The 43,046-nt window shown below is 31.8% G+C and carries 39 protein-coding genes and 4 tRNA genes; 33 read left to right on the top strand and 10 right to left on the bottom strand.

The features are described 5' to 3' along the window. The 3 genes from ACIQ06_RS13585 to ACIQ06_RS13575 all read right to left on the bottom strand — a co-directional run. On the bottom strand, positions 1 to 642 hold a 642-nt coding region (locus ACIQ06_RS13585; protein ID WP_396147193.1), incomplete at its 3' end, for a leucine-rich repeat protein. 67 nt (positions 643 to 709) lie between these two features. Beyond that, positions 710 to 2,686, bottom strand: coding sequence for a urocanate hydratase (locus tag ACIQ06_RS13580; protein ID WP_396147191.1), 1,977 nt, complete (start codon positions 2,684 to 2,686; stop codon positions 710 to 712). A gap of 52 nt (positions 2,687 to 2,738) precedes the next feature. Next, positions 2,739 to 2,915: a DUF5522 domain-containing protein gene (locus ACIQ06_RS13575; protein WP_344815243.1), complete on the bottom strand. Its 177-nt coding sequence runs from the start codon at positions 2,913 to 2,915 to the stop codon at positions 2,739 to 2,741. Between the two features lie 28 nt (positions 2,916 to 2,943). Between ACIQ06_RS13575 and ACIQ06_RS13570 the strand changes: the two genes are divergently transcribed. Continuing rightward, complete coding sequence (locus ACIQ06_RS13570; protein WP_396147189.1) at positions 2,944 to 3,276, top strand: hypothetical protein; 333 nt, start codon at positions 2,944 to 2,946, stop codon at positions 3,274 to 3,276. Here ACIQ06_RS13570 and ACIQ06_RS13565 read toward each other — a convergent pair. Further along, positions 3,266 to 8,656 carry a hypothetical protein gene (locus ACIQ06_RS13565; protein ID WP_396147187.1) on the bottom strand — a complete coding sequence of 1,797 codons (5,391 nt, stop codon included), beginning with the start codon at positions 8,654 to 8,656 and terminating at the stop codon, positions 3,266 to 3,268. The genes ACIQ06_RS13570 and ACIQ06_RS13565 overlap by 11 nt on opposite strands. A 383-nt stretch (positions 8,657 to 9,039) precedes the next feature. Between ACIQ06_RS13565 and ACIQ06_RS13560 the strand changes: the two genes are divergently transcribed. From ACIQ06_RS13560 to hemL, 4 genes are all read left to right on the top strand, one after another. After that, complete coding sequence (locus ACIQ06_RS13560; protein WP_396147185.1) at positions 9,040 to 10,917, top strand: T9SS type A sorting domain-containing protein; 1,878 nt, start codon at positions 9,040 to 9,042, stop codon at positions 10,915 to 10,917. Between the two features lie 97 nt (positions 10,918 to 11,014). Continuing rightward, positions 11,015 to 11,917 carry a 1-aminocyclopropane-1-carboxylate deaminase/D-cysteine desulfhydrase gene (locus tag ACIQ06_RS13555; protein ID WP_396147183.1) on the top strand — a complete coding sequence of 301 codons (903 nt, stop codon included), beginning with the start codon at positions 11,015 to 11,017 and terminating at the stop codon, positions 11,915 to 11,917. Then, a complete protein-coding gene (locus ACIQ06_RS13550; RefSeq protein WP_396147181.1) occupies positions 11,910 to 12,806 on the top strand; it encodes a glucosaminidase domain-containing protein in 897 nt (298 codons plus the stop codon). The genes ACIQ06_RS13555 and ACIQ06_RS13550 overlap by 8 nt, the downstream gene beginning before the upstream one ends. A 24-nt stretch (positions 12,807 to 12,830) precedes the next feature. Further along, complete coding sequence (gene hemL, locus ACIQ06_RS13545; RefSeq protein WP_396147179.1) at positions 12,831 to 14,117, top strand: glutamate-1-semialdehyde 2,1-aminomutase; 1,287 nt, start codon at positions 12,831 to 12,833, stop codon at positions 14,115 to 14,117. Positions 14,118 to 14,165: 48 nt separating this feature from the next. On the opposite strand, the gene ACIQ06_RS13540 is transcribed toward hemL, so the two are convergent. Beyond that, entirely contained in the window at positions 14,166 to 14,492 is a 327-nt protein-coding gene (locus tag ACIQ06_RS13540; protein WP_298303541.1) for a hypothetical protein, read from the bottom strand. Between the two features lie 70 nt (positions 14,493 to 14,562). Next, a complete protein-coding gene (locus ACIQ06_RS13535; RefSeq protein ID WP_396147177.1) occupies positions 14,563 to 15,015 on the bottom strand; it encodes a hypothetical protein in 453 nt (150 codons plus the stop codon). Between the two features lie 128 nt (positions 15,016 to 15,143). Here ACIQ06_RS13535 and ACIQ06_RS13530 point away from each other — a divergent pair, with 128 nt between their 5' ends. From ACIQ06_RS13530 to ACIQ06_RS13515, 4 genes are all read left to right on the top strand, one after another. After that, on the top strand, positions 15,144 to 15,521 hold the full coding sequence (locus ACIQ06_RS13530; protein WP_396147175.1) for a hypothetical protein: 378 nt from the start codon (positions 15,144 to 15,146) through the stop codon (positions 15,519 to 15,521). A 120-nt stretch (positions 15,522 to 15,641) separates the two neighbouring features. Continuing rightward, complete coding sequence (locus ACIQ06_RS13525; RefSeq protein ID WP_396147173.1) at positions 15,642 to 16,427, top strand: MbnP family protein; 786 nt, start codon at positions 15,642 to 15,644, stop codon at positions 16,425 to 16,427. Positions 16,428 to 16,486: 59 nt separating this feature from the next. Further along, a complete protein-coding gene (locus ACIQ06_RS13520; protein WP_396147171.1) occupies positions 16,487 to 17,527 on the top strand; it encodes a cytochrome-c peroxidase in 1,041 nt (346 codons plus the stop codon). Positions 17,528 to 17,531: 4 nt separating this feature from the next. After that, positions 17,532 to 18,491 (top strand): transporter, encoded by a 960-nt coding sequence (locus ACIQ06_RS13515; RefSeq protein WP_396147170.1) that lies wholly within the window; start codon positions 17,532 to 17,534, stop codon positions 18,489 to 18,491. Between the two features lie 49 nt (positions 18,492 to 18,540). Here the strand turns inward: ACIQ06_RS13515 and ACIQ06_RS13510 are convergent, their stop codons facing one another. Together ACIQ06_RS13510 and lysS are read right to left on the bottom strand one after the other, a co-directional pair. After that, positions 18,541 to 18,903: a hypothetical protein gene (locus ACIQ06_RS13510; protein WP_396147168.1), complete on the bottom strand. Its 363-nt coding sequence runs from the start codon at positions 18,901 to 18,903 to the stop codon at positions 18,541 to 18,543. Between the two features lie 76 nt (positions 18,904 to 18,979). Beyond that, the gene (lysS, locus tag ACIQ06_RS13505) at positions 18,980 to 20,674 is read right to left on the bottom strand and encodes a lysine--tRNA ligase (protein ID WP_396147166.1); all 1,695 of its coding nucleotides are present in this window, start codon (positions 20,672 to 20,674) and stop codon (positions 18,980 to 18,982) included. A gap of 331 nt (positions 20,675 to 21,005) precedes the next feature. Here lysS and ACIQ06_RS13500 point away from each other — a divergent pair, with 331 nt between their 5' ends. After that, positions 21,006 to 21,830 (top strand): hypothetical protein, encoded by an 825-nt coding sequence (locus ACIQ06_RS13500; protein WP_396147164.1) that lies wholly within the window; start codon positions 21,006 to 21,008, stop codon positions 21,828 to 21,830. After that, a complete protein-coding gene (gene lipB, locus ACIQ06_RS13495; RefSeq protein ID WP_396147162.1) occupies positions 21,830 to 22,528 on the top strand; it encodes a lipoyl(octanoyl) transferase LipB in 699 nt (232 codons plus the stop codon). Before ACIQ06_RS13500 ends, lipB begins: the two co-directional genes overlap by 1 nt. 28 nt (positions 22,529 to 22,556) lie before the next feature. On the opposite strand, the gene ACIQ06_RS13490 is transcribed toward lipB, so the two are convergent. Beyond that, the gene (locus tag ACIQ06_RS13490) at positions 22,557 to 23,156 is read right to left on the bottom strand and encodes a ribonuclease HII (RefSeq protein ID WP_396147160.1); all 600 of its coding nucleotides are present in this window, start codon (positions 23,154 to 23,156) and stop codon (positions 22,557 to 22,559) included. Positions 23,157 to 23,355: 199 nt separating this feature from the next. On the opposite strand from ACIQ06_RS13490, the gene ACIQ06_RS13485 reads away from it, so the two are divergent. From ACIQ06_RS13485 to ACIQ06_RS13470, 4 genes are all read left to right on the top strand, one after another. After that, on the top strand, positions 23,356 to 26,463 hold the full coding sequence (locus ACIQ06_RS13485; RefSeq protein ID WP_396147159.1) for a SusC/RagA family TonB-linked outer membrane protein: 3,108 nt from the start codon (positions 23,356 to 23,358) through the stop codon (positions 26,461 to 26,463). A gap of 11 nt (positions 26,464 to 26,474) precedes the next feature. Continuing rightward, positions 26,475 to 28,121 (top strand): RagB/SusD family nutrient uptake outer membrane protein, encoded by a 1,647-nt coding sequence (locus ACIQ06_RS13480; RefSeq protein ID WP_396147157.1) that lies wholly within the window; start codon positions 26,475 to 26,477, stop codon positions 28,119 to 28,121. Positions 28,122 to 28,245: 124 nt separating this feature from the next. Next, positions 28,246 to 30,195 carry a putative porin gene (locus ACIQ06_RS13475; protein WP_396147156.1) on the top strand — a complete coding sequence of 650 codons (1,950 nt, stop codon included), beginning with the start codon at positions 28,246 to 28,248 and terminating at the stop codon, positions 30,193 to 30,195. Positions 30,196 to 30,457: 262 nt separating this feature from the next. Beyond that, on the top strand, positions 30,458 to 31,819 hold the full coding sequence (locus ACIQ06_RS13470; protein ID WP_396147154.1) for a pyridoxal-phosphate dependent enzyme: 1,362 nt from the start codon (positions 30,458 to 30,460) through the stop codon (positions 31,817 to 31,819). Positions 31,820 to 31,857: 38 nt separating this feature from the next. On the opposite strand, the gene ACIQ06_RS13465 is transcribed toward ACIQ06_RS13470, so the two are convergent. Continuing rightward, positions 31,858 to 33,507 (bottom strand): PNGase F N-terminal domain-containing protein, encoded by a 1,650-nt coding sequence (locus ACIQ06_RS13465; protein ID WP_396147152.1) that lies wholly within the window; start codon positions 33,505 to 33,507, stop codon positions 31,858 to 31,860. A gap of 112 nt (positions 33,508 to 33,619) precedes the next feature. On the opposite strand from ACIQ06_RS13465, the gene ACIQ06_RS13460 reads away from it, so the two are divergent. The 18 genes from ACIQ06_RS13460 to rplJ form a co-directional block, all read left to right on the top strand. After that, positions 33,620 to 34,888, top strand: coding sequence for a DUF2851 family protein (locus ACIQ06_RS13460; protein WP_396147150.1), 1,269 nt, complete (start codon positions 33,620 to 33,622; stop codon positions 34,886 to 34,888). 3 nt (positions 34,889 to 34,891) lie between these two features. After that, on the top strand, positions 34,892 to 35,113 hold the full coding sequence (locus tag ACIQ06_RS13455; protein WP_344815220.1) for a PspC domain-containing protein: 222 nt from the start codon (positions 34,892 to 34,894) through the stop codon (positions 35,111 to 35,113). A 3-nt stretch (positions 35,114 to 35,116) separates the two neighbouring features. Continuing rightward, complete coding sequence (locus ACIQ06_RS13450) at positions 35,117 to 36,013, top strand: helix-hairpin-helix domain-containing protein (protein ID WP_396147148.1); 897 nt, start codon at positions 35,117 to 35,119, stop codon at positions 36,011 to 36,013. Between the two features lie 35 nt (positions 36,014 to 36,048). Further along, positions 36,049 to 37,221: an acyl-CoA dehydrogenase family protein gene (locus ACIQ06_RS13445; RefSeq protein WP_396147146.1), complete on the top strand. Its 1,173-nt coding sequence runs from the start codon at positions 36,049 to 36,051 to the stop codon at positions 37,219 to 37,221. Between the two features lie 201 nt (positions 37,222 to 37,422). Next, positions 37,423 to 37,572, top strand: a complete 150-nt coding sequence (locus ACIQ06_RS13440) for a hypothetical protein (protein WP_396147144.1) — start codon at positions 37,423 to 37,425, stop codon at positions 37,570 to 37,572. Next, positions 37,553 to 37,747 carry a 30S ribosomal protein S21 gene (gene rpsU, locus ACIQ06_RS13435; protein ID WP_298303504.1) on the top strand — a complete coding sequence of 65 codons (195 nt, stop codon included), beginning with the start codon at positions 37,553 to 37,555 and terminating at the stop codon, positions 37,745 to 37,747. The genes ACIQ06_RS13440 and rpsU overlap by 20 nt, the downstream gene beginning before the upstream one ends. Before the next feature lie 95 nt (positions 37,748 to 37,842). Next, positions 37,843 to 38,736 (top strand): tyrosine-type recombinase/integrase, encoded by an 894-nt coding sequence (locus ACIQ06_RS13430; RefSeq protein ID WP_396147142.1) that lies wholly within the window; start codon positions 37,843 to 37,845, stop codon positions 38,734 to 38,736. Positions 38,737 to 38,767: 31 nt separating this feature from the next. Beyond that, entirely contained in the window at positions 38,768 to 39,070 is a 303-nt protein-coding gene (hpf, locus tag ACIQ06_RS13425; RefSeq protein WP_345090237.1) for a ribosome hibernation-promoting factor, HPF/YfiA family, read from the top strand. 90 nt (positions 39,071 to 39,160) lie between these two features. After that, a tRNA-Thr gene (locus tag ACIQ06_RS13420) sits at positions 39,161 to 39,234 on the top strand. 28 nt (positions 39,235 to 39,262) lie between these two features. Continuing rightward, positions 39,263 to 39,344, top strand: a tRNA-Tyr gene (locus ACIQ06_RS13415). Between the two features lie 41 nt (positions 39,345 to 39,385). Further along, positions 39,386 to 39,457: transfer RNA gene (locus ACIQ06_RS13410), tRNA-Thr, on the top strand. 57 nt (positions 39,458 to 39,514) lie between these two features. Continuing rightward, positions 39,515 to 40,702 (top strand): elongation factor Tu, encoded by a 1,188-nt coding sequence (gene tuf, locus ACIQ06_RS13405; RefSeq protein WP_298120327.1) that lies wholly within the window; start codon positions 39,515 to 39,517, stop codon positions 40,700 to 40,702. Positions 40,703 to 40,759: 57 nt separating this feature from the next. Next, positions 40,760 to 40,830: transfer RNA gene (locus ACIQ06_RS13400), tRNA-Trp, on the top strand. A 21-nt stretch (positions 40,831 to 40,851) separates the two neighbouring features. Further along, positions 40,852 to 41,049 (top strand): preprotein translocase subunit SecE, encoded by a 198-nt coding sequence (gene secE, locus ACIQ06_RS13395; RefSeq protein WP_298305976.1) that lies wholly within the window; start codon positions 40,852 to 40,854, stop codon positions 41,047 to 41,049. A gap of 10 nt (positions 41,050 to 41,059) precedes the next feature. Beyond that, on the top strand, positions 41,060 to 41,611 hold the full coding sequence (gene nusG / locus ACIQ06_RS13390) for a transcription termination/antitermination protein NusG (protein WP_344815214.1): 552 nt from the start codon (positions 41,060 to 41,062) through the stop codon (positions 41,609 to 41,611). 66 nt (positions 41,612 to 41,677) lie between these two features. Beyond that, positions 41,678 to 42,118, top strand: coding sequence for a 50S ribosomal protein L11 (gene rplK / locus ACIQ06_RS13385; RefSeq protein WP_344815213.1), 441 nt, complete (start codon positions 41,678 to 41,680; stop codon positions 42,116 to 42,118). 8 nt (positions 42,119 to 42,126) lie between these two features. Beyond that, on the top strand, positions 42,127 to 42,816 hold the full coding sequence (gene rplA, locus ACIQ06_RS13380; RefSeq protein WP_344815212.1) for a 50S ribosomal protein L1: 690 nt from the start codon (positions 42,127 to 42,129) through the stop codon (positions 42,814 to 42,816). 22 nt (positions 42,817 to 42,838) lie between these two features. Next, the coding region (gene rplJ, locus ACIQ06_RS13375) for a 50S ribosomal protein L10 (RefSeq protein ID WP_396147137.1) at positions 42,839 to 43,046 on the top strand (208 nt) is incomplete at its 3' end.

The following is a 43,046-nucleotide window of genomic DNA, read 5'->3' as shown; positions in this document are numbered from 1 at the left end:
AATTTTAGATATTTGATTATTACTTAAAATTAGATCCTTTAATTCTTTAAGATTTCCTAAATTTTCAATTTTAGATATTTGATTACTAGTTAAATTTAATTCCTTTAATTCTGTAAGATTTCCTAAATTTTCAATTTTAAATATTTGATTACTACTTAAATGCAATTCGTCTAATTCTTTAAGATTTTCTAAATTTTCAATTTTAGATATTTGATTATTATTTAAATATAAATCTTTTAATTCTGTAAGATTTTCTAAATTCTCAATTTTTGATATTTGATTTTGAATTAAATTAAGTCTTTCTATCCCAGTAAGATAATTGAAATTTTCAAGTGTAGATATCTTATTGTGATTCAAATCCAACCAAATTAGATTTTGAAAATCATGATTATTTGGGACGCTTTTTACATCATTAAAAGCTAGGTCTAAATATTTTAGATACGGAAATTTTTTAAAAATTGATAAGTCATCAATTTTACAATGGTACATAGATAAACCAATAATATTTTGCCCGTTTTTTAAATATCTACCTTTAATATCTTGACCATAAGCATTTTCAATCAGGTTTTTCGGTTCATATACTTCAATAAATTCAATACCATACTTTTTTTCAAAGTCAATTAATTCTTGTGGTTTTTCCATAATTGTAAATGTTGATAAAAAAAAACCTTGCTAATTACAAGGTTTATAATATCAAATATAATTAAAATTATAATAAACTATCATCAATAATATTAGGGATGGTAACTTTCAATAAAGGTTGCGTCTCCATCGCTCTTTTTATTGCAAAAATCGCACCTTCGTTTCTAGCCCAACTTCTTCTTGAAATTCCGTTGTTTACATCCCAGAAAAGCATTGATTCTAAACGTTTTGATGCTTCTTTAGTTCCATCAAGAACCATACCAAAACCACCATTAATTACTTCGCCCCAACCAACACCGCCACCATTGTGAATAGAAACCCAAGTAGCGCCACGGAAACTGTCGCCAATAACGTTTTGTATTGCCATATCGGCCGTAAATCGTGAGCCGTCGTAGATGTTTGATGTTTCTCTGTAAGGTGAATCGGTTCCGGAAACGTCGTGATGATCGCGTCCTAAAATGATGTATCCAATTTCGCCACGAGCAATGGCTTGATTGAAAGCTTCTGCGATTTTTATTCTTCCTTCGGCATCGGCATACAGAATTCTTGCTTGTAAACCAACGACCAATTTATTTTCTTGCGCGCCTTTAATCCATTGAATGTTATCGGCCATTTGCTGTTGGATTTCTTCTGGAGAATTTTTCATCATTTCTTCAAGAACATCACAGGCAATTTTATCGGTTTTGGCTAAATCTTCAGGATTTCCCGAAGCGCAAACCCAACGGAATGGTCCAAATCCGTAGTCGAAACACATTGGCCCCATAATGTCTTGAACGTAACTGTTGTATTTGAAATCGATGTGATTTTCGGCAAAAACATCTGCTCCAGCTCGAGAAGCTTCTAATAAAAAGGCATTTCCATAATCGAAGAAATACGTTCCTTTTTCAGTATGTTTATTAATTGCAGCCGCATGACGACGCAATGTTTTTTGAACTTCTTCCTTGAATTTATCAGGATTATTTGCCATTAAATCGTTAGATTCTTCAAATGTGTAACCAATTGGATAATAACCTCCAGCCCAAGGATTGTGAAGTGAAGTTTGATCAGAACCTAAATCAATATGTAGATTTTCTTGGTCAAATCGTTCCCAAACATCTACTACATTTCCTAGATAAGCAATGGAAACTACTTCATCATTTTCTAATGCTTTTTTAACTCTTGGGACTAATTCATCAATATTTTCAATCACTTCATTAATCCAACCTTGTGAATGACGAATATGTGTAATTTTTGGATTTACTTCGGCACAAACTGTAACGCAACCTGCAATGTTTCCTGCTTTTGGTTGTGCGCCAGACATTCCACCTAATCCAGAAGTTACGAATAAACCACCTTTTGGAGATTTTTTTATTTTTCTGAATCCATTTAAAACGGTGATTGTAGTTCCGTGAACTATCCCTTGCGGACCGATGTACATGTAACTTCCAGCGGTCATTTGTCCGTATTGAGAAACGCCTAAGGCATTCATTTTTTCCCAATCGTCAGGTTTGGAATAATTTGGAATTACCATTCCATTTGTAACAACTACTCTTGGTGCTTCTTTGTGTGAAGGAAATAATCCCATTGGATGACCAGAATACATGGCTAAAGTTTGCTCTTCGGTCATTTCTGCCAAGTATTTCATCGTCAATAAATACTGAGCCCAATTGGAGAAAACTGCACCATTTCCACCGTAAGTAATTAACTCATGTGGATGTTGCGCTACGGCATAATCCAAATTATTTTGAATCATCAACATAATGGCTTTTGCTTGTTCACATTTTCCTGGATATTCTGAAATTGGTCGTGCGTACATTTTGTAATCAGGACGCAAACGGTACATGTAAATTCTTCCGTAGGTTTCTAATTCGGATTTAAATTCGGGAAGTAATTCAGCGTGATGTTTTGGTTCAAAATAGCGTAAAGCATTTCTCAACGCTAACTTTTTTTCCTCATCAGAAAGAATTTCTTTTCGTTTTGGAGCATGATTTATTTCAACTTCATAAGGTTTTGGATTCGGTAAAACCGATGGAATTCCTTGTAGTATTTGTTCTTGAAAAGTCATTTTGAGTTTATGGTTTATAGTTTGTTGTTTGCTATTTATTAATTGTCACTAATCACTTCTTAATTGTTCCAGTCTTCTTGTCAAATCCGTAAGGGCAATGTCTGCAACCACTTTTGCAACAATAACCGCGTTTTAAATGGTATTTTTCGGTAAAACAGCGATAGCCTTCAGGAGTTAAATAGTAATCTTCTCCTTCTTTTAAATTTTTCGGATTTAAATCTTCATTCATAAGTACAAATTTAGCAACTTTGCACCATATGATTCTAATTGTTTTTAAATATTTAACGCCAAGAGGTTTTCGAGGTTTGACATTTTATCCGTTTGTTTTTTTAGCAGATAAGGATGATAAGTTGAATGAAGTATTTATTAATCATGAAAGAATCCATATTAGACAACAGATAGAGCTACTTATTTTGCCTTTTTATATATGGTATTTTACAGAATATTTGTTTCGATTGATTCAATACAAAGATAGAAAACAAGCTTATTTCAATATCTCTTTTGAAAGAGAAGCTTATAAAAATGAAAAAGACCTTAACTATTTAAAGCAAAGGTCTTTTTGGAGGTTTTTAAAGTATGTTAAAAAATAATTTTTTCGTTTTTTATTGCTCCATTTTCAAGTTTGATTTGTAAAAATAAAGCTGTATTGTTTTTCAATAGATTTTTGATAGTAAATTCAGAAGAATTGATGTCTTTGTAAACTCCTAAATTTCTTCCTAAAACATCAAAAACTGTTATTGAATGAAGCTTTTCATTTGATGAACGGATAACAATGTTCTCATTGGTTATTACTGCTATATTATTGTTGAATGATATGTCATTGTTGTTTAATGCTCCATTCAAATATACTATTTTGAAACGATTGTTTATTGTTCCACTTTGAGCACTAAAACGATATGGTGACACTTTTAAATCGTGTATTATATCTAATTCTTTATCTTTTAAATAAATGTTTTGAGTAGTAAAGATTCCATCTAAACCACCAATTCCAATATCATAACTGCCAGAATTTTGAAGGTGAACTCCAATAGGTACTTCATCATAAACATCAAAAGGAAGTTGGCGTCCTTGAATCAAAAATTTATCAGAATTTATTAAAGAATAAATTGACATAGAACCTGTTTTTAGCGTTTGGCTATCAAAGAAACTATCTCTTCCCATTGTGGCTCCTTCAATATATCCGAATAAAGTTCTATCTGATTGATTGTTGTTGCTTATTAAATCTAACCAAATTCTATTTCTTTCCAAAGTATTTACATCAAAAGTTGAATTAGTTTGTGTTAAAGGAGTGCTCATTCTGTAGAATAAGCTGTTGTCGTAGGAAGCGCTTCTTAAACCATTGTTGAATGTAACGATGTCTGTGCCTGCTGGTCCATCTATCATTTGTACAAAAAACCCTTGACCAGCTCCTATAAATAAGTCGGAAGCTGCAGCTGGACAACAACTAGTTCCTGTAAAATTATAGGTCAAGTAATCTCCTGGGCTATAATTATAAAGATAACTATTATAAAACGGACTAGCAATAATTGAAGGAAGAGTTCCGTGTGTCCAAAGTTTAATATTTCCTTCAATTTTTGTGTTGTTATTGAACAGAAATTGACTTCCTCTAATAGCTGATGGATATGGATTTCCAAGTAGATTCCAGTTGTCACTGAAGTTGGTAATTTCAGTTCCATTTATTCCTTGATGATAAGCTGTATTTTGGTCGGTACCTCTAGAAATGGTATAGTTAATTATTCCGTTATTAGGTGTGCCTACAAAAGTTCCATTCAATGGAGCTGGAACTATTGGACTAAAAGAACTTGGTCCTCTTACAATGTAACCTTTAGCTGGTAACATGGTATTTCCAGAAGCAACTTCCCAATTTCCTTGCCCTCCATTAGTATTTGCAATTGTTGGATTCCATCTCCAAATTGGACCAGGAATTAATGGTGAAATTATATTGTTTACATTATAGTTTGAAACTGGTGAAGACCAATAAACATAGTCTAAACTTCTTATGTTATTAGCAGTTCTTCTGTAGGTAATGTTTCCTGTATTTGTAGTGTTGTTTATTTGAACTAAACTAGCAGCATTATTTATAATAAATGATCCTGTAGCTTGAACATTAACCCAATCTGTTACAGTAACGCTATTACTAGAATTTATGGTTAAAGTAGCTCCATTCAAAACCGATAATGTTCCAGCAAGGCCATTATAATTTGTTCCTGATACTATTGGATTATTAGGTGTAATAGGTATTACAACGCAATCACTTCCGTTTGGAATTCCGGTAGGAGTCCAATTGTTAGCTCTATTCCAATCAGTATCAACAGAACCATTCCATGTTTTTCTGTCGCTTATTGTTATAGTAGTAGTGTCTGTAAGGTCTAAAGTTGTTCCATTGCAGAAACTATAAGTTACTCTAGCTGTGTAGGTTGTTGTTGCAGTAGGACAAACATTTATAGAAGCTGTACTTCCCACAACTGGGCCGGTAATGCCATTTCCCTCATACCAAGTTATTGTTGTTAAAGAGGTTCCTGAAGGAACAAACCTCCACGCTTCATTTGTTATTGTCCAATCTGTGCTTGTTGAGTTTCTATTCGGAGCTACAGTTGCTTGACTTCCTGTTGCATTTTGAACACCAACTACAGCATTTCCAGAATTCCATGAGGCACAAACTCTTTTTTCTTTCATGTAAACCTCAATAATATTTGTGTTTTCGTATAAAACAATCATTCCTGTGTAAAGTAATGAATTACAAGATGCTGAAAACATAGGTATTTCATTCCAAGAAGCAACCAATGCACGACAACCCGAACTTAATGTAACCAATTCCCAACCAACTTCACCGCCTTCACTAGGGTCAATGTCATGATAAGCACCAAAAATACTGTTTAAAAATAGTGAGGTGCTAGGTAAGTCATTTGAGAATGACCATGTTGAATATCCTCCTGGGGTATTACTTGTTTGATCAAAAGTGATTACGCCGTTTGAACCAATTAAACATTGATTGTAGGTATTGCCATAATAACAAAAGTTAAATGGTAGGCTAATTGTTGGAGACCAAACATCATCAACATTAATACTTACAGAGTTTTGTAAACAACCGAATTGATAAGGAGGTGCATATGGAATTGATTGAACTGTATAGCTTGTAGTTTGTCCAAGTTGTAAAAAAGTTGCTTCTAAATTGGTGCAAGTTGAAGTTGAACAATCTAAAATTGGTAAAGGATCTAAGCCGTTTAATCCAAGTCCACCAGCAACATTTGTTGGGCAGCCCATACTTGATAAACCAACTCCACTTCCTGGAATGCATGGTGTTGTTACGCAAATACTAAAAGTTCCTTGACCGCTTCCGTTTGCATTACTATATACTCTTATGGTGTAGGTTGCTCCAATTGTAAGTCCGGTTAATGTTGTAGTTTCAACGCTTGCGCCTGTTGTATTATTAATACATGCTGAACTAATTAAACTACCACATGTCCCAGTAAAAACTTGAAAAACTGCATTTGTTAAAGAGGTTGGAGTAATAGTTACCGTATGGCTAACATCAGTTGCAATAAATTGATACCAAACATCATCATCTGCATTTCCTGTACAACCTGCTTGCGATTGAGTAGCTCCTAAAGTTGTTCCAGTTGTACTTATAGTACAAGTTATGGTTGGGTTGACTGTTATTGTTTCGGCTGTAGCACACTCATCGTTAGTTGGTGGTATAGGACTTGTAACACAGATACCAAAAGTTCCGTTATTATCATTTCCATATTCCCAAACTCTAATGAAAACGGTTTGAGAAGGGGTTAATCCAGTTAAAGTTAGAGTTGGCATAGAGCCATTTAAACTTGAATCATCGTCACATCCTAAAACTGTAAGACTTCCACATGAACCCGAATAAACCTCCATTCCTCCATCAGTAATAACACCTGTTTGAGTATCTATAATTAATATTCCATTAGAAGGGACAACAGCTGTAAACCATACATCTCCACCAGAATAACTTGAGCATCCTGGAGCTGGTGCGCCTGAACTTGCTGTGGCACCTGCATTTGTATAAGTTGCATAAGAACATACTGCATTTACAGTTAATGGTGTAGCACTTAAACAATCATCATTTGTTGGAGGAGTTAAAGGACAGTTAAGTATAAAACTAACACTTCCTCCTATAGTAGTTTCTGGATCTAAAAGAATATAATATTGGATGCCAGAAGTTAATGTGAAACTAGGACTAGTGATTGCTCCAGACATATCGTCAATACAAGTCCATCCAGTTCCATTACAACCTAATGAAGCCGCTTTAAATTGATAATCAATATAGCCAAATGAACCAAGCTGACTAATAGTATAACTTCCAGTTTGAGTTGGTGTAAAGGTGTAAATTTGCTCATTTCCTGGTGTTGTCCATCCACATGAAGAAGGACTATAAATTCCAGTACCAACTGGAATAGTTGCGTTTATGGTTGTTCCACAACTAGAGATATTAGGAATAGCAACACATGGATTTGGAGCTGCTGCACAAGATCTAGATATTGTAAAAGTTCCTGTTGTAGTATTTCCTGATGAATAATGTGCAACATAAACATAGTAATTCACGCCCAAAATTGTTGAAAAAGTGTAAGTTTCAGTTCCATTTGATAATGCTGAGTCTTGACAAGTAATATTTGTCAATGAGCCACATGAGCCGCTAGAAATTGACATTTCAATATCATATCCTGTAGTCGTTACAGATATTGTTGAATTATTACCATCACCAACAAATGTATACCAAACTCCATAGTCAGCCATACTGCAACCAGAGTTGTTTATAATATTATTTGTGTTTACTGTTGTTCCTGCAAGATTTGTAGTAGCACAAGGTAAAGCAGTTGCATTAGTACATAAGTTATTGGATGGCGGAGGTGGAGGCGAAGTAACGCATATTGAGAAAGTACCTTGATCCGTTCCATTAGCATTGCTATATACTCTAACATAATACGTGTTGGTTGCTGTTAGTCCAGATAAAGTTATGGTTTCAGTACTTGAACCTGTTGTTAAATTGACACAATTCAAGCTTGTTAATCCAGCGCATGAACCACTAAATACTTCAAAAACAGCGTTTGTTAATGTAGTAGGAGTTACAGTAATTGCGTGAGTACTTCCTGTGGCAATAAAACTATACCAAACATCATCATCTGCATTACCAGTGCATCCAACTTGTGATTGTGTTGCTCCAATTGTTGTTCCAGATGTGCTAGTTGCACACGTCGCAGTTGGATTAGTCGAAACCAATGTAGCATTAGAACAGTCATTGTTTGAAGGAGCAACTATAGCAGCTGATGTTAAGGAAATATTGTCTACAGCTGCAGGAGGATTGGTACCGAAACTTCCATCATTCGCCCACTCAAAAACCAATCTAAAAGTCGTGCCTGCATAGGAAGTTGGAAGGTTAAAGCTTACGTTTGCCCATAATCCTTGAAGACTATAATTCGCAAGTCCTACTTGAATTCTACCTGTTGGAGCTGTTCCAATGGTTGTTATTTCAGTTCCGTATACAGGATTATAACCTGTTGGAACCAGCCATATTCTTAGTCTGTCAAAAGTTGATTCACCTTGTCCAATCCAACTAAAAGATAATATTATGTTAGTTTCACCACCAGGAACAGTCACATTTCTGTAAAAGTGTGATGCTCTTGCAGCGCCAGTAGCATAAGCGTGTGGAGGAGTTCCTGTTGCATTATTAGTAACATATGCTGATCTAGCGCCTGAGAAACCTGTTGTTGCACCTGTATTACAAACCCATTGATTTCTTCCAGTTTGTGCAGGATTGTTTGTGGTCCAACCGTTTAATGCAAATGTAGTTCCAGTTTCAAAACCACCATCGCCTGTTGGAGATATTATAGTTGTTTGTGATTGAACTTGAAACGAAATGCAAAATAATACAATACATGTTAAATACTGTACTTTTATTGGAACCAAATTATTGTTAAAAATTAGAGGTAATTTTTTCAGCATATCAAGTTGTTTGTATTTATCAAAAATAAACAAAAACATTTAAAAAATAAGTTTTAATGCATAAAAAATGTTAAATGTTTAAATAAAAAAAAACTACAGAAATTTCCGATTTTTAACCTTTTTAAATCTATTATAAACTGCCTTGTTTTTAAAATTATCAAAGAAAAGATAAACAGATTATAATTTGTTCTAAAAAAATGTGATAAAAAAATGGTTTTAGAAACAAATATATTTAAGAATTGTTTTTAGTAAAAATCCGAATTCAACAAAAATAATCGATTAAAAACAAATTTATTCGACTAAATGATTTGTTGTGTTTTTTTTCTATTTTTTTTTATCTTCTTTAATTTTTTTTTCTAATTTTATAAATTAAATGTTTGATTATGAAGAAGTTTATAGTATTTAGTTTTTTGGCAACAAGTTTGTTTACAAGCAATTTAGTTGCTCAAATCTATGTTAGTAATAATAGCTACGTTTTTAATAGAGGTTCACTAGTATATTCTAGAGGAAATCTTGAACTTAATGGATTGAATAGTAATTTCTATGTTAGAAACGAAGGACAATTTCTTCAAGGAACAACAGGAAGCTCAACAAATACAGGTACAGGAAAATTATCTGTTTTTCAAGAAGGAACCGTTAATAATTTTGCATACAACTATTGGTGTTCGCCAGTTGGAAATGCATCTGCAGCATCTGGAAATGAAGATTTTGGAATTACTATGTTAAATGTTCCTACAACTAGTACTTCAAGCTCACCTGTAACAATTACTAGTTCTAGTTATAATGGAGTTTCCAATACTGGAACTTTAACCATTGCATCTTATTGGATTTGGCGATTTTTATCTTCGAATGGATATTTTCAATGGGTTCAGTCTGCGGCGTTATCAAATATTTCTGCAGGTCAAGGATTCACAATGAAAGGTGTTAGTGGAACTGATACTACAAATCCTAGTGAAGCTGTTGCAAATAATACCGGAAGTGCTCAAAGATATGATTTCAGAGGAAAACCTAATGATGGGAACATTACAATTAATGTTGCAAATGCAGCTTCAACTTTAACAGGAAATCCTTATCCTTCTGCTATAGATTTGAATTTGTTTCTAGTTGGAGGACCAGGACCAGATTTAATTTCTGGAACAGGTGATGATATTCCTGGAAATCCAAATTGTGATGGAACTGCATTATTTTGGGAACAAGATAAAACTGTGAATTCTCACAATATTGCTCAATATAGAGGTGGTTATGGAACATATAATGGTACAACAAGTATGTATACTCCTGCAACTTTTAATACTTATGATATCGCTGGAAACCAAGGTTCTGTTTTTAGTAATCCAAATAATATTTATCAGAGAAGATTTTCGCCAATAGGGCAAGGATTTATGGTGAGAGGTGTTGCTAATGGAACATTGCAAATGAGAAATGTTTATAGAGTATATGTAAAAGAAGGTGTTGCAAACAATTCACAATTCGAGAGAAGTTCAGACGAAAATGCAACAGTAAATTATGGTTTTTATGATGCGATTCCGAATCTTGCAGGAGTTGATTATACTCAGATAAGTAAAGCACCAACACCTCACTTTGTTGTAAATACATCATTAAATAGCCAAGCAGTTAGACAAATTGCAATCGGATTTTTACCATATGCAATTGATGGAGTTGATTTAGCCGATTCGAAATTTCCTGAAGCTACTGAGAACATAAGTACAGATATGTATTTGTATCTAAATAATGAACCTTATGTGCACTCTGTAACAAGTTTTGATATCAATAAAAGATTTCCTATTGGTTTTAAAAACACTAATACTGGTGTTTCAACATATACACTAAAAGTTAATGAGTTTGTGAATTTTGATGTTCAAAATGTATTTTTATATGATAGTTTAACGGGACTTTATCATGATATTAAAAATAATTTCTATGAAGTTGTTCTTGCTCCAGGTGAACATAATAATCGTTTTGAAATCACTTTTACAGATCAATTATTAGCTGTAACTGAAAATAATATTAAAGATTTGGCAATCGTTCAAAATAATACTAATCAATTGCTTACAATTTCTAATCCTAATGATTTAGATTTAAAAACAGTAGTATTGTTTGATATATCAGGTAAAAAGATATTTGATAAAGTAGATTTAGGAACAAAAAAATCTTATGAGTTTTCTACAGGTTCACTGAGTGAAGGAGTTTATATTGTTAAAATAGAATCTACTAATGGACAAAGTTTAGGACAGAAAATTATTGTTGAAAGAATTAAGTAGTTGAAATTCATCAAAAATTATAAAGAGGTATCCTAATTTTGGATACCTTTTTTTGTTTCAAAGAAGATAACATTTGTAACTTTGTGAAAAAATAATCTTGCGAGTTCTTACACAAGAAATAGTATTACCAAATACAACAGTCAAGCTTTACATAAGACGTGAAGATTTGATTCATCCTTTTGTTTCTGGAAATAAATTCAGAAAACTAAAGTATAATTTAATTGAAGCCAAAAAGCAAAATCATAATACTTTACTCACTTTTGGAGGTGCTTATTCAAATCATATTGCGGCAGTTGCATTTACAGGAAAAGAAAACGGATTTAAAACAATTGGAGTTATACGCGGAGATGAATTGAGTTCTAAAATTTCTCAAAATCCTACTTTAAAATTTTGTCAAGATAACGGTATGGAATTTGTGTTTGTTTCAAGAGAACAATACAGATTGAAAAGCACAGAAGATTTTTTATGTAATCTTAAAAATGATTTTGATGATTTCTATTTAATTCCAGAAGGAGGAACTAACGATTTTGCTGTAAAAGGTTGTGAGGAAATCTTAACAAATGAAGATGAAAGTTATAATTATATTTGTTGTGCCATAGGAACTGGTGGCACAATATCTGGAATTATCAATAGTTCGACTTCTCATCAAAAAGTTTTAGGATTTCCATCATTGAAAGGTGATTTTATAAAAAAAGATATTCGTAAATTTGCAAAAAAGGAAAATTGGGATATAATTTCTGATTATCATTTTGGTGGATACGGAAAGGTTTCAGAGGAATTGATTGAATTTATTAATGATTTTTACAAAAAATATTCCATCCCATTAGATCCTATTTATACTGGAAAAATGGTTTTTGGCGTTATAGATTTAATAACTAAAAATTATTTCCCTGAAGAATCAAAAATTCTACTAATTCACACTGGTGGAATTCAAGGTGTACAAGGAATGAATTTAAAATTGAGTAATAAAAACTTGCAAACTATTAATTTCAATGATTAAGAAAATAATTTTATTATGTTGTATTGGTTTTTTTATCGCTTGCGGTTCTAATAAGCCAGTTGTGAGAACATCTAAAAGTTCATCTCCATCTAAACCTGTAGTTAGAACAGTTAGAAAACCAGTTGAAAAATCTAGTAATCCTGTTAAACCAAATTCTGAAAATAGCACAAATACAACTGCTAAAAATGAGGAATCAACTCAAATTTTGGAAGCTACAACTCGAGTTAAAGTTACCACTGCATTGGTTTTAGAATATATTGAAAAATATAAAGAAATTGCCAAAAAAGACATGAAAGAATACGGAATTCCTGCAAGTATTACCTTAGGTCAAGGAATTTTAGAATCTGGAGCTGGTACTGGACCATTGAGTGCTCAGGCAAATAATCATTTCGGAATTAAATGTCACAAAGAATGGACTGGACCAAGCGTAAAATATGACGATGACGAAGCACAAGAATGTTTCAGAAAATACAATAATCCAGATGAATCTTACCGTGACCATTCCTTGTTTTTAGTGACAAGAGAGCGTTATTCTAATCTTTTTAAACTTGATAAAAACGATTATGTTGGCTGGAGTAAAGGTTTAAAAAATGCTGGTTACGCAACCGATCCAAATTATCCAACAAAATTGATAGGACTAATTGAAAGATATCAATTGCAAAAATATGATGCTGAAGTGTTGGGAATAAATTATGTTCCAAATAACATAGCATCAATTGATAAATCTAAAGACATTGTTTCAACAAATATTGATTTACATCAAGTAATTAAAGGAGATACATTGTATTCAATATCAAAACGATATAACATTTCTATCGATGATTTGAAAAAGAAAAATAATATTGCTGATACTGGAATTTCTATTGGTCAAAAATTGATTGTAAAATAGTTTACTACAAATAAAATAAAAATAATGCTATATAAGAGAAGCAGTCAGTTATTTGCTGATGCAGAAAAAGTGATTCCTGGAGGTGTAAATTCGCCTGTAAGGGCTTTTAAAGGTGTTGGTGGAACACCTATTTTTGTAAAAAGTGCCAAAGGCGCTTATTTATATGATGAAGACGGAAACCAATTAATTGATTATATTAATTCTTGGGGTCCGATGATTTTAGGTCATGCTTTTCAACCAGTGATTGATGCAATAACAGAAAGAGCTAAGTTAGGAACCTCTTTTGGAATGCCTACAGAATTAGAAACTAAAATAGCTGAATTAGCAGTTTCAATGGTGCCAAATATTGATAAGATTCGTTTTGTGAATTCTGGAACGGAAGCTTGTATGAGCGCTATCAGATTGGCTCGCGGATTTACAGGAAGAGATAAAATAATAAAATTTGCTGGATGTTACCATGGTCATTCTGATTCTTTTTTGATTCAAGCTGGAAGTGGTCTTAGTACTTTTGGAACTCCAAACTCACCTGGTGTAACACAAGGCACAGCCAAAGACACTTTATTAGCTAATTATAACGATATTGAAAACGTAAAAACATTATTTGAATCAAATAAAAATGAAATTGCGGCTATTATCATAGAACCAGTCGCTGGTAATATGGGGTGTATTCCTCCTGTTAAAGGATTTCTAGAAGATTTAAGACAAGTATGTTCTGATAATAACACATTGCTGATATTTGATGAAGTAATGACTGGATTTCGATTAGCTAAAGGTGGTGCTCAAGAACTTTATAATATTCAAGCTGACATAGTTTGTTTTGGAAAAGTTATTGGTGGAGGATTGCCAGTAGGAGCATTTGCGGCAAAAAATGAAATAATGAATTATTTAGCACCAATTGGTCCAGTTTATCAAGCTGGAACTTTGTCAGGAAATCCTTTAGCAATGGCAGCCGGTTTGGCAATGTTGGAAGCTTTAAATCAAGATACTGAAATTTTCAAAAGATTAGATGAGAAAACAGCTTATTTAGAAAATGGAATCAGAAAAGTTCTCTCAAATAATAATGTAGAATTTACCGTGAACAGAGTTGGTTCGATGATTTCAGTTCATTTTGATAAAGGTGCCGTAGTTGATTTCAAAACAGCTAAAAATGGAGATAATGAAACCTTTAAGAAGTTCTTTCATGGTCTGTTAAATCAAGGTGTTTATATAGCGCCATCTGCTTATGAAACTTGGTTTATAACAGACGCTTTAACTTATCAAGATTTAGATTATACTATAGATGCAATTGATAAAGTATCAAAAGAGTTGTAATAAAAAAGCTTCACAATTTGTGAAGCTTTTTTATAGGTAATATTAAAATTATCTTTTTAATCTTTCAAACATTGCTTTGTTAGATTCAAGAATAGACATTTGTTTTTCACTTAGTGTTGCTCTAATTTTAGCATCCATCACTTTTTCAAGTTCTGCTTTTCCTTCTGCAGATAAACTTCTATCCTCAAGAATTATATATTTTCTTTCAAACAATCTATAAAAATCTTCAATTTGATTGTCTTTTAAACCTACTAATTCAGCAAGTTCAACAGCATCTTTCTTTGCAGCTTCTTGCGAAGTTAGTCTTTTTTCTTGAGCATTAGCGCTTAGAGTAAAAGCACAAACTAAAGCGAAAATAAAAAATATTTTTTTCATGTTTTTTTAAATTATTTGACGTCAATTATATCCAAAAATAATTCATTTAAATGAAAACACAAAATTTATTTTAATTCTCTTCAGTTTTTTGACCTCTTTTCTTTTTGTCTTTCATTTTTTCAATCACTTTTTCTTTGCGATCTTCACGTTTTTGATCCCACTTTGTATACTGTTCAGCAGTAAGAATTTTTTTCATTTCTGCTTTTAGTGCTTCTTGTTCTTTTTTCATTTCAGCTTTTCTTGCGGCCATTTCTTCTTTTGAAGGTCTTGCTTGTTGAGCACGTTCTTCTTTTAAAGCTTTCATTTCGGCTCTTTTTGCTTCCCTTTTTTCAGCTTGTTTAGCCATTAAAGCCTTTACTTCTTGTGCTTGTTTCTCGTTTAAAGATAAGTCAGTAGTTAATTTTTTTACATGCAATTCAACTCTTTCTTCAGTTGAAAGTTGTTGTTTTCTTTCTCCTCTTTTTCCTTGGGCAAATGTTGTAAATCCTACAACTAATAATGCTAATAAAAATACTTTTTTCATAATGTGTTTTTTAATTGTTACAGCTATAAGACTATACTACTTTCAAAAGGTTTATTCATTAACAAATATTTAGTAAAAAAATATTGTTAGCCTATATAAATCTATAATTATGGTTGTATATTTGCAAAGTGAAAAAAATTATAATCATAGTAATTCTTGCTATATTTCTAAAACCAATTCTTCCGGTTTTAGATTATGTTATTAATTATGATTATATCTCAAAAGTTCTTTGTGAAAACAAAGCTAAGCCAGAACTAAAATGTAATGGTAAATGTCATTTGATGAAAGAATTGGCTAAAGCATCTGAAGACGAAAAACCAATTAATTCAGATAAAAAAGACAATTCTAAACACGAAATTGAATTGCTTTATTGCAACGAAGTTTCCGAATTTAATTTTAGACAAATTTATTTTCATAATAAAACTTTTGTTGGAGACAACTATGCTAACTTATACTTTCACACGGTAAGTTGCTCCGTTTTTCATCCGCCTACAATAATTGCTTAAATTTTATCGTGTGTCAGTTCAGAATCATTGAATTGACAGGATTTCTATGTCCAAATTGTTTTGAAGAGAACTCTTTTCAAGACCAATTATTCTATAAATTTTAATTAATAAAAACACAAAATGAAATTTCAATTAAAAAATATTTTAGCTGTTATGGCTATGGCTTTAGCATTCACTTCATGTTCAAACGATGATGATAACAATGATACTATAACTGGTCAAGGAAGCTTGAAGTTAGAGTTTGACAATGTTTATGGTTCCGCAGATTTTGCAGCAAATACAGCCTACACAAACTCAAATGGTGAAGTTATTAAAGCAAATAAAGTCAAATATATAGTAAGTAATATTGTATTAACAAAAGTTGATGGTACAACCTATACGGTGCCAAAAGCGGAAAGTTATTTTATCATTGATGAATTAACTCCAGCCTCTACTTTATTAACAATTCCTAATATTCCTGCAGGAAATTATAAGAGCATTTCTTACGGAATTGGAGTAGATAAAGCTCAATTTGATTTAGGAGCGACTGGTCAAGGTAATTTCCTAACTACTGCTCAAAATGCAGGTATGATGTGGTCTTGGAGTGCTGGTTATAAATTTGTTGCCTTTGAAGGAACTTTCACATCTTCAACAGTAACAACTGATACTAATTTTAAACTTCACACAGGTCAAACAGGTACAGATTACAACTACGCTACAATTTCAATGAACTTCCCTGATAATGCATTGGTGAGAACAAATATAACTCCTCAAGTGCATATTATGGCAGATTTAAAACATTTATTAGATGGAACTAATAAGATAAATTTATCTCAAGGAGCCACAATTATGGGAGGTTCAAAATTAGCTTTAGCTACAGCTAATTTGGCTAATATGTTTGAAGTTCATCATGTTCACAATGACTAAATAATTATAAAAGCTGTTAGCTTGAAACAGTTAACAGCTTTTTTTAAAACCTTATTAAAATGAAAACAAAAATTTTATTGTTGCTCATTTTTCCTATTCTTTGGAGTTGCTCTTCTGACGATTCTGAGGAATATCAAAATATACCCATAGACTTTCAAATACCTAGTAATTTTCCTGCCGCTAATTATAATTTTGCTAATAATCCTTTAACAGAAAAAGGATTTGAATTGGGTAAAAAACTATTTTATGACGGTCGATTATCCTCAGATGGGATAGTTTCTTGTGGTTTTTGTCATATTCAAGAAGATGCTTTTACGCATCATGGCCATACTTTTAGCCATGGAGTAGGTAATGCTATAGGAACAAGAAATGCTCCGCCAATTCAAAATATGGTTTTTCAAACTACCTTTATGTGGGATGGAGCGACGACACATTTAGATTTGCAACCTATAATCCCTCTCACAAGCGAAATTGAAATGCATGGAAATTTTGAGAATGCAATCAACATGATGAAAAATGATGCAACATATAAAAAGTTATATAAGCAAGCTTTTTCAAATGGTGAGATTAATTCTGAAAATATGTTGAAAGCATTAGCTCAATTTCAAATTCTGTTAGTTTCATCAAATTCTAAATTTGATAAATACAGAAGAAATGAACAAGGAGGAAATTTAACAGCAAATGAATTGGATGGATATGCTATTTTTAATCAAAAATGTGCTTCTTGTCATGCGACAGATATTTTTACTGACAATTCTTTTAGAAATAATGGTTTGCCAGTAAATCCGTCTATTAATGATGTGGGTAGATATAGAGTTACAGAACTTCCTCAGGACATGCATAAATTTAAAGTTCCAAGTTTAAGGAATATTGAAAAAACAGCTCCTTATATGCACGACGGAAGATTTTTTACACTAGAAGCTGTTTTAGATCATTATTCATCAGGTGTTGTTAATTCAACAACTTTAGATGCTAGTTTAAATAATTCAGGTGTTTTAGGAATTTCTTTATCTTCAAGTGAAAAAACTAAACTTATTGCTTTCTTAAAGACATTGACGGATAATGAGTTTTTAACGAATCCTAAATTTGCAGAATACTAATATTATGAAAAAACATATTTTACTTATAGTTTTATCTATTCAATTTAGTTTTGCAATTACTAAAGATACTATACCAATAAGTTACAACTATTCGAAGTTTAGCAGTTTTATTAAAGTTGATGACGATTGTGACGCTTGTGGTTGCTCGGCAAGTGGAGGTAGTATGGGTTTTTCTTCTATGTTAAATTCCAATTTTGTTGGAATTAGATATTTTAATCAAAGTTATAAAAGTACTAATGGTTTGTATAGTAACTCGCCTTGGTATGATGAGAATTTCAATACAATGCAAGTTTGGACAAGAATTCCAATTGTTAAAAAAGTACAAATTTCAGCTTTAATTCCTTATAATTTTCACAATAGAGAAACTGCTTTAGGAAACGAGAAAATTTCTGGATTAGGAGATATTACTCTTTTAGGAATGTATGATTTATACCAAACACATAAAGATAGCACAGTCTTTATTCACAAACTTCAAATTGGTGGTGGAGTGAAAATCCCAGTTGGAAAATTTGACGAATCTAATAACGGAAGTGTGAATCCAAGTTATCAAGTTGGAACTGGAGCATGGGATTATCTTATAGCTTCAGAGTATGTTATAAAAAGAAAAAAATTCGGATTGAATTCAATGTTGAACTATGTAATAAAAACAGAGAATCAAAAAAACTATCGTTTCGGAAATCAGTTTAATTATGCGTCAACATTGTTTTGGATATATGAAACTTCAAAGGTTTCAGTTGTTCCACAATTAGGAATAGCTGGTGAAGTTTTTGAAACTAATTATCAACATAATCAAAAAGTTAGAAATACTTCTGGCGATATTTTTATGGGTAAATTTGGATTTGAAATAGGTCAAGACAAATTCTCATTTGGAGCAAATATTATGCTTCCCATAAACCAAAACCTTACAGGAGGTAATGTTGTTGCCAATCATCGTTGGAGTGTAAATCTCAACTATAGCTTATAAAAAAAGAGGCGATTCAATTGAATCGCCTCTTTTTTATTTTATTCTAAAATTATTTGCTAGAAAACTGAGTTAATCTTGAATACAATTCTTTATTTCTCTTTAAAGCTTCAATTTGCTCCTCATTGAAAGCACTTAATAATTTTAAAGTATATCTTTCAAAAACTGCTTGTTTTTCTTCTTGAGTTTTAGAATTATTAACATCATCTTTTCTCATTTGTAATAGATTTACTAAATCCATTTTTAAACCCTCTTCCATTTTTACTGACTTTGACATCAAATTAATATCCTCAATAATAATTTCTTTTACACTTTTTTCATTTGTATTCGGAGTTGAAAATGTTTTTGCTTCTTGAGCATTTGCATTAAAACTAAATGCTAAAAACAATGTGAATATTGCGATAATTCTTTTCATAATCTTCTTTAAATTAATTTGTTGAAAAGCGAATTTAATAATTTTTTTTAAAAATCAATACAAATGATAAAAAAAATTATGATTTCAGTTCAACTGTTTTGTTTTCACCATCCACAATAACTTTTGTTAAACCATGTTTTGCTAATCCTTTCATGGCAGCATCCCATTTTTTTCCACTTAAAGCAGATTTTTCTTTTAGTTGAGCTATTGGTTGATTGTTTTCAAGTTTTAATAGTTCAATAATGAATTTCTCATCTTCCGTCAATTCAACTTGTTTCTTCTCAGGTCGCATTTGCGGAAAGAAAAGTACTTCTTGAATAGAAGGATTATTGGTTAAAAACATAATTAAACGATCCATTCCTATTCCTAATCCAGAAGTTGGTGGCATTCCATATTCTAATGCTCTTAAAAAGTCCTCATCTATAATTCCGTTAGCTTCATCATCACCTTTTTCACTTAAAGCCATTTGTGCTTCAAAACGTTCGCGTTGGTCAATAGGATCATTCAATTCTGAATAAGCATTTGCTATTTCTTTTCCACAAACCATCAATTCAAAACGCTCCGTCAATTCTGGATTGTCTCTATGTGATTTACACAATGGTGACATTTCTTTTGGATAATCAGTAATAAAAGTTGGTTGAATGAAGTTTCCTTCACATTTTGCTCCAAAAATCTCATCAATTAATTTTCCTTTACCCATTGTTGCATCAACCTCAATTCCCATTGATTTTGCAGCTTCAAAAAGTTCAGCTTCGGTTTTTCCTGAAATATCAAAACCTGTAAAGTTTTTAATAGCATCAGTCATCGTAACTCTTGCATAAGGTGCTTTGAAGCTTACTTTATGTTCGCCAAAAGTCGCATCAGTTGTTCCATTTACCTCATTTGCACAATATTCTAGTAAATTTTCGGTAAACTCCATCATCCAGTTGTAGTCTTTGTAAGCTACATAGATTTCCATTGCTGTAAATTCAGGATTGTGCGTTCTATCCATTCCTTCATTTCTGAAGTTTTTCGAGAATTCATATACACCATCAAAACCACCAACAATCAATCTTTTAAGATATAATTCGTTAGCAATTCTTAAATATAATGGAATATCCAAAGCATTATGATGTGAAATAAAAGGTCTTGCCGCAGCACCACCAGGAATTGCTTGTAAAATTGGCGTTTCCACTTCCATGTAACCAGCAGTGTTAAAGAAATTTCGCATCGCTGTAAAAAGTTTCGTTCTTTTTACAAAAACCTCTTTCACATTTGGGTTTACAACCAAGTCAACATAACGCATTCTATAACGCAATTCAGCATCATTAAAGGCATCGTGTACTTTTCCATCTTCATCAACTTTTGGCAAAGGCAACGGACGTAAAGTTTTACTCAAGAATGTAAAATTATCAACTCTTATACATTGAGCACCAACTTTAGTCATGAATAATTCTCCTTCAACACCAATGAAATCACCTAAATCGGTCAATTTTTTAAAAACCTGATTGTAAAGCGTTTTGTCTTCTCCTTCACAAATTACATCTCTATTAAAATACAATTGAATTCTGCCATCGCTATCTTGTAATTCAGCAAAACAAGCTTTTCCTTGATCTCGAACACTCATCAATCGTCCAGCAACATTAACCTTCTTACCTTCTTCAAAATTTTCCTTCACCTGTTTAGAAGTAGTGTTTACTGGATATAAATCCGCAGGATAAGGGTTAATTCCAAGAGTGCGTAAAGCATCAAGTTTTTCTCGTCTAATGATTTCTTGTTCTGAAAGTTGCATATAATTGTATTTAAGCGTGCAAAGATAGGTATTAGTTAGAAAGTTTCAAAACAACAATTTTCAAATTTATTTTGTAAAAGTAGCGAATGGCTTGGGCTTTATTTGTTATCCATTTTCCTGCCATCCATTCTATCTTTTTCTCTCGTTTTAAAAAAAAACGAGAGAAAAAGGATGCCATTCCTGTCAGGGCTAAATTGTAAACTTTTTGTATATTTGTAAAATAAATTAAATTAAAGATGAAATCGCCATTAACTACAAGTTTGCGCAAGCAAGCACCAATAAATAAAAAGGCGATTACATATATTACCACTAACAAATAAATTTCACATATATGAAATCAATAAAATTACTTTTTGCGCTACTTCTTACGTTAGCTATGACGAGTTGTACCATAACAGAAAAAATGATTATTAATGATAATGGTTCGGGTAAATTTGCCTACGATATTGATGGTACTAAAATGATGTCTATGATGGGTAGCGCATTTAAAGGAGATGATAAAGAAGATACTAAAAAAGATAAAAAAGAAACGGTAAACAGAAAAAATAAAAAAGTAGTTGACAGTACATTTACTTTCAAAGAAATGTTTGCAAGTAAACAAGATAGTATTTCCAAATTGTCTCCAGAAGAACAAGCCAAAATTAAAAAAATGGAACGCTTTAGTGTAAGAACCATTATTGATGAGGAAAAAGGAATAATGAATTACAGTATGTTTACAGATTTCAATTCAATTTCAGAACTTCAAGATGTAATGTCACCAGTTGAATCAATGAAATCAATTTCTCCTACAGGTAAAAAATCTGGTGGAATGGGAATGGCTCCAGATGCTTTAGAAGACAATTCTTCTACAAGTTTCTTTTATGATGGAAAAACATTCAAAAAGACTGTAGCTAAAATTGAAAAGAAAAAAGATGTTACTGAAGAGGTAGAAGAAGGTTCAGAGGATGATGTTGCTAATAAAATGAAAGAATCTTTAGATATGTTTTACGACCAATCTAATTTCAAAGTAGTATATCAATTTCCAAAAGCTGTAAAAAAGATTTCTATAGAAAATGCACTTTACAGCGAAGATAGAAAAACAATTACCATAGAATATCCTTTGAAAGATTATATGGAAAATCCAGACAAGCTTAATTTTGAAGTGACTTTTGAATAATGAATAAAAAAATAAAGCTTCAAGATTTAGGTAAAAAAGATTACAAAAAAACTTGGGATTATCAAGAAGAACTTTTTAAAGGAATTGTTGATATAAAAATTCAAAACAGAAAAGAAAATACTTTGGTTGAAACGCCAAACTATTTTTTGTTTGTAGAACATCCTCATGTATATACATTAGGTAAAAGCGGAGATATATCTAATTTACTTTTATCAGAAAAACAACTTCAAGATAAAGGAGCAACTTTTTACAAAATAAATAGAGGAGGAGATATTACCTATCATGGTCCAGGCCAAATAGTAGGATATCCAATTTTAGATTTGGAAAATTTCTTTACAGATATTCATAAGTATTTACGATTTCTCGAAGAAGTAATTATTCTAACTTTGGCCGAATACAATATAACTGGAACAAGAAGCGAAGGTGAAACAGGTGTATGGCTAGATGTTGGAACGCCATTTGCAAGAAAAATTTGCGCTATGGGTGTTAGAGCAAGTCGATGGGTAACCATGCATGGTTTTGCCCTAAATGTAAATGCCAATTTAGGATATTTCGATAATATCATTCCATGTGGTATAAAGGGAAAGGCTGTTACATCATTGCAAGTTGAACTTGGTATCGAAAGTGTTAATGAAGAAGAAGTAAAAGAAAAAATTCAAAAACATTTCTCAAAATTATTTGAATCAGAATACTGCTAATTCAAAATCCTAAATCCATAATCCTAAATCAAAAATCAAAAGAAAGTTGTTCTGGTAACAATCTAAAGCTCATTCGGTGATATTTAGTTGTTCCATATTTTCTTATGGCTTCTCTGTGTTCTTTAGTTGGATAACCTTTATTTTGTTTCCAATTATACATTGGAAATTCTTCGTGTATTTTATCCATATATTCATCTCTGTAAGTTTTTGCCAAAACCGATGCCGCTGCAATACTCATATATTTAGAATCACCTTTTACTATAGTGCTGTATGGGATATTGTTGATAGGTTTAAATCTATTTCCATCTACTATAATATAATTAGGTATAGGATTTAACTTAATAACACATTCTTGCATGGCTTTTATAGAAGCGTTTAAGATGTTTATTTCGTCAATGATTATCGGCTCCAAATGAGTAACAGCATAAGATATTGCTTTTTCTTCTATAATTGGTTTTAATCTTTCTCTAACCTTTTCAGACAATTGCTTTGAGTCGTTTAATAAATCTAATTGAAAGTCTTCAGGAAGAATAATAGCAGCAGCAGTTACAGGTCCTGCAAGACAACCTCTTCCAGCTTCATCAGTTCCGCACTCATAAGGTGATTCAGAATATCTTAAACTTAACATAAAATTAATTTTGATAAAAATACAAATTTTAACGCAACCTTTTGCATAATTCTGCATCATAGTAATGTGTTGCAACCACAATGTTAGTAAACCGCTTAAAAAATTTAACAAAAATAAATTGTAATATTCCGAAGTATTATTTGTTTATTTAAGAAATTATTAAGAAGTTTGCGGAATAACTAACTCAAATAAATTTAATATGAGATCGAAGTTCAAATGGATTTTTACGCTATTAGTAGCGTTATCAATGCAGTTTTCGTTTGCACAAGAGAAAACTGTAACAGGTACAATTACCGATGGTAAGTTACCTTTACCTGGTGCTAATGTTGTTATTAAAGGAACAACAAATGGAGTTGCTGCCGATATGGATGGTAAATTCTCCATAAAAGCAAAAGCTGGTGATGTTCTTGTGGTATCTTTTACAGGATATGACAACAAGACAATTACAGTTGGCGCTGCAAACAGCTACAAAGTAGCTTTAGCTGAATCGGCAACTAAATTAGATGAAGTTGTTATTCAGGGTTATGGTAAAACAGCAACCAAGCCAAAAGCTATTGGTTCGTCTAACACTATTTCTGCTAAGACAATTGAAGGCAGGCCAAACACAAACGTGTTGCAGTCTTTACAAGGTCAGTTAGCTGGAGCAAATATTGCTTTATCTTCTGGGCAACCAGGTACAAACAAAATTGATGTTATTATTAGAGGTTTAAGTACACTTGGAGCTGATTCAGATCCTTTGTATGTGATTGATGGAGTGCCTTTGACTCAATCTTTTTTTAGAAACTTAAACCCAAATGACATTGAAACAGTTTCTGTTTTAAAAGATGCAGCTGCTACTTCTGTGTATGGTAATAGAGGTACAAACGGTGTGATTGTGATTAATACCAAAAAAGGTTCTTATAAATCAGGTTTGGATATTAATTATTCTTCTAGTTATGGATTGTCTGAATTTAGAGGTGAAAATTACAATAAAGTAAACGCTCAACAGCATTTGGCTCTTCAAAGAGATTTAGGTGTAGGGCCAGGTAGTGGAGCAGCGTGGCCAGGTCAGACTTTAGATCCTAATAATTTAGGTGCTTATGCCATTGATACTGATTGGGCAAAAGTTTTCTTTAGAACAGGAACAACAAATAGTCATGATATTAGTTTTACTTCCGGATCAGAGAATTTAAAAAACTTTACCTCATTTGGATACTTTCAACAAGATGGTATTATTAAGACTTCGGCATTTAAGAGGTTTACAGTAAGAACAAATTTTACAGGGAAATCAAAAAATGAAAAATTCACTTATGGTTTAAATGTGTCCTCTGTTTACTCAAGAAGAAATCAATTAGAACAAGAGACTAGAGCTGGAATTAATAACAATGTATTACAAAATCCACTTAATGGATATCTTTTGTCATCTAATTATTACGACCCAAACACTTATGTAACTGGTCAACAATTATTTGATGATTTTGGTTCGCCAGCATTAGATCTTACTCCATTCATGTTAATGGATTTATTTAAAGACAATAGAGCACCAAGCTTTTTTGATGAATTTAAAACTACTGTTACTGGAAATTTTGGATATAAACTTACAAAAAATTTAACTTTTTCTGCTACAACAGGAGTTGATTATGCCGATGATAGAAGAGTTTTTGCTATTGGACCTGAGGCGTATCTTTCAATTGTTAGAGCTGTTGGAGCAGGTCAACCGTTTCATGGTTTAGAAGTTCAAAGAAGTGCAAGAGAATTAATGTTCAATCATGTAAATCAATTAAGTTATAAAAAGACATTCGGAAAGCATTCGTTTGATGTAAGTTTATATACTGAATATGTTAAAGCTCACAGAAGAGTTACTTCACAACAACAGATTGGATTAAATCCTTTAACTTGGTCCCCAGGAGCAGGAACTGGTTATATTCCTTATAATTTAGCTTTGCCGTTAGCTTACGCTCCTACTGTAGGTGCATCAAAGACTAATGCTGGCTTGTTTTCTTATTTTGGAACCACAGAATATGACTATGATTCAAAATATGGATTTTCAGCAACACTTAGAAGAGATGCTAGTTATAGATTTGTTGATGACAATAAATGGGGTACTTTCTGGTCTGTAGGTGGTAGATGGAATATTAATAGAGAATCTTTTCTAGAAGGTAATTCAACAATTAAAGAATTAAAATTAAGAGCTTCTTATGGTACAACGGGTAACCAAAATATTGTTGCAAGAGACGTAGATGCTGATGCAAGTTCTATTTTTAATTTTTCAAATGGAGTAAGAGACTTAAATAGCGTGCAACAAGGTTATGGTAATAACTCATCTTTTGGAGTTGCTACTTATGCTAATAGAGACGCTAAATGGGAAACTACTGCTCAAGCAAATATTGGTTTAGATTATAACATTAAAGGAAGATTGACAGGATCATTTGATGTATATAGAAGAAAAACTACAGATTTATTCACTTCAATTCCAGTTTCTGCTTCAAACGGTATTCCTGGTAATTCATTATCAGGTAATAACGGTGCACTTGTTAACGAGGGTGTTGAAATATCTTTTAGATATGATATTTTGAAAAATACTAAATTAAAATTATCAGTTTATGCTAATGGAGCAAAAAACAATAATAAAATTGACGATTTAGGAGTTCTTGATGATGGTACAGGAAAACAAAGAATAGGATCTGATTTTGTTAATGCAATTGGTGGTAAAGCATTCCAATATTTTGTAGTTCCTTATGTTGGTGTTAATCCTGCTAATGGTAATTTATTATTTTTAGACATAAATGGAAATCCAACAGAAAATCCAACAGATGCTGATAGAAGACAAACAGGTAAAAATTATTTGCCAGTTTATCAAGGAGGTTTTGGTTTAGATGCTTCATATAAAGGATTTTTTGTTAATGCTGCGTTTGTTTATGCTACTGATTTTTACAGATTTGATATTGATTATGAAGGACTTATGGATATTAGAAATGTTGACCCTTTTCCAGTATCAGCTGATTTATTAAATGCTTGGACGCCAACAAATACTAATACTGACGTACCTTCTTTGAGTAATACGAATTTTGATTCTGGTAGTATATCTGATAGATTTTTAAGAAACTCTTCTTATTTACGTTTAAGAAATATTAGTATTGGTTACAATGTTCCATCTAAATTTTTAGAAAAAACGTTTATAAAAAGTGTTCGATTTAGATTACAAGGGGAAAATTTATTAACGTTTACTAAATGGAAAGGATTTGACCCTGAAAGTTTTGAAACTTCAACAACTGGTAATTTTCCTTTACCAAGGTTATATACATTCGGTGTTGATATTAATTTTTAATATAAAAAAAAATGAAAAAAATATTTATTTTTAGTTTTCTTGCCTTTTTTCTATTCTCGTGTGAAGATGCAATCGAGATAGTACAAGATGGCGAATTAAATGATCAAGCTTTATTTAAAAATGTTGCTAATTTGCAATTATTTATGAATGAAGTTTATGATAGAGCAGCAACAGAAAATGATTTAATTACTTCATCTTTATTAACTGATGAAGTTGCAATAGCGGCAGGTTTAACAACCAATGATACTCAAAGATTTTTTATGGTATCTACTAATGGTAATGCTGCTGCCATTTGGAATTCTCATTATCAGTTGATAAATTATTGTAATAGAGTGATTAGAGGAGCTACTTTTTTTACTCCTAGTGCTTCTGAATTACCTCAATATAATTCAATTCTTGCTCAGGCAAGGGCACTTAGAGCTTTTGCTCATTTTCAATTGTTAACTTATTTTTCTCAAGACATTAGCAATGATAATGCATTGGGTGTGATGAAAGTTGATTTTGTACCAACTGCTCAGCAAGATATTCCAAGGTCTACAAATGGAGAAGTATTTGGATTAATTGAATCAGATTTAAATTTTGCTCAAGCTAATTTAGGTACACCATTTGCTGGTACAGTACCTGTTACTGCTGCTAATTCTTATAAATTTGTAAATGTTAATTTTTTGAATGCTTTTCGTGCGAGAATGTATTTATATAGAAAAAATTATCCTCAAGCCCTTGTTTATGCTGATGCTGTTCTTTCAACATCAGGTGTATCATTAGCAAGTTGTTTATTTCCTTCTACAATGAATCCTAATTTTCCTGCTACTTCAGCAACAACGGTTTCATTAAGCGGTAGTACTACAATTAATACAGCTCCTACTGCTACCAATGCTCAACAATTAGCATTGTGGCAAATGGATCAATGGGCTCCTGTTAATGCACCTGCATACAGAAGAATGTGGGTTGATGCAATACAAGGAGAATCTCTTTTTTCTTTAGAGAGACCTAATAATAGAACTAATTTTAGTAGTAGATATAATACAAACGGATCTTATATTTCTGGTGGTCCATTGTATGATATGGGAAGAACATTATTTGATCTTTATACTCAACCTCTAGGTGGTGGTGCTGAGGATTTTAGAAGATGGTGTTTTGTTGATAGATCTGCTACTATTTCTGCAACTCCATTGACTGCAAGTAGAACTAATGAACAAATTGTAATTGATAAGTACCCTGGTAAAACAGGTTCGCATACTTCAAATGATGTAAAAGTATTCCGATTATCTGAGATGTTTTTTATTAAAGCTGAATGTTTAGCTAGAAGTGGTAATTTAACTGACGCTGCTCTTTTGATTCAACAAGTAAGACAAGCAAGAAATTATATCGTTGGAGCTATCGTGCCTTTACCTGTATATGCTAATGCAACAGCTGCTTATGCTGATATTCTTTTAGAAAGAAGAAAAGAACTTTCTTTTGAAGGTCATCGATATATTGACTTAAAAAGATTAGGTGCTGATGCTGGGGTTACTGGAACTGATAGGTATTCTCAAGACGCTATTAATTCTTCAGCTACTTCACCAGTTAATATTAATATTGGTGATTATAGATTTACCTTGCCTATACCGCAAGCGGAAATTAATGTTAATGCATTACCACAAAATCCTGGATATTAATATTTTTTAATATACAATAAATTGAGGCTGTCTAAAATAGACAGCCTCTTTTTTTGCTTTATATTATGATTTTCTATTGATAACTTTATAAACAATTGTCTATTTTTGTTGCTTTGTATTTACTATGAGAAGATTATATTTTTTATTGTTGTTTATTCCATGCTTACTTTTATCTCAAGAGAAAGGAAAAGAGGAGAAGCGTAAAAGTTTGGTAAAAACCGCTGAGCAAAAAGCAAAAGAGCAAGCAAGAAAAGCACCAATTACTTCATATAAAATTATTTCTATTGATAGAGATACTACTTTTGTGGACACCACTCTTGCAATTAAAAAAGAGTATGATTATAATTATTTAAGAAGAGATATTTTTGGTTTGATGCCATTTCCTAATGAAGGACAAACATACAATACCCTAGATTTTGGACTGAATAAATTTAATGCATATCCTGAATTTGGTTTCAAAGCCAAACACTTTAATTATTTAGAAGTAGAAGATATTAAGTATTTTTCGGTTGCAACTCCATTAACAGAGCTTTATTTTAAAACAGTAATGGAGCAAGGACAAAATGTCGATGCTTTAATAACTTTAAATACTTCTGAACGATTTAATTTTTCAATTGCTTTTAAAGGATTAAGATCTTTAGGTAAATATATTAATCAACTTACAAGTGCAGGAAATTTCAGATTTACATCAAGTTATTTTACTAAAAATAAAAAGTATTATGCGAATTTCCATTTCACAGGTCAAGATTTACTGAATGGCGAAAATGGAGGTTTGACAATTCCATTAGATTTTGAAAGCGAAGATGAGGCTTTCAGAAATAGACCACGTTTGCAAGTTTTTCTCTCTGATGCAAAGTCTTTCTTAAAAGGGAAACGACTTTTTTTAGACCATAGTTTTAGAATTAACTCTAAAGATGCCAATAATAATTTATTTATAACACATCAACTTAATTACGAGCATAAATTTTTTGAATACAATCAAGCAAATTTAGACTCTGAAATTGGAACAGGTACTGGTGCATTCAAACGTTTTGGTGATGTTTCTTCTGCTGCAATTACAAAAGTAAACGATCATACAAGATATGATAGATTGTATAACAAGGTTGGGGCTATTTACGAGAACAAAACACTTGGTAAGTTTCAATTCTTTATAGAAAATTTTAATTACAAGTATTTTTATAAATTAGTACAAACTATTGGAAGTGTAACTTTCCCTAACCAATTAAAAGCAACTATTAACTCTGTTGGTGGACAATACGAATACCGTAAAAATAAATGGAATGGGAAGGCAATTCTATCCAATTCAATTTCAACTCAAGCTTTCAGAAATTTTGATACTAATTTAGATTACCAAATAAATGATAAAAATAAAGTTTCCTTTCAATATCAAAATATAAGTAAACTTCCTAATCTTAATTACATACTAAATCAAAGTGCTTATATCAATTATAGTTGGTTGAATAATTTTAAAAACGAAAAAATCAATAATATAATAGTAAACGCCAATACACAATGGATAAATGCTACTGCACAATTCACAACACTTAATGATTATCTGTACTTTCAAGATGTACAACAAGTAGCAAACCAGCAACTAGTAACGCCTCATCAATATTCTGGTACAATTAATTATCTTTCGTTAAAAGCAGCTAAAGAATTTAAATACAAAAAATGGTCGTTAGATAATACATTTTTATATCAAAAGGTAACACAGAAAGAAGCAATTCTAAATGTTCCAGATATTACGCTTAGAAGCACTATTTATTTTTCAGATAATGTTTTCAAAAACGCAATGTTTCTACAAACAGGTATAACTATAAATTATTTTACAAAATATTACGCCAACGATTATAACCCAATCTTAGGTGAGTTTTTTGTGCAAAATGAAAAACAAATAGGAAATTTTCCAATGTTAGATTTCTTTGTAAATGCCAGAGTAAGACAAACCAGAATTTTTCTAAAAGCAGAACATTTTAATTCAAGTTTTACAGGTAATACATACTATTCAGCACCCAACACACCATATCATGACTTCATGATTCGATTTGGCCTAGTTTGGAATTTCTTTCAATAGTTTTATTTAGAAACGAATCGCTTGCGAATTTTACCAAACCATGTTCCTGCTGTCCGAGTTACACGGTAACTTCTCCCATCAGGGTTAAACAGTATTCCATTTTCTCTAAAATCAAGGTGTTGTAAAACGATTTTATTATCAATATCTTTGTTGCATCAAATTTAAATTATGAAATCGCCATTAAAGTCAAGTTTGCGTAAGCAAACTACAATGATTAAAAAAGCGATACCATATGTTACCTTAAAAAATATAATTTAAACATATGAATTATTCAGAAAATATATTAGGAACTATTGGTAATACGCCTTTAGTAAAACTAAACAAAGTAGTTGAAGGTATTGACGCCTTAGTACTTGCTAAAGTTGAAACTTTCAATCCAGGAAATTCTACCAAAGACAGAATGGCTCTAAAAATGGTTGAAGATGCCGAAGCCGACGGAAGATTAAAACCAGGCGGAACTATAATCGAAGGAACTTCTGGAAATACTGGTATGGGATTAGCTCTTGCCGCTATTGTAAAAGGATACAAATGTATTTTTGTAATCACTGACAAGCAATCCAAAGAAAAAATGGATATTCTTCGTGCAGTAGGTGCAAAAGTAATCGTTTGCCCAACAGATGTTGAACCAACAGACGAACGTTCATACTATTCAGTATCTAAAAGATTAGGAACAGAAATTCCAAATTCTTGGTATGTAAATCAATACGATAATCCATCTAATGCTACAGCACATTACGAACAAACAGGCCCAGAAATTTGGGAACAAACTGATGGTAAAATCACTCACTTCGTAGTTGGTGTGGGAACAGGAGGAACAATTTCAGGAATTGGAAAATATCTAAAAGAAAAAAATCCAAACATCAAAATCTGGGGAATCGATACGTATGGTTCTGTTTTCAAAAAATACCACGAAACTGGAATATTTGACGAAAATGAAATCTATTCATACATAACAGAAGGTATCGGAGAAGATATTCTTCCAAAAAACGTAGATTTCTCTCTTATCGATGGATTTACAAAGGTTACTGATAAGGATGCAGCAGTTTACACCAGAAAAATCGCTCTTGAAGAAGGAATTTTTGTTGGAAACTCAGCAGGTTCTTGTGTAAAAGGATTACATCAACTAAAAGAACATTTCAAACCAGAAGATGTAGTAGTTGTTTTGTTTCACGACTCAGGAAGTAGATATGTTGGTAAAATGTTCAACGACGATTGGATGCGTGAACGTGGTTTCTTAGATGAAGAAATAACAAAAGCCGAAGACGTAATTAAAGATCACATCGATAAATCTCTTATTATTGTTCGTACAGAAGAGTTAGTTTCTCATGCTATTGAAAGAATGAGAAAATTTAAAATTTCTCAGATTCCAGTAATAGACATCAATGGATTTGTTGGTTCAGTAGACGAATCAGATTTGTTTCAAAGCTACGTTTCAGATAAAAATGTTGCCGATAAACCTATCAAAGAAGTTATGGGTAAACCTTATCCAATAGTTAAATTAGGAACACCAATTGAAGAAGTTTCCAAACTTTTTACAAAAGACAATCAAGCTGTTCTTGTAGATTTAGGAAATGGGAAGCATCATATCATTACAAAATATGATATCATTGGTTCAATAAAATAGTAATTAATCAAACCTACAATGAAAGTTGTAGGTTTTTTTTATTCTCCAATTAAAACACCACTAACATTCCAAGCACTAAAACTACTTCCTTCATTCGCGCCTTGTGGAATTTTTACTTGTATTGTATGGTTTCCAGCTTTCAAATTTCCCAAATCAATATAAACTGGATTGGTAACCATTCCTGGACACCAATTAGAGCGACTATAATCTGAGGAAGACAATCCGTTAGGAAAATTTCCAGAAGCTGGATTGTATAAACGGTAAGAACCACAATCTTCTCGCCAAGGTCTCAAATGGAAAACTTCCTTTTCATCCAATAACAAAGTGTTTTTCTTCTGCACAAATTCATCACCGTTTTCCCATCCACCATGACCTGTTGTGATGTATCTCAGTCTTACATTTTTTAAATCTTTATCTAATTTAAAGTTTACAACCAAACCTTTGTCAGAATTAAACATCGTTCCATATTCTTGCCCAGCCATTTCCATAACATTGGTAGTATTGAAAATCGATATTACATTAGAAGCTTTACTAGCTCCATTTTCCTCTGGATGAATCGTCAAATTCACACTTACTTTGTGGCCACCTTTATCATAATTTCCGATAAAAGTTCCAATATAGACTTCTTTATTATTTAAAGCCGCAGTCAATTCAGAAATATCCTGACGATAACTCACTTTTTCTTCCCAAATTTTATCTTTTAATTGTAGCGAATTATATTGTTTAATTCCAAATGGTGTAAAAAAGCGCATCAGTTCAATCAATGATGAATAGTCATCAGTAGAAACAACACCTTGATATTGTTTTCCATTTCCATTTTCATAGATTGGTAATGTTTTAGCACCATTTTTCAAACCATCCATAAAAGAAACTTTTTTATCCATCGGAATCATAAATACAGAACCAGTTCTGTCATAAGCATCTCCATTAGATTGCTCCGTTACATCAACAAAAACTTGACTTCCTTTAGCAATAGTTGGGATTTTTACTTTTCGTAAAATAATAGTTCCGTTAGCAAATCTCAAAATACTATCATTTGATTTAGAAGCATCCGAAAAATTAATGATTTCATCTTTAAAAATTGAAATCGTCGTAAACCTGCTTTTCCAAACTAAATCCCTATAAGTTAATAAATCTATAGTTTTAGTTTCATCAACTTTTAAAGAAGGAAATTGCTTTACTTTTTGAACTTTAGTAGCAGAAACAATAAAGTTTCCATTGCGAATAGTTTCCAAAACCAAACCTAAATTTTGACCAAGTAACGATGGAGCACCTTTTACTTTTAAGTCATTAGTATACCAAATTTCGATTGTATTAGAGTTAATAATAGTTTTAGCTTTTTTACAAGTATAACCTAATATTTTTTTGGTGTCACCAAGTAATTCAAAAGTTTGCTTACTAATAGAAGTACTGTCTTTTGTAGAAATTAATTTTGAACTATTCAATTGTGCTAATTGAAAATAATTCAATCCAGTAATTATAGTTTGTTCAAATGGATAAGAAATTTTATTATTTTGAATTGATTCAGAAGTTATTAATGAAGTATTTTCATTTGAAAAAACCAAAATAGGATCTTGATTTTCAACCAAAGTTCCATTAGAAGTTCTAGTGTAAGTTATTTTATAATTCGTTTGACCAAATGTTAATAAAGAAAATAATAGAATTGTAAATAAAATAAGTGGTTTCATGATGAGTAGTTTGTTTTACAAATATATGTTTACAAATTTAATTTTCCGAAATTTGTGTAATTCAAATCAAAAAAGTACTTTAGTGCCTTCAAAGCCATACAGATACTATTTTATGAAAGAAGATTTTCTACACTACATTTGGTTGTACAAGAAATTGGACTTTACCAATTTAAAAACCACAAACGGAGAAGTTATAACTATAATAAACTTCGGACAATACATTCAACAAGCAGGACCAGATTTTTTCAATGCTCAAGTAGTAATTGATAATCAAAAATGGGCTGGAAATATTGAAATTCATTTAAAATCCTCCGATTGGTATGTGCATCATCACGAAAAAGATGATAATTATAATAATGTCATTCTACACGTTGTTTGGGAAAACGACACGCCAATATTCAGAAAAGACAATTCAGAAATCCCTGTTTTGGAACTAAAAAAATATGTATCCAAAGAAGAATTAAATAAATATCATGAACTCACAGCTCAAAAATCATGGATTTATTGCGAAAATCAAATTGAGAAAGTTCCAAGTTTTGTTTTCTCCAACTGGCAAGAACGATTGTTTTTTGAAAGATTAGAAAGAAAATCTAGACCAATTCAACAATTGTTACAAGAAACTGAAAACGATTGGGAAGCAGTTTTGTTTTGTATGTTGGCTAAAAATTTTGGTTTGAATACCAATGGAGAAATGTTTTTTAAAATAGCAAAGTCAATCACGTTTCCTATCATTAGAAAAGAAGCTTTAGAAGTAAAATATTTGGAAGCCTTACTTTTCGGTCAAGCCAATATGATTCCAATAAATGCAGAAGATCATTATTCAAAAGAACTAAAATCTTGGTTTGATTATATTGCATTAAAATATAAATTAGAAAAACCAGCGATTGCACCAATTCAGTTTTTCAAACACAGACCAGATAATTTTCCAACCATTCGTTTGGCTCAATTAGCGATGCTTTATCATCAACAAAGAAATTTATTTTCTAAGATAATTGAAGCGAAAACAATTCAAGAGATTTATCAAATTTTCAATATTTCTGTAAACGATTATTGGAAAACGCATTATAATTTTGACAAACCAAGTTCCAAAAAGGAAAAAGCATTATCTAAATCTTTTATAGATTTGTTGATTACAAATACAATTATCCCAATTCAATTTGCATTTGCAAACAGTCAAGGAAAAGATAATTCTGAATTTTTAATTGATTTGTTGTCAAATATTCTGCCCGAGAAAAATACAATTATTGAAAAGTTTACTACTTTTGGAATTAAATCTACAAATGCATTTCAAACGCAATCTCTTTTGCAATTGAAAAATGAATATTGTAATCAAAAAAAGTGTTTGCAATGTGCAATAGGTATAGAACTATTAAAAAATTAAAAAATGATAACTAGCATACGCTATTTTTTTGAGAAACATGGTTTTCACGTCTCATCACGATTAGCTGATAGACTTGGTATGAGAGCTACAAGCGTTCGATTGTTTTTTATATATATATCTTTCGTTACAGTTGGTTTAGGTTTCGGAGTTTATTTAACGTTAGCATTTTGGATAAAATTGAAAGATTTAGTTAGAGCAAAAAGAACATCAGTTTTTGATTTATAAATTTTGGAAAACAACAATTACATAAAATCATTATTCCATTTTTCGAAAGACCAACGAAAAGGGATTCTATTATTATTTTTTATAATCATTGGATTGCAATTAGGAAGTTACTTTTTAGATTTTTCAAATGATGATATAAGTACTCCAGAAAAGCAAAATTGGCTTTCATTACAAAGTAATATCGATTCTTTAAAGTCTGAAAAGCCACAAACAACTTATAAAATCTATCCGTTTAATCCAAACTTCATAACTGATTTTAAAGGACACAAATTAGGAATGTCTGTTGAGCAAATAGATCGTTTATTGGCTTTCAGAAAACAAGGTAAGTTTGCTAACTCACCTGAAGAATTTCAAAAAGTTACAGGGATTTCTGATTCACTTCTAAACGTAATTTCACCTTATTTCAAATTTCCAGATTGGGTTAACAAAAAGAATTCTAATCAAAATGGAAGCAATGGTTGGGTAGACTATTCTAAAGACAAATACGAAAAGAAAGAAAAAAAGATAGTCGTTCTCGATATAAACGCAGCAACTAAAGAAGATTTAATGAAAGTTTATGGAATTGGTGATGCCATTTCTTACAGAATTTTAAAACAAAAAGAAGTGTTTGGCCAGTTTGTTTCTATGGAACAAATGAATGATGTTTGGGGATTGTCTCCAGAAGTTATTGAAAAACTCAATCAAAGTTTCAAAGTTGTCAATCCAAAACCCAAGAAAATCAACATTAATAATGCTTCAATCAAGGAATTAGGGCAATTTCCATACTTCAAATATCCAATTTCTAAAAATATTGTAACTTATAGAAGTATGAATGGCGATTTAAAAATTGAGGATTTAACAAATATTAAAGCTTTTCCTGTTGATAAAATAAAAATAATTGCCTTATATTTGGAATTCTAAAATAAATCAACATTTTTTTAAAATTGCTTATCAATATGAATTCAACATATTTCACAGAAGAACACGAACTATTTAGGAAGAGTTTGCAAGATTTTTTGCAAAAAGAAGTAGTACCTCATATTGAAAAATGGGAAAAAACAGGAACGATAGAACGCTTTATCTGGAAAAAATTCGGTGAAATGGGTTTCTTCGGAATCAATTATCCAGAGGCATACGGAGGTTTAAACTTAGATTTGTTCTATACTGTAATTTTTCTAGAAGAACTACAAAAAATAAAATCTTCAGGTTTTGCAGCTGCTATGTGGGCACATGCTTATTTAGCTATGACGCACTTAAACGCAGAAGGAGACGAGCGAATCAAACAAGACTATTTAGCTCCAAGTATTTCAGGTGATAAAATTGGTGCATTATGTATCACAGAACCTTTTGGAGGTAGTGATGTTGCCGGAATGAGAACTACTGCTATCAAAAAAGGTGATAAATATGTAATTAACGGTTCAAAAACCTTTATCACTAATGGAGTTTATGCAGATTATTATGTGGTTGCTGCCAAAACAAGTCCAGAATTAGGGAATAAAGGAATAAGTATATTTTTGGTTGATACCAATTTAAACGGAATTTCTGCTTCAAAACTTGATAAATTAGGATGGAGAGCTTCCGATACTGCCGAAATTGCATTCGACAATGTTGAAATTCCAGCCGAAAATTTAATGGGATTAGAAGGTAAAGGCTTTCCATATATTATGGAGCACTTTGCACTAGAACGATTAATTATGGCAATCAATGCACACGCAAGAGCAGAATACGCAATTGATTACACAATAAAATACATGTCCGAGCGTGAAGCGTTTGGAACAAAAATCAATAAATTTCAAGCATTACGTCACACAATGGTAGAGCATGCAACAGATGTTGAACATTGCAAAATTTTCAATTATGCTGCAGTAGCAAGATTAAATCAAGGTGAATACGTAGTTAAAGAAGCGACTATGGCAAAACTTAAATCTACAAAAGTTGCCGATGAAACTATTTATAGTTGTCTTCAAATGTTAGGTGGTTATGGCTATATGGAAGAATATCCTATGGCAAGATTGTTAAGAGACAGTCGTCTTGGACCAATAGGAGGAGGAACATCTGAAATTTTGAAAGAAATTTTGTCCAAAATGATTATTGATAACCAAAATTACAAACCAGCAGAAAAGAAATAGTCATTGTTAAGTATAGAAGCTAATCCAGCTATACACTATTATCTTTTTAATAAAATTGTGTTTTTCTATATATAAATAAAGGAGCTTCCGTTGGTCGCTCTTTTTTTATAACAAATCGCCATAAACACGAGTTTGCTTGCAAACACAAATAAATAAAAAGGCGATACCATATATGACCGCTAACAAATAAATTTTACATATATGAAAAACTACAATTTTATCAAAAAAGGATATCCGTTTCTATCTGGGCTAAAAAAAACACACAATTCTATTTCAGATATCAAAAATAATACTACTTTTGCACCACTAAATGAGAGGAGGTGTCTAGATTATGTTAATTATACCAATTAAAGACGGAGAAAATATCGATAGAGCATTAAAGCGCTATAAAAGAAAATTTGATAAAACAGGTACTGTTCGTCAGTTACGTGCACGTCAAGCATTCATAAAACCTTCTGTTGTTAAAAGAGCACAAGTTCAAAAAGCAGCGTATATTCAAAACTTAAGAGACTCATTAGAAAGTTAATTAATTTTTTAGAATAAAAATACAACCGCTAGTCAATAAAGTTTCATAACTTTGTTACTAGCGGTTTTTTTATTTTTCAAATCCCTAAATCATTAATGAATAATTTAAAAGCATTTCAAGACTATCTTCAACTAGAAAAGAATTATTCTTTACATACAGTCAATGCTTATGTAAATGATTTGATTTTTTTTAAAGAATTTTTAATAGAAAATTTTGATACCGAAAAACTAGAAGATGTAAATTATAGTATGATTAGAAGTTGGATAGTGTCAATGGTTGATAATGATATTTCTAATAGTTCGGTAAACAGAAAAATTTCTTCCTTAAAATCATTCTACAAGTTTTTATTAAAAACAAAACAAATAGAAAATAGTCCACTTTTAAAACACAAATCATTAAAAACACCAAAAAAAATTCAAATTCCATTCTCCGAAAAAGAACTAGACCAAGTTTTAAATCAGTTTACTTATCCAGAAGGATTTGACGGAATTAGAGATAAATTGATAATAGACCTTTTTTATACAACAGGCATAAGAAGAGTAGAACTAATCGATTTAAAAATGCAAAATGTTGATTTATCGAGCAATACGCTAAAAGTATTAGGGAAAAGAAACAAAGAAAGAATTCTTCCAATTTTGCCAATTATATCTAAACAAATTAGAAGTTATTTATCAGAAAGAACTAAAATTGAGAGTATTAAAGATAAGGAACATTTTTTTTTAATGTTAAAAGGAGTTAAATTGAATGATTCATTTGTGTATCGATTAATAAATTATTACTTTAGTAATGTTTCCGAGAAGGTAAAAAGGAGTCCGCATATATTACGTCATACATTTGCAACTCATATGTTAAACAATGGAGCAGATTTAAATTCTGTAAAAGAGTTATTAGGTCATTCAAGTTTGGCTTCTACTCAAGTATATACGCACAATAGTTTAGCAGAGTTGAAAAAAGTGTATGGGAATTCGCATCCAAGGAATCAAAAATAAATTAAAAGTGTAACCATTAATTTTAAAAATTATGAAGGTAAATGTAAATGCAGTAAATTTTACAGTTGATAGAAAGCTAATAGATTTTATTCAACTAAGAATGGATAAATTAGAAAAGTATTATGATAAAATTGTTTCTTCAGATGTTTTTTTGAAAGTTGAAAATACAAGTGATAAAGAAAATAAAATTGTCGAAGTAAAAATTCACGTTCCAGGAGATGATTTTTTAGTAAAAAAACAATGCAAAACTTTTGAAGAAGCCGTTGAATTATCAGCAGAATCTTTAGAACGATTATTGGTAAAAAGAAAAGAAAAAATTAGAACTCATATTTAATTAAAATTTTTATAAAAAATATTTTGATTAAAAAATAAAATGCCTACATTTGCAGTCCGTTAGAAATAGCGGACTTTTTTTATTGATATTGCCAGCGTAGCTCAGTTGGCTAGAGCAGCTGATTTGTAATCAGCAGGTCGTGGGTTCGAGTCCCTCCGCCGGCTCTTTTAAGGTATTGAATAATAATGGTTTGGGGAGATACTCAAGCGGCCAACGAGGGCAGACTGTAAATCTGCTGACTACGTCTTCGCAGGTTCGAATCCTGCTCTCCCCACAAATTCAAGGGTTTTTGCTTGAATGAATAAAAAAAACTCTGCCGACTTAGCTCAGGGGTAGAGTGCTTCCTTGGTAAGGAAGAGGTCACGGGTTCAATTCCCGTAGTTGGCTCAAAATTGAAAATTTGAACACTAATAAATATATAACTAAGATTAAAAATTAAGTAAAATGGCAAAAGAAACCTTTAACCGTTCGAAACCACACTTAAATATTGGTACGATCGGACACGTGGATCACGGTAAAACAACTTTAACAGCAGCAATCACGAAAGTATTATCTGATGCTGGTTACTGTCAAGCAAAATCATTTGATCAAATTGATAATGCACCTGAAGAAAAAGAAAGAGGTATTACTATTAATACGTCTCACGTAGAATATGAAACTGCTAACCGTCACTACGCACACGTTGACTGTCCAGGTCACGCGGATTACGTTAAGAACATGGTTACAGGAGCTGCTCAAATGGATGGTGCTATCCTTGTTGTTGCTGCAACTGATGGACCAATGCCACAAACACGTGAGCACATCCTTTTAGGACGTCAAGTAGGTATTCCAAGAATCGTTGTATTCATGAATAAAGTGGATATGGTTGATGACGCGGAATTACTAGAATTAGTTGAAATGGAAATCAGAGATTTATTATCTTTCTACGAATATGATGGAGATAATGGTCCTGTAGTTCAAGGTTCAGCTTTAGGAGGATTGAATAATGATCCAAATTGGGTTCCAAAAATTATTGAATTAATGGAAGCAGTTGATAACTGGATTGAAGAGCCAATCCGTGATACAGAAAAACCATTCTTGATGCCAGTTGAGGACGTGTTTACAATTACTGGTCGTGGAACTGTTGCTACAGGTCGTATCGAAACAGGAGTTTGTAATACAGGAGATCCAGTTGAAATCATTGGTATGGGTGCTGAAAAATTAACTTCAACTATTACAGGTATCGAAATGTTCCGTCAAATCCTTGATAGAGGTGAGGCTGGAGATAACGCAGGTATCTTGTTAAGAGGTGTTGCTAAAGAAGATATCAAAAGAGGAATGGTTATTGTTAAGCCAGGATCTGTAAAACCACACGCTAAATTTAAAGCTGAGGTTTATATCTTGAAAAAAGAAGAAGGTGGTCGTCACACACCATTCCACAATAACTACCGTCCACAGTTCTACGTTCGTACAACTGACGTAACAGGAGTTATTTCTTTACCAGCAGGTGTAGAGATGGTAATGCCAGGTGATAACTTAACTATTGATGTAGCTTTATTAAGCCCAATTGCAATGAACGTAGGTTTACGTTTCGCTATCCGTGAAGGTGGTAGAACAGTTGGTGCTGGTCAAGTAACTGAAATCGTAGAATAATTTCAAAATAAATAAAGAGCCAGTGTCGTTTTTTTGACGACACTGGTTTTTAATGAAACGGGCGTAGTTCAAGGGTAGAATAGCGGTCTCCAAAACCGTTGATGGGGGTTCGAATCCCTCCGCCCGTGCAAAAAAATAAATACATTATTATGTCAAAAGTATTAAATTATTTTTCAGAAGCATTTGAAGAGTTGAAGTCAAATGTAACTTGGCCAGAATGGGCTGAAGTGCAAAGATTAACTATTATTGTTGCTCTTTTTTCAATTCTATTTGCTTTGGCTACATGGGGAGTTGATGAACTTTGTTCAAGAGCTATTGAAGGTTTTTTCAAATTGATAAAAGGTTAATATTTTTACCATGGCTGATAATAGTGTGAAAAAATGGTACGTAGTAAGAGCTGTAAGTGGTCAGGAAAATAAGGTGAAAGCCTATATTGAAACTGAGATTAGCAGACTTGGAATGAGTGATTATATTTCACAAGTTCTTGTTCCTACTGAAAAAGTTGTTCAAGTTCGTGATGGAAAAAAGATTTCTAAAGATAAAGTTTATTTTCCTGGCTATGTAATGATTGAAGCAAATCTTACAGGTGAAATACCTCACATTATTAAGTCAATTACAGGAGTAATTGGATTTTTAGGAGAGGTAAAAGGAGGTGATCCAGTTCCATTGAGATTGTCAGAAGTAAACAGAATGTTAGGTAAGGTTGATGAATTGGCGGTTAATGTTGATACACAATCTATTCCATTCAAAATTAATGAAACAATTAAGGTTATTGATGGACCTTTCAATGGTTTTAACGGAACTATTGAGAAAATCAATGAAGAGAAGCGTAAACTTGAAGTTATGGTGAAAATCTTCGGAAGAAGAACACCTCTTGAATTGAGTTTTATGCAAGTTGAAAAAGTATAATTTTTGTTACATATATAATAAACCGCATCAATCGCTTCCAATTGAGAGATGTAAAATTTTTAAGAAATGGCTAAAGAAATTAGTAAAGTAGTTAAACTACAAGTTAAGGGAGGTGCTGCGAACCCGTCGCCACCGGTTGGACCTGCTTTGGGAGCTGCTGGGGTTAACATCATGGAGTTCTGTAAGCAATTTAATGCTAGAACTCAAGATCAACCTGGCAAAGTTTTACCAGTACAAATTACTGTGTATAAAGACAAATCGTTTGATTTTGTTGTAAAAACTCCACCTGCTGCTATTCAATTATTGGATGCTGCTAAATTGAAATCTGGTTCAGGCCAGCCTAATAGAAAAAAAGTTGCTAATGTAACTTGGGATCAAATTAAGGCTATTGCTGAAGACAAGATGGTTGATTTAAATGCTTTCACAATTGAAAAAGCGATGAGCATGATTGCTGGAACAGCTAGATCTATGGGTATAACTGTAACTGGAGATTCTCCTCTAAAATAAGGTAAGAAATGGCAAAATTGACAAAAAAACAAAAAGAGGCTGCTTCAAAAATTGAAAAAAACAAACTTTATTCTTTAAAAGATGCTTCATCTTTATTGAAAGTTGTTGCTTCAGCAAAATTTGATGAGTCTGTAGATATTGCTGTTAAGCTTGGAGTTGATCCTAGAAAAGCAAATCAAATGGTAAGAGGTGTTGTAACTCTTCCTCATGGAACTGGTAAAGATACTAAAGTATTGGCTTTAGTAACTCCAGATAAAGAAGCAGAAGCTAAAGCAGCTGGTGCTGACTATGTAGGTTTAGACGATTACCTTCAAAAAATTAAAGATGGTTGGACAGATGTTGATGTAATCATCACTATGCCTGCTATCATGGGTAAATTAGGTCCATTAGGACGTGTTTTAGGACCAAGAGGTTTAATGCCGAACCCTAAAACAGGAACTGTAACTATGGAAATTGGTAAAGCTGTTGCGGAAGTAAAAGCTGGTAAAATCGATTTCAAAGTTGATAAAACAGGTATCGTACATGCAGGTATTGGAAGAATTTCTTTCGAAGCTGATAAAATTGTAGATAACGCTCATGAAATTATTCAAACATTACTTAAATTAAAACCAACTGCAGCTAAAGGTACTTACATCAAGTCTATTCACTTGTCAAGTACAATGAGTCCTGCTATAGCTTTAGATCCTAAAGCCGTATAATTGGTAGTTAACAAATTTTATTATGACTAGAGAAGAAAAATCAATCGCGATAGAAGATTTAACTGCAAAGTTGGCTGAAGCAAACATAGTATATATTGCTGATACTTCAGGATTAGATGCAGACACTACTTCAAATTTAAGAAGAGCTTGTTTTAAAGCTGGAATCAAATTAGAAGTTGTTAAAAACACTCTATTAGAAAAAGCTATGGAAGCTTCTGATAAGGAATATG

Source organism: Flavobacterium sp. (genome assembly GCF_044341265.1).
GTDB lineage: Bacteria > Bacteroidota > Bacteroidia > Flavobacteriales > Flavobacteriaceae > Flavobacterium.
Note: the sequence above shows the minus strand (reverse complement) of the source record. Positions and strands in the feature narration are given on the sequence as shown.

Excerpts from the sequence above, each read along its gene's own strand:
- ACIQ06_RS13500 (WP_396147164.1), top strand. The coding sequence starts at position 21,006 with ATGAAATCAATAAAATTACTTTTTGCGCTACTTCTTACGTTAGCTATG.
- ACIQ06_RS13540 (WP_298303541.1), bottom strand. The coding sequence starts at position 14,492 with ATGAAAAAAATATTTTTTATTTTCGCTTTAGTTTGTGCTTTTACTCTA.
- ACIQ06_RS13445 (WP_396147146.1), top strand. The coding sequence starts at position 36,049 with ATGAATTCAACATATTTCACAGAAGAACACGAACTATTTAGGAAGAGT.
- rplK (WP_344815213.1), top strand. The coding sequence starts at position 41,678 with ATGGCTAAAGAAATTAGTAAAGTAGTTAAACTACAAGTTAAGGGAGGT.
- nusG (WP_344815214.1), top strand. The coding sequence starts at position 41,060 with ATGGCTGATAATAGTGTGAAAAAATGGTACGTAGTAAGAGCTGTAAGT.
- ACIQ06_RS13580 (WP_396147191.1), bottom strand. The coding sequence starts at position 2,686 with ATGACTTTTCAAGAACAAATACTACAAGGAATTCCATCGGTTTTACCG.
- ACIQ06_RS13560 (WP_396147185.1), top strand. The coding sequence starts at position 9,040 with ATGAAGAAGTTTATAGTATTTAGTTTTTTGGCAACAAGTTTGTTTACA.
- ACIQ06_RS13430 (WP_396147142.1), top strand. The coding sequence starts at position 37,843 with ATGAATAATTTAAAAGCATTTCAAGACTATCTTCAACTAGAAAAGAAT.
- ACIQ06_RS13460 (WP_396147150.1), top strand. The coding sequence starts at position 33,620 with ATGAAAGAAGATTTTCTACACTACATTTGGTTGTACAAGAAATTGGAC.
- lysS (WP_396147166.1), bottom strand. The coding sequence starts at position 20,674 with ATGCAACTTTCAGAACAAGAAATCATTAGACGAGAAAAACTTGATGCT.
- ACIQ06_RS13515 (WP_396147170.1), top strand. The coding sequence starts at position 17,532 with ATGAAAAAACATATTTTACTTATAGTTTTATCTATTCAATTTAGTTTT.
- tuf (WP_298120327.1), top strand. The coding sequence starts at position 39,515 with ATGGCAAAAGAAACCTTTAACCGTTCGAAACCACACTTAAATATTGGT.
- ACIQ06_RS13480 (WP_396147157.1), top strand. The coding sequence starts at position 26,475 with ATGAAAAAAATATTTATTTTTAGTTTTCTTGCCTTTTTTCTATTCTCG.
- ACIQ06_RS13475 (WP_396147156.1), top strand. The coding sequence starts at position 28,246 with ATGAGAAGATTATATTTTTTATTGTTGTTTATTCCATGCTTACTTTTA.
- rplA (WP_344815212.1), top strand. The coding sequence starts at position 42,127 with ATGGCAAAATTGACAAAAAAACAAAAAGAGGCTGCTTCAAAAATTGAA.
- ACIQ06_RS13525 (WP_396147173.1), top strand. The coding sequence starts at position 15,642 with ATGAAATTTCAATTAAAAAATATTTTAGCTGTTATGGCTATGGCTTTA.
- hpf (WP_345090237.1), top strand. The coding sequence starts at position 38,768 with ATGAAGGTAAATGTAAATGCAGTAAATTTTACAGTTGATAGAAAGCTA.
- ACIQ06_RS13510 (WP_396147168.1), bottom strand. The coding sequence starts at position 18,903 with ATGAAAAGAATTATCGCAATATTCACATTGTTTTTAGCATTTAGTTTT.
- rpsU (WP_298303504.1), top strand. The coding sequence starts at position 37,553 with ATGTTAATTATACCAATTAAAGACGGAGAAAATATCGATAGAGCATTA.
- ACIQ06_RS13455 (WP_344815220.1), top strand. The coding sequence starts at position 34,892 with ATGATAACTAGCATACGCTATTTTTTTGAGAAACATGGTTTTCACGTC.
- ACIQ06_RS13535 (WP_396147177.1), bottom strand. The coding sequence starts at position 15,015 with ATGAAAAAAGTATTTTTATTAGCATTATTAGTTGTAGGATTTACAACA.
- ACIQ06_RS13550 (WP_396147181.1), top strand. The coding sequence starts at position 11,910 with ATGATTAAGAAAATAATTTTATTATGTTGTATTGGTTTTTTTATCGCT.
- ACIQ06_RS13520 (WP_396147171.1), top strand. The coding sequence starts at position 16,487 with ATGAAAACAAAAATTTTATTGTTGCTCATTTTTCCTATTCTTTGGAGT.
- ACIQ06_RS13575 (WP_344815243.1), bottom strand. The coding sequence starts at position 2,915 with ATGAATGAAGATTTAAATCCGAAAAATTTAAAAGAAGGAGAAGATTAC.
- ACIQ06_RS13485 (WP_396147159.1), top strand. The coding sequence starts at position 23,356 with ATGAGATCGAAGTTCAAATGGATTTTTACGCTATTAGTAGCGTTATCA.
- ACIQ06_RS13465 (WP_396147152.1), bottom strand. The coding sequence starts at position 33,507 with ATGAAACCACTTATTTTATTTACAATTCTATTATTTTCTTTATTAACA.
- lipB (WP_396147162.1), top strand. The coding sequence starts at position 21,830 with ATGAATAAAAAAATAAAGCTTCAAGATTTAGGTAAAAAAGATTACAAA.
- secE (WP_298305976.1), top strand. The coding sequence starts at position 40,852 with ATGTCAAAAGTATTAAATTATTTTTCAGAAGCATTTGAAGAGTTGAAG.
- ACIQ06_RS13470 (WP_396147154.1), top strand. The coding sequence starts at position 30,458 with ATGAATTATTCAGAAAATATATTAGGAACTATTGGTAATACGCCTTTA.
- ACIQ06_RS13490 (WP_396147160.1), bottom strand. The coding sequence starts at position 23,156 with ATGTTAAGTTTAAGATATTCTGAATCACCTTATGAGTGCGGAACTGAT.
- ACIQ06_RS13440 (WP_396147144.1), top strand. The coding sequence starts at position 37,423 with ATGAAAAACTACAATTTTATCAAAAAAGGATATCCGTTTCTATCTGGG.
- ACIQ06_RS13565 (WP_396147187.1), bottom strand. The coding sequence starts at position 8,656 with ATGCTGAAAAAATTACCTCTAATTTTTAACAATAATTTGGTTCCAATA.
- hemL (WP_396147179.1), top strand. The coding sequence starts at position 12,831 with ATGCTATATAAGAGAAGCAGTCAGTTATTTGCTGATGCAGAAAAAGTG.
- ACIQ06_RS13570 (WP_396147189.1), top strand. The coding sequence starts at position 2,944 with ATGATTCTAATTGTTTTTAAATATTTAACGCCAAGAGGTTTTCGAGGT.